The following is a 55,760-nucleotide window of genomic DNA, read 5'->3' as shown; positions in this document are numbered from 1 at the left end:
CACGTACGCTGGAAAGCGTGCCGCCGAACACTGCGCTGCATCTAGATGTGGCCAAGCTGCACCACGTCGATCATGCCTGCATCGAGTTGTTGCGCGACTGGAGCCGCAATGCGGCCTCGCGCGGCTGCGAACTGGTGGTGGACTGGAAGGAACTGGATCGACGTGTCGAAGGTCAGCCCACGGTGGATGGCGTGCTGGTGGAACAGCGCGTCGAGCAGGCGAAAGCTGCGTAAAGTGTCGTAAACGCCCGGCGTTCGCGCCGGGTGACCCCATCGTGATCGGATGATGCATGGCGCCGAACGACGCATCATCCGGTCACGATTTTTTTTGGCGCGAGTGGGGATTCGGGATTCGTAAAAGCTTGCGGCTTTGCGGTTGCTGCGCGTGGATCAGGGCGCGCGGTTGCGTCGTTGCTCCGGCTACATTGCTGCATCAACTCCTGGTTTTTGTTTGCCGCTCAGGGGCCGGCGGCGTCTTGTCGCGGTAGCGGCATAGATCTTGGATCACGCAGCCCGGGCAATCCGGTTTGCGTGCCTTGCAGACGTAGCGTCCGTGCAGGATCAGCCAGTGATGCGCATCGTGCAGGAATTCGGACGGAATCACCTTGACCAACTTGTCTTCGACCGCGCGTACGTCCTTGCCTGGCGCAAGACCGGTGCGGTTGGAGACGCGAAAGATATGCGTATCCACGGCCATGGCGGGCTCGCCGAAGGCGGTGTTGAGCACCACGTTTGCGGTCTTGCGGCCAACGCCGGGCAGCGCTTCCAGCGCGGCGCGATCATGCGGCACGTCGCCGCCATAGCGCTCCAGCAGGATGCGGCAGGTGGCGATGACGTTCTTGGCCTTGGCGTTGAACAACCCGATGGTGGAGATATATCGCTTCAGGCCTTCTTCGCCGAGATCGAGAATGTCGCGCGGGGTATTGGCCACCGGATATAGCTTGCGGGTCGCCTTGTTGACGCCGACATCGGTGGCTTGCGCCGACAGCAGCACCGCGATCAATAACTCGAATGGGGTGGTGTACTCCAATTCGGTGGTGGGGTGCGGATTGAGTTCGCGCAGGCGCTCGAACATTTCCCGTATCTCGGGCTTGCGCATGCTGCCGCCACGACGCGTCGGCGCCGTTGCCTGAGGTATGTTCATGGCTGCGCTCCGCCAGCGGCTTTCGCCTTTGCGCGCGCCAGGATGGCAGCGGCCAGCGGCGGCAGTGCGGGCGTTGCCGGTTGGCTGGGTGCCGGGGCGGGGGCCCTGCGCGCGTCGCGTTCGGCAGCCCGGCGGTGCAGGCGCGCGGAGCGCGCGCGATAGCGTTCGCGCGCGGCCCAGGCGTCTCGTAGACGGCGCTGCGCGCTTAGCAACGTGGCGCAGACCTGCGGGCAGTCGGCGTCCAGCGTATCGTGCTGCGGGTCGGGCAGATACGCCATCAAGCCGAGTGCCAGCGCACGATCCAGGTCGTCGGCCTGCACACAATCGAACAACAGCAGCGGCCATGGACGCGATTCCGGAATGAGGTCGAGCGTCATGGCGATATCAACGATTGCGGAACTGTGCAGGGCGTTTGTCGAGAAACGCGCGAGTGCCTTCGCGCATATCGTCAGTGGCGAATAACAACGCAAATTGCGCGGTTTCCAGCTGCAGGCCTTCTTCGATGGCGCATTCGCCGCCGAACATCACCGCATCGAGAATGCCGCGCAGCGCCAGCGGCGCCGCGTTTGCCAGGCGTTGCGCAAGCGCCAGCGTCTCTTCGTGCAAGGCATCCGCTTCGACCACGCGATTGACCAGGCCCAGTTGCAGTGCGCGGGCTGCGTCGATCGGCAGGCCGAGCAGGCACAGTTCCAGCGCTGCGGCGCGACCGGTCAGACGCAGCAGGCGCTGCGTGCCGCCAAAGCCGGGGATCAGGCCGAGATTGATTTCCGGTTGCCCCAGGCGCGCTGTTGCTGCGGCGATGCGCAGGTGGCACGCCATCGCCAGCTCCAGGCCGCCCCCCAGCGCGAAGCCATTGATCATCGCGATCACCGGCTTGGGCATGCGTTCGATCCGGCGCATCAGCCGCTGGCCCAGCAGCGAGAATGCGCGGCCCTGGATTGCCGACAGATCACTCATTTCCGCGATATCCGCACCCGCCACGAAGGCCTTGGGGCCGGCGCCGGTGAGAATCACGGCGCGTACATCGTCCGCAGCGGCTGCGTCTTGGAACGCCTGATCCAGCGCCTGCATGGTCGCCTGGTTCAAAGCGTTCAGTTTGTCCGGCCGGTTGACGGTAATCGTCCGGACGCTGGCGTGATCGGCGATCAGAATGACGTGATTGGACATGTGAACCCTTGCGAACGTAAAAAAATAGTAAATACGGAACTTCCGAAAGCCTTGCTGGTCCTAGCTTTCGCGATAAGTAGCGGTTCGGTATCGCGGCCGTTATCCTAGCGCGTCATCTCAGGCGGCAGACCCGTCCTGTGCCACCACCCTGGAGAATTGTTTGATGAAGTTGCGTTCTATCGCGGTCGCCGTGGCGGCCCTGGCCCTGACGGGCAATGCACTGGCCCAGGACACGACGTCCGAGAAGGGCAAGTTGAGCTATTACTTCGGCTACGACTACGGCAACAATCTTGCCGAGCTCACCGGCCGCGGCGAGCAGCTCGACATCAACTCGGTGGTAAAGGGTCTGCAGGACGCCTATGCCAAGAAGCAGCCGGCGATCACTGCCGACCAGCTGAAGCCGGCGGTTGAAGCGTTCCAGAAGCGCGAGCAGGGCCGTGCCCAGCAGGCCAAGGCCGAGTACGACAAGGCCGCTGCGGCCAACAAGACCAAGAGCGACGCGTTCCTGGCCAAGAACAAGAGCACCGCCGGCGTGCAGACGCTGCCGAGCGGCGTGCAGTACCGCGTGATCGAAGCCGGCAAGGGCGTCAAGCCGACCCAGGCCAGCACCGTGCAGCTGGAAGTGGCCGGTCCATTCCCGTTCGGCGACCGCGAGAAGGCACGTCCGGCACAGCAGATCCCGGCCATCAAGGTCAGCGAAGTCGAAATGCAGGCCATGCGCGACACGCTGCTGCAAATGCCGGCCGGCTCGAAGTGGGAAGTGACCCTGCCGCCGGAAAAGGCCTACGGCGCCGACCCGCGTACCCCGTTCCCGCCGAACGTGGCTGTGCAGTTCGAGATCAAGCTGGTCAGCGTCAAGTAATTGCACGCGATGTTGCTGCGACAACGCCGGCCACCAGGCCGGCGTTGTCGTTTTGGTCTGGCGATTGTCTGAAGAGAGCGATGCAACGATGCAGCGGCCGCAGGACCAGCGATGAGCGGCAATGACGTCGGATCCGATGATGGTCCCGATTTCGCTGCCGGCCCTCTGCCCAGTCCGTGTATCGGTGTATGTTCGCTGGACGCGCAGTCGCACTGCGTCGGCTGTTTGCGCAGCCTGGATGAAATTGCACGCTGGATGAGCATGAGCGACGCCGAACGCCAGGACTATCTGCACACGGTGCTGCCCGCACGCGCGCTGACGGCACGCCTGCCCGAATACGCGGAGTTGAGGCGGGCGCTGTATCCGCTGGACACCGCGCCGGCCGGGCCGGGTTGGAACCATGCCGAGCTGATCGACCTGACCGACGGCGACGCGTCTGCCGAAGCGGCGGTGCTGTGCGGGCTGGTGCCGCGGGAGCAGGGAACGACGGTGTTGCTGACGCGGCGTACGGACAGCTTGCGCCATCACGCCGGGCAGGTCAGCTTCCCTGGCGGACGGATGGAGCCGTCCGATGCCGACGCCGCCGCTGCAGCGCTGCGCGAGAGTTGCGAAGAAATTGCGCTGGGTGCGCAGCAGGTGCATGCCATCGGATACCTGGATCCGTTTCTGACCGTCAGTGGATTTCGAGTGACGCCCGTGGTGGCGGTCATCGACCCGGGGTTCGTGGCGGTGCCGCAGCCGGATGAAGTGGCGGACGTCTTCGAAGTGCCGCTGGGCTATCTGATGGACCCGAACAATCTACGCAGTGTGGAACTGGAATTCCGCGGGCGCCCGCGGCGCGTGCTCGAATACGACTGGCCTGCCCACCGCATCTGGGGCGCTACCGCCGCCATTCTTCTCAATCTTCGTCGTCGCCTGGAGCAGGTTGCATGAGTGCCGATCCGAACTGGACCACGTTGGTCGATGCCGCCGTGCTGGCGGCCGCGTTGCAGCATCCGCAGCTGCGTCTGCTGGATGCGCGTGCCGCCCCACCGACCGCGCCAGACCCGCACGCAGCGCGCAAGGCGTACGCGCAGGGGCATCTGCCCGGCGCGCACTACGCCGATCTCGACCAAGACCTTGCAGATCTTTCGCGGCCGGCGCAGGGGCGGCACCCGTTGCCGCACAGCGCGGCATTCGCCAAACGTCTGGGCGAATGGGGCATCGATCCGCACACCCAGGTCGTTGTCTACGACGCGGCCGATGGCAGCATGGCGGCTGCGCGCGCGTGGTGGATGTTGCGACTGATGGGGCATCGCCGGGTGGCGGTGCTGGACGGCGGCTTGGCCGCTTGGCGTGCTGCCGGGTTTGCGGAAAGCACCGAGTCACCTGCAGTGGGTGATGGCGCAGCGTATCCCGGCAGTTTCGATACCGCCGAGGTCGTGGATGCCGAGCAGATCGTGCAGCGACTGCAGCAGGCGCCGGGCTGGTTGCTGGACGCGCGGGCAGGCGAGCGTTTCCGTGGCGAAGTCGAGCCGATCGATCCGGTGGCCGGGCATGTGCCGGGTGCGGTGAATCGTCCGTTGGGGCTGAACCTGCGTGATGGTCGCTTCAAACCAGCTGCCGAACTGCGCGCCGAGTTGTCCGCGTTGCTGGGTGCGTACCGGCCCGAGCAGGCGGTGGTGATGTGCGGGTCGGGTGTCACGGCATGCCATCTGTTGCTGGCATTGGAAGTGGCCGGGTTATCAGGAGCGCGCGTCTACGCCGGTTCCTGGAGCGGTTGGCTGCAAGACGCCGCGCGGCCGGTCGCGACCGGCGCCTGATTGCAGGCACAATGGCGGCAGGAACGGTGACCTGTGGGGACGCGGGTTCGCTGCGCGGAGCGCAGTTTCTTGCAGTGCTGGGTGAGCCATGCGGTTGCAGTTACGGGTTGGCGCGCTGTGCGTCGCGGTGTGGACGTTGGCTGCCTGTTCGGCGGAGTCGTCCGCCGATGTCAGCGATAGGCCTGCTGCCGGTCATCGAAATGCGGCGCAGCACGATGTGTACCAGGTCGCGCTGGAACAAGCGCGTGCGGAGCGGCTGAGGCAGCTGCGTGCGCCCGACGGGTGGTTGAGCTATACCGGTTCGGGGCGCGTGCGCGCCGGCCAGTACCGTGTGGGCAGCGACCCGCATAGCGATATCGTCCTGCCTGCCGGCCCTGCGCAGCTGGGGCAACTGACGTTGGATGCTGCAGGGCAGGTGCGCTTTCGCGCAGATGCTACCGCGTCAGTGGCGCTCGATGGGCAGCGCGTCGATGAGGTGCGCCTGGAACCGGAGCGGGCAGGGCAGCGCGGCGACCGGCTGGACGTGGGTGGCCGGCAGTTCTATCTGGTGCAGACCGGCGCCTTGTACGGCTGGCGCTTCCGCGACCCGGCAGCGCCGGCGCTGACGCAGTTCGACGGGCTGGACTATTTCCCGACCGATCCGCAGTGGCGCATCCAGGCGCAGTGGCAACCCTATCCAACGCCGCGCACAACGACCTTGCTGACGTCGATCGGCACGCCGCTCACCGTGCAGGTGCCGGGAGAAGCGGTGTTCTCGCGCGATGGCCGCCAATACCGCTTGCGGCCGCTGCTGCAGGAAGATGGCCAGGGCCTGTTCTTCCTGTTCGCCGACCGCACCAGCGGCAAGGAAAGTTATGGCGGCGCGCGTTATCTGTTTGCCGCGTTGCCCCGCGATGGTCAGGTGGTCCTCGATTTCAATCTGGCCGAAAATCCGCCATGCGCGCTGACGCCCCATGTGGTCTGCCCCATCGCGCCGCCTGAAAACCGGTTGGACGTGGCAGTCAATGCCGGCGAGAAGACCTACCGTGCGACCGAACGTTGAGCGTGCTGCAACGCGTTGACGGTGCGCGAAGGAAGATGTTTTTCGGGTCATCAAAGCATCCGAGAGCTATCACGTGCGTGTTCTGCAGGCGACGCTGCCTTTCGACGGCAAGATTGGCGCGCATGTTGAACCGCTTCTCGTCGATGTCGGCGCCGTCGGGCGCTACCGGGCATGACCGACGTAACGCAGCGAGTCGCCCACCGGCGGCGGCAGACGTGCATGAGCCGGAGTGTTTGCAGGTAGCTGCCGATTCCGCGCCCGTCACGCCGGTGCGGTGGTTGGGCAGCGTCTTTTTGTAGCCGCTCCAGATGGACCGGCAAACACCTGTCGGATGCAGGCGTCGTCCGGTTTCTACAACTGCCTCCTAACCTGGCGTGTGCGACCAGCTCACCGCCGCTTCGATACGTGACCACGGAAACAACGGTCCGGGGTCGAGCTTGCGTTGAATCTTGCGCGACGGGTCGTCGCTGGCCGCTTCCTGGGTGGTATCCAGGGCCTGATGGCCGGCGATGCGCCGCACCGACGGCAACTGCTGCTGGAGCCATTGCAACAAGGTGATCAGCACCGCGATCTGTGCTTCGGGATACGGTTCGGTCATCTCCTGATACCGCGAATCCAGCCAGTGTGGATAACGGCCGCGGTTGACCAGTTCGATGCCCAGCGTATGCGGGTTGTGCCCGCGCACATGATGCGCAACGCGCTCCAGGGCGACGTATTGCTGGATGCTGCCGTTGCGATCGAGGTAGTAATGCCCGCTGTTCCCGGTGCCGCTGTCATAAAGCACGCGTTCGCCGTATTCGCGCGCCATCGCCATGTCCGGCAATTCGGTGCAATGGATGACCACCATGTCGATCTGGGTGAGCGCGCGCCTGGCCAACCGCGATTCGTAGGATAACGGCGCGTAGGTGATTGGCGGCGACGGCAAGACGGCATCGGACATGGAGCGGATGCTAGCATTGCCCGATGGCTTTGAATCCCGACAGCCCCCTGGGCAAATTGATGGCGACGCTGCCGCAGACCGGTCAGGTCACCTGGATCGGCGTGCGTCCGGCGCGCGACGTGGCGATGCTGGAGGTGGACGCGGCGCAGGTCACCACCGGTATTGGCCTTGTGGGAGACCGCTACAAGGGCGGCAGCGGCAAGCGTGGCGTGACCCTGATCCAGGCCGAGCATCTGCCGGTGATCGCGGCGTTGTCAGGACACGCGACCATCGCGCCGGCGACGCTACGGCGCAACCTGGTGGTGTCCGGCATTCCGTTGGTCGCGTTGAAAGGGCGGCGATTCCGGATCGGTGAAATTGAACTGGAAGGCACCGACCCGTGCGACCCGTGTTCGCGCATGGAAGATGCCCTGGGCGCAGGCGGCTACAACGCCATGCGCGGCCACGGTGGGCTGTGCGCACGCGTCCTGCGCGGCGGCGTGCTGCGCATCGGCGATACGGTGCAGGCGCTATGAGTCGCGGCCATTGCATCCTCTCGCACGGCTTCGAAAGCGGCCCGGACGCCTTGAAAGTCACCGCGCTGGCCAACGTGGCCGAGCAGTTGGGCTGGACCCACGAACGCCCGGATTACACCGACCTGGATGCACGCCGCGAGGTGAGTACGCTGGGCGACGTGCGAGGCCGGCTGCAGCGCCTGCTGGAAATCGCGCGGGCGGCGGCCGAGAAGGGGCCGGTGGTGCTGGTCGGCTCCAGCCTGGGCTCGTATATCGCCGGGATGGTGTCGTTGCAGGTGCCCACCCGCGGCCTGTTTCTGATGGTGCCGCCGACCAAGATGGGCCCGATGCCGGCGCTGGACGCCGCACCGGTGCCGATCTCGATCGTGCATGCCTGGCGCGACGAACTGATTCCGGCTGCCGACGTGATCGCCTGGGCGCAGGCCCGGCATGCGCGCCTGCTGCTGGTCGACGACGACCATCGCCTTGCCTCGCACGTCGACGCGTCGGCACGCGCGTTCGCAGAGTTGTTGCAGAGCCTGTGATGCGGACGGTTCCCAGCCACGGCTGCGTGTGGTGCCACCGATGAACGTGTTGATCCGCGAAGCCACCGAAGGCGACGCCGCCGCCATCGAACTGCTGACCATGGTGGCCTTCATGCGCGCCGAACGCAGCCGGCATGACGAGCACCAGGTGATTGCAGGATTGCGTCAGGACGGCGCACTGGCGTTGTCGTTGGTGGCCGACCACGACGGCTATGTGGTCGGGCATCTGGCCGTCTCGCCGGTGGCGCTGTCCGACGATTCGCCCGGCTGGTTCGCGCTTGGCCCGCTGGCCGTGGGGCCCGGCCACCAACGGCAAGGTCTGGGCGCGCGGTTGGTGCAGGCAGCGCTCGCCACGTTGCGCGAGCGCGGCGCCGCAGGCTGCCTGGCGCTGGGCGAGCCGGCGTTTTTCCGGCGCCTGGGTTTCGCGGTCGAACCTGGCTTGGTGTTGCCCGAGGTGCCTGCATCGGAACTGCAAGCCCTGGCATTCGGCGACCGGCTGCTGCCGCTGGCCGATGTGTCTTACCACCCGGCGTTCGGGCTGGGTTGAGCGCGAGCTGCGTTCGCCCGGCCTGTTGCGCCGGTGTCGCGGCCGGTGCGGCGGGTTAGACTGGGCGCACTTGACCTTTTTGGGATTGGTCCGATGCGCCATTGATGCCGCCGTCGAGATGACGGCCTTACCCGCTGCTGGTCCGGTTGGATCGGCGCGTGTGCTGGCATGCAATGGAGACCGGTATGCCCTGTCCGTCGCTGACGCTGGAACGCGTTGCGTATGTGCTGCCCGATGGCAGCCCGCTGTTTTCCGATCTGAACATCCATATCGACCAACGCGCTACCGGCCTGGTCGGGCGCAATGGCGTGGGCAAGAGCGTACTTGCGCGCCTGCTGGCCGGTGAACTGCTCCCCAGTGCCGGGCGGTGCGTGCGCAGTGGCCGCGTGCACTACCTGCCGCAACGGGTGAGCGTGGCGCCGGGGCAGCGCATTGCCGACCTGGCTGGTGTCGCGCCGCTGCTGGATGCGTTGGACCGCATTGCCGCTGGCAGTGTTGCGCCGGCCGATTTCGAACGCGTTGGGGAGCGCTGGACGGCCCATGCGCAATTTGCTGCCGAACTGGAACGGCAAGGCCTGGGTGGACGCGATCCGCATGCACCGGCCGCGCAACTGAGCGGCGGCGAAGCGATGCGCGTGGCGCTTGCCGGTGCGTTTGTGAGCCAGCCGGATGTTCTGATTCTGGACGAGCCCAGCAATCACCTGGATGGTCCGCAACGCCAGCGGCTGATGGATCGATTGCTGGCCTGGAGCGGCGGCTTGCTGGTGATCAGCCACGACCGCGGCGTGCTCGAGGCGATGCAGCGCATCCTGGACTTGTCCGCGCACGGGCTGCGCAGCTACGGCGGAAATTACGGATTCTATGCGCAGCAGCGCGCCAGCGAGCAGCGGGCCGCCAGCGATCTGCTGGCCCGGCGCAAACATGCACGCGCACGCGGCGAGCAGGTGTTGCGCGAGCAGCTGCAGCGTCAACAGCACCGCCAGGCACGCGGCGCGCGTGCTGCGGGGCAGGCCAATCAGGCCGCGATCCTGCTTGGCGGGCAGAAGCAGCGCAGCCAAGTCAGCGCAGGCCGACTGCAACAGCAACGTCAGGCCGAGCTGGCGCGGCTGAGCGAAGCGGTGGTGCAGGCTGCAGCGCAGGTGGAGGTCGATCCGGCGATCGCTGCGTTGGCGCCGACCTTGCCTGCCAACACGCCGCGGCGGCTGGCGACGCTGCGGCAGGTGGAAGTGGCGGACGCGCGGCTGGGCGGGCGACGCGTGGACCTGCTGCTGCAGGGGCGGTCGCGGATTGGTCTGGTTGGTCCGAACGGCAGCGGCAAGTCCGCCTTGCTCCAATTGCTGGCTGGGCGCCTGCAGCCAAGCGCAGGGCATTGCCAGGTGCACGTGCCGGTGGCGTATCTGGATCAGGACCTGGGGCTGCTGGACCCGGCGCGCTCGGCCGCTGCGCAACTGCAGGAGGCAAACCCGGGTGCGCCAGCCCACGTGCAGCGGCTGCGCCTGGCGCTGCTGGGGCTGGACCAGACACGTGCCGACCTGCCCTGCGGCCAGCTCAGCGGCGGCCAGCGGCTCAAGGCTGCGCTGGCCTGCGCGCTGTACCGGGCGCAGCCGGCGCACCTGCTGTTGCTGGACGAGCCCACCAACCACCTGGATCTGGCCTCGGTGGAAGCGATCGAGGCGCTGCTGCACGACCACCAGGGGGCGCTGATCGTCGCCTCGCATGATGCGGCCTTCCTGCAACGGTTGGGCCTGCAGCAGCGCCTGGACACCGCGCAGGCGCAGTGGCGGCTGGCGCCGTGGTGAACCGTGCAGTGTGCGACGCTGGCGCCGGGCTGGTAATGCCGGTCGCGATGGCCGACCATTTGCGGCCCGTCCACGGCGGCCGCGGCATTGCCCACCAGGGAGCTGGCCCGCCGTCCTGCTTTCACGCTCGCCGCCGCGGCCAGCGTCTTTATCGATACCTGCCTACGTGAAATTCTTCGCATCCTGCGCCAAGGGCCTGGAATACCTGCTTGCCGACGAGCTGCTTGCGCTCGGTGCCAGCAAGGCCACTGCCACTATTTCCGGCGTCAACGTCGAAGGCGAACTGCGCGATGCGCAGCGCGCCGTGCTGTGGTCGCGCCTGGCCAGCCGCGTGCTGTGGCCGCTGACCGAGTTCGATTGCCCGGACGAAGACGCGCTGTACGCCGGCGTGGCCGAACTGCCATGGGACGCGCATCTGTCGGTGGGGCATACGCTGTCGGTGGACGCGCATGTGTCCGGGACCGCCATCACCCACGCCCGCTACGCGGCGCAGCGCATCAAGGACGCGGTGGTCGACACCATGCGCCGGCAGGGGCTGGAGCGCCCGTCGGTGGACGTGGAAAACCCGGACCTGCGCCTGAACCTGTCGCTGCGCAAGGGCCGCGCCACCATTTCGGTGGACCTGGGCGGCGGCCCGCTGCATCGTCGCGGCTGGCGCATGGCGCAGAACGAGGCGCCGTTGAAGGAAAATCTGGCCGCAGCGGTACTGATGCGCGGCGGCTGGCCGCGCGCCTATGCCGATGGCGGCGGTCTACTCGACCCGATGTGCGGCAGCGGCACGCTGCTGATCGAAGGCGCGCTGATGGCCGCCGACGTCGCGCCCGGTCTGCAGCGCTACGGCAGCGATGTGCCAAGCCGCTGGCGCGGTTTCGACCGCGACCGCTGGCAGCAGCTGGTCGGTGAGGCGCGCGAACGCGATAGGGTCGGCCGCGCTGCGCTCAAGCAGGTGATCCATGGCAGCGATATGGACCCGCACGCCATCCGCGCTGCGAAAGAGAATGCGCAAGTGGCCGGCGTGGCCGAGGCGATCTGGTTCGGCGTGCGCGAGGTCGGTGAATTGCAGACCCCGCCGCAGGCCACCGGCGTGGTGGTGTGCAACCCGCCCTACGACGAGCGCCTGGCCGCCGATGCGGCGCTGTATCGCCGCCTGGGCGACACCTTGCAGCGCGTCGCGCCGCAGTGGCGTGCCAGCCTGCTGTGCGGCAATGCCGAGCTGGCGTATGCCACCGGCCTGCGCGCGGGCAAGAAATACCAGCTGTTCAACGGTGCGATCGAATGCGCGTTGATCGTCTGCGACCCGATTGCAGTGCCGCGGCGTACCCCGCTGGCGGCACCAACCGCGCTCAGCGAGGGCGCGCAGATGGTGGCCAACCGGCTGCGCAAGAATCTGCAGAAATTCAAGAAGTGGCGCGCACGCGAAGGCATCGAATGTTTCCGCGCCTACGACGCCGACCTACCGGAATATTCCGCCGCCATCGACGTGTACCAGCAGGCCGATGGCGACCGGCGCATCTTCCTGCATGTGCAGGAATACGCAGCGCCGGCGACGATTCCCGAGGCCGATGTGCGCCGTCGCCTCAACGAATTGCTGGCCGCCGCACGCGAGGTCTTCGAGGTACCGGCCGAGCGCGTGGCGCTGAAGTCGCGCGAACGCGGCAAGGGCGGCAGCAAGTACGGCCGCTTCGAGCAACGCAACGAAATCGTCCACGTGCGCGAACACGGCGCGTTGCTGCGCGTGAACCTGTTCGATTATCTGGATACCGGGCTGTTCCTGGACCATCGCCCGCTGCGCGGCACCATGGCGCAGCAGTGCAGGGGGCGCCGTTTCCTCAATCTGTTCTGCTACACCGGTGTGGCCAGCGTGGAAGCGGCGGTGGCCGGTGCGGCCTCCACCACCAGCGTGGATCTGTCTGCAACGTACCTGCAGTGGTGCGCCGATAATCTTGCGTTGAACGGGCTGGCCGGCAGCAAGCACAAACTGGTGCAGGCCGATGCATTGGCCTGGCTGGAAGCCGAGCGTGCGCACTTCGATGTGATCTTCTGCGACCCACCGACCTTCTCCAATTCTGCGCGCGCGGAAGATTTCGATATCCAGCGCGAGCACGTGCGTCTGTTGCGCGCGGCCGTGGCACGGTTGGCGCCGGGGGGGGTGTTGTATTTCTCCAATAACTTCCGTCGCTTCAAGCTGGACGAGGACGGGGTGGCGGAGTTCGCGCAGTGCGAAGAAATCAGCCCCCGCACCATCGACCCGGACTTCGAGCGGCATGCGCGCATCCATCGCGCCTGGCGGTTGACGGCCTGAGCTCGGGCCGGTTGCGTCCGATGGCGGGCCGGCATGGCCCGCAGGCGCCAGCAGACGCAGTTGCCAGGATGCCATGCGTGCAGGCGCGGGAGCGGTGCTTGCGACGACGCAACTGCTGCCGTGCATGAGGGGGAGGGTGGGACATGAGCGCAACGGACCCACAACAAGCCCAGCACGGGGCTGCGGTATGCTGATTCGCATGCTCTGGAGTCAACGATGACCGCACCACCTCGCATCGCTTTTCTTGCCAGCCCCGCCGAGCCGGCGGTGGCCGCGCGTGCGCGCCTTACGCAGCGCTATGGCGACCATGCGCTGGACAGCGCCGACATCGTCTGTGCGCTGGGCGGCGATGGGTTCATGCTGCAAACGCTGCACCGGCATGGCGCCTCCGACAAGCCGGTGTTCGGCATGAAGCTGGGCTCGGTCGGCTTTTTGATGAACCAGTACCGCGACAACGAGGACGACCTGCTCGAGCGCCTGCAGCGCGCCGAGCCGGCGTACCTGCGGCCGCTGGAAATGCAGGTGCAGACCGAATCCGGGGCCAGTGCCGGCTCGCTGGCCTACAACGAGGTCTCGCTGTTGCGGCAGACCCGGCAGGCCGCGCATCTCAGCATTGATCTCAACGGCCAGACCCGCATCGCCGAGCTGATCGGCGATGGCGTGATGGTGGCCACGCCGGCCGGCAGCACGGCGTACAACTATTCCGCGCACGGGCCGATCCTGCCGCTGGGCTCGCATACGTTGGCGCTGACGCCGATCGCACCGTATCGTCCGCGACGCTGGCGCGGCGCCATCCTCAAGGCAGATACCGAAGTGCGCTTTCGCGTGCTCGACCCGTACAAGCGCCCGGTCAGCGTCACCGCCGACTCGCACGAAATTCGCGACGTGGTCGAAGTGACCATCCGCGAATCCGCGCAGCGCCAGGTCACGTTGTTGTTCGATCCCGAACACAATCTGGAGGAGCGCATCTTCAGCGAGCAGTTTGCGGTGTGAAAGGCGGGGATCCGGGATTCGAGATTCGGGATTGGCAACGGCAGCAGCGTGCCACGTCGTCTTTAGAATCGCGCGCACGCGCTACGATGCTGCGCGGATGGGCGATCCAATCCCGACCTCCAGTTCCCGCTTTAAACCAATCCCCGAATCCCGAATCCCGCCCCAATGACCGATAACTCCCCCAGGCTCCTGACCGTCGCGGTGACCTCGCGCGCCCTGTTCGATCTCGAAGAAGGCCATGCGCTGTTCGAGGCCGACGGAGTGGAGGCGTATTCGGCGTTCCAGCGCGAGCATGAGGACGACATCCTGCAACCTGGCGTTGCGTTCCCGGTGGTGCGCAAGCTGCTGGCGCTCAATCACGATGTGCCCGAGGACGCGCCGCGGGTGGAAGTCATCCTGCTGTCACGCAATTCCGCCGATACCGGTCTGCGCATCTTCAACTCGATCCAGCATTACAACCTGGGCATCGTGCGTGCCACCTTCACCTCGGGCGAGCCGACCTGGCCCTACGTCAAGCCATTCGGGACCGATCTGTTCCTGTCGGCCAATCCGGAATCGGTGCGCCGTGCGCTGAGCCATGGCATCGCGGCGGCGACCATCATGCCGCGCGCACTGGGCGAACGCGCCGAGGCCGCCGCGGCAATCGTGGACAACGACGAAAGCCGGCTGTCGACGCAGCTGCGGATCGCCTTCGATGGCGATGCGGTGATCTTCGGCGACGAGAGCGAACGTATCTCGCGCGAGCAGGGCGTGGAGGCCTTCGGGCGTCACGAGCGCGAACGCGCGCGCGAGCCGTTGTCGGTGGGGCCGTTCCGTAATTTCCTGTCGGCGCTGCATACCTTGCAGGCGGCCTTTCCGCCCGGCCAGGCCTCGCCGATCCGCACGGCGCTGGTCACCGCGCGCTCGGCCCCGGCGCATGAGCGGGTGATCCGCACGTTGCGCGAGTGGGGCGTGCGTCTGGACGAGGCGCTGTTCCTTGGCGGGCGTCACAAGGGCCCGTTCCTTCAGGCGTTTGGTGCGGATATCTTCTTCGACGACTCGCAGCACAACATCGACAGTGCCCGCCAGCATCAGCATGTGGCCGCCGGCCATGTGCCGCACGGCGTGGCCAACGAAGGGTAAGGCGAAGGCGGCTACGTCGCTCAACCGGCATCATGACGCCGGCGACATCTCCAACTGGAGGTTCACCACCTTCCAGCGCAACCCCTGTGGTTCCAGCACCACCTTCAGTGGTGGTTCGCCGGGGGCGCGTTCGACGTCGATCACGAAGCGGTCCAGCGCCTCGAAGCGGTGTTTGGCGTTTTTCAGCGGTCGTGCTGGCTCGGTGGGGCCGAAGGGATCGCCGCCCTGCAGTTCATTGCGGCCGCGCTTCCACAGCACATGCCCCTGCAACAGTGCACCGATGCCGATCGGCGTCACCAGCGTATCCACCGCTGCACCACCGAGTTGGTTCCCCAGGCCATACAGCAACGTGCCCCACGGACTGGCGGCGAGGTCTGGACCGGCTTGCCGCACCAGATAATCGTTGAGCTGGGCGCGCAGGCTGCTGCGCACACGCGGGAAGTCGACATAACGTTCCAGTGCAGCGGTGTCGCGTTGCTCGATGGCCTTGGACAGGCCATGCATGGTCATGTAAGGCCCGCCGAACCACCACGCAGTGACGGTCAGCAGGAAAGCGATGAGGACGCCGATGGCTTTTTTCATGCCGCCCAGACTGCCGCAATCGCGGCCGCGACAGGTGAAGATCAGTGACTTGGGGAGCCGAGGCCATCGCCGACTGCGTATTGATGCCGGTGTGGCGGATCAAGCCGCGTTCGCGCAGGCGCTGCATAGCCAGCAGCAGGTCGTCGTTGATGTCGTGCTCGCTGGCGCCATGTGGCTGGCAGATGTCGAGATAGTCCAAGCCAAGATTGCGCAGCGATGTTTGGCAACTGGCCCTGATCGCTGCAACAGAGAAGTCACGCCGTTGCGCACCACTGGCACCGGCCTGGCCGGTCAACGTACCGCCCTTGCTGGACACGACAAGCGAATCCCGCGAACGCTGCGCCAGCAGGGGGCGCAGGATCCGTCGCAGGCGCGGTTGCGCATGGAAGGCGGAGTAGTGGTGGCCGGTATCGAGCAGGTTCGCGCCCTGCGCCAGCGCGTGCTCGACCACCCGTGCGGCGGCGCCTTCGTCGAAGCGCCGATGGCCCCAAGAGCCGGAACATCCCTAACCGATCGGCGAGACCAATAGCCTGGTGCGGCCCAGCGTCCGGCGCTGTTGGCCTAGCGGTAGATCCTGTGTCATCAAAATTCCAGGTCCAAGGCCGCGCACAGGTAATCGACGAACGGCGCCAGGATCACCAGGTCCGCCTCGATGGTCTGGCGCAGTCGCGGCCCGGTCATGATGCTGTCGTCCAGGTGACGCAGATACGCCCAGTTGCGGTGCTTGAGATCGTCGATGAACTCGAAATCGTTGGGGAAGCCGCGCGGTGCCCGCACCAGTTTTTCGCTGTCGTCCAGGCTGAATTTGCGCAGCAATTTCGGGTTATGCGCAGCGGCCTTCCAGCTGCCGGGGTTGTCGAAAATGAACTGGCGCAGCTTGCGTTGCGTGTCCGGCTCCGGATGCCACAGGCCGGCGCCGACAAAACTTTCGCCGGGCTGCAGATGGAGATAGAACGATGGCGCCGGCATCTGGCGGCGGCGCTCATGGAACAGGCGCGCGCCTTGCCAGTTCTTGTACGGCGATTTGTCGTTGGAAAACCGCGCATCGCGATAGATGCGGAACAGCGAGCCGCCCTGGGTCCTGGGATCGGCGCGATAGTGTTCGCTGACCTGTGCCAGTGCAGGCTGCAGATCGGTGATCAGCTGCAGGAACGGCTGGCGCACATGCGCTTCATACTGATGCCGATGGTCGTTGAACCAGGTCTTGTCGTTGTGGCGGGCCAGGGCGCGTAGGAACTTGAAGCTGGCGTCGGAAAAGTAGGTGGTCATAGCGTGCGTTGGAGGTCCGAACCCCAGGCGGCGAGCTGGTCGAGTAGGGCTTGCTTGGTAGCATCGTCGGGGTGAGCACCCCGTAAATCCGCGATCTGCGCGTGGTATTGCTCCAGGGTGACTTCGCCCAGGCCGCGGTCTTGGAGCAGGCGCTGGCGGCGATACACGTTCCAGCGCTCCTGTTCCTCGAACGAGAGTGTCTGCGGCCAGTTGCGCGCGCGGTAGCGAAACAGCAGCTCGATCAGGCGCGGATCGCGAAAGCGCGCTTCCAGCGCGCCCAGTTCGTCCGGCGCGCTGGCGCGGACCTGCGCAAGCAGGCGTTTGTCGCCTTCGGCCACAAAGCCATCGTAGAGCGAGGCGTCGGCATCGTTGACCGCCGCGGCCGCGGCGCGTTCGCTGCCGTAGACCTGGCGCACCTTCTCGGCAAGTTCAGGGCCCAATGCGCGCAACCGTGCCGCCTTGGCCACTACCGCGTCGTGATCCACACCCAGGCGCTCGAAATCCGCAGCGCGCAGATGCTGCCAGGCTACCAGCGCGGGCGACTTGTTCAGATGCACTTCTTTTAGCGGAATACGCTGTTCGCCTTCCGGCAAATCCGCGGCGCGGATATACAGGCGGTCTGCAATATCGTCGGGGCTGAGCCGCAACAGCACCTCCGGGTCGCCCTCCAGATCGAATACGATCACGCGGCTGTCGATGCGCGGGTGGCGCGTCAGCGGCAGTACCGCCGCAGCGCAAAGGCGCGAGGCGGGGTAACGCTGCGAAACATGCAGCACCGGTTGCATCGCAATGACATCCAGCAAGGCGGCTGCAAAGCGCTTGTCGCGCAGGCGCAACGCGTAGTCCCACAACTTCGGCTGGTGCTGCTGGAATTTGCGCGCCATGCCGATGGTGGCGTACACGTCCGACAAGGCTTCGTGCGCATCGCCTTCGCGCACATCGTTGGCATCGGCCAGGTGCTCCAGCTTGAACGAGGTGGCGCCATCTTCGCGCTGTGGCCAGACGATGCCGTCCGGGCGCAGCGCGTGTACCAGTCGCAGCACATCCAGCAAATCCCAGCGGGAATTGCCGCCACGCCACTCGCGCTCGTACGGGTCGTAGAAATTGCGGAACAGGCCGCAGCGGATGAATTCGTCGTCGAAGCGGATCGAGTTGTAGCCCAGCGTGCAGGTCTGCGGTCGGCCCATCTGTTCGGCGATGCGTGCGAACGCCTCGGCCTCGGTGACGCCTTCGCGCAGCGCGTGCTGCGGGGTGATGCCGGTCACCATGGTGGCGTAGGGCGAGGGCAGCAGATCGTCGGCCGGCTGCACGAAAAAGCTGATGGGCTCTTCGATCACGCGCAGTTGCGCGTCGGTGCGCACTGCAGCGAACTGTGCAATGCGGGTGCGGCGTGGATCCTGGCCGAAGGTTTCCAGGTCGTAGAAGAGAAAGCTGTCAGGCATGCGGGTACGACATCCAGATGCGCGGCGCACGGCGTATGCGCTGCCGGGGTCGCCTAGTATCCCCCATCGCGGCAACGCCACGCGAAGAGCAGCTAACAAAACGACTGCGCAGCCGCCAGGCGGGTGCGGCCGGTGCTCGGAATCGGCATGTACCACTCGTATACTGCGGTTCTGAGCGCGCCGTCCGCGCCCACCTGACGGCTGCTCGCTACGTTTTGTCAGCCGCTGTAAGGCGTGGCCGTGCGGGAGGTGAGCCACGTCCACGGGCGAAGCGCTCGCGTAGCGGGCCGGGTGCGGCTTTGTCAGGCGCTAGCCACTACACATGGGGCGCTTGCAGGTGCTGGCAGCTGCAGCACCGCACCGAAGAGACATCCTTTCCGCACGCCAATCGCAAGCCTGCTCGTCACCGTCGCCGCTGCAAGCATCAATGCCGTCCTCCGCGTCCTCCGCAGACGTCAGTGCGCGCCGTCTAGCGGCTCCAGGCGTGCGTGCACAACCGCTTCCAAGGCGGACCAGTCGATGCGCGACAGATCGCTGTGCCCGCGCGTGGCCTGCACCAGGATCTCGCGCTGGATCTCGCTGCGCGCCAGCGCAATCGAGTAGCGCGTGCGCAGGAACGTCACCATGGTGTAGTGCGGCACGAAGCGGGTGGGCCAGCGCGCCTGCAACTGCTGTTCGAGCTCGCGCTGCAGCAGGAAGTCGGGGTCGTCGACGCGGTCGCGCATTTCCAGGTAGTTCTCCAGCGCCATCTGCTGGATGGCGGCCGCATCGTCGCGACGCGCAGCCTCGAAGGCCGCGAACGCGCTTGCCAGGTCGTCGTGCGCGTCCAGTTGATCTGCCAGTGCCACGCAATCTTCGAATGCGCAATTCATGCCCTGGCCATGGAACGGCACCATCGCATGGGCGGCGTCGCCGATCAGCAATGCGCGGCCATCCAGATGCCAGCGATCCAGGGTCAGCGTGCCGAGCAGCCCGGGCGGATGCTCTTCCCAATGTTCCTTGAGTTGCGGAATCAGCGGCAATGCGTCCGGGAAATCGCGTGCGAACAAGGCGAATGCTTCATCGCCGGTACGCGTGGTGGCGAAGCTCGGCTCGCCGGCGTTGGGCAGGAACAGGGTGACGGTGAACGTACCGCCATCGTTGGGCAGCGCGATACACATGTAGCGCCCGCGCGGCCAGATATGCAGCGCGTTGCCTTCGATCCGGAATCCGCCACCCGGCTGCGGCGGAATTTCCAGTTCCTTGTACGAGTGATCGAGGAATTCGGTGCGTTCGCCCAGCGGCGATTTGCGCTGCATCGCTGCGCGCAAGGCCGAGCCGGCGCCATCGCTGCCGATCAAACTCTGAAAGTGGATCTCGTGCGGCTGGTCGTCGCGGTCGTCGATGAAGCGCGCATAGCCGGCGTCGAAATCCACGGTATGCAGGCGGCGATAGAAGTGCACGCGCGCGCCGGCCTGTTCGGCCAGATCGAGCAGGGCGACATTCAGCGCGGCGCGATGGATCGACCAGATCACCTCGCTGTCGTCGCGCCCGTAGCGTTGCAGCTGCGGTTGCCCGACCAAGGGGTGCACCATGCGCCCACGCATCATCACCGCCTTGGCCATCACCGCATCTTCGGCGCCGGCCTGGCGCAGCGCATGCCGGCCGCGTTCGGCCAGCGCCAGATTGATCGAGCGGCCGGACTCGTAGCCCTTGATGCGCGGGTCGCCACGCCGTTCGTACACGGTGACCTGCCAGCCGCGACGCGACAGCAGGATGGCCAGCAGACAACCGGCCAGACCGGCGCCGATCAGGGTCAGGGAACGCTGAGAAACTGGGCTCAATGCAATGTCCGGAAGCAGCCGGACGCAGCGCCGGCGAAAAGGGGAAGACAGCGAATGGCAGCAACGCCGGGCGGGCTGGGAGTGTACGTGGGCGCGCGGCGATTCCGCGTGCCATACAGGTGCGCTGGAGGCACTGCAGTCAGACTGCCGCGCTCAAGCAGCCGCCCAGGCTTCCACCTGCTCCACGAAGGTATGCAGATCGCTGAAGCGGTTGTACAGCGGCACAGGCGCAATACGGATCACGTCCGGTTCGCGCCAGTCGCCAAGCACGCCGGCTGCGTGGAGGTGCTCGAACAGCGCGCGGCCCCGTGCGCGTCCGCCGGCCACCCGCAGCGAGAGCTGGCAACCGCGTCGCGCTGGTTCTACCGGCGTGACGATCTGCAGCACCTGCGGCACCCGCGCGTGGATCAGCTGCTCCAGATGCCCGGTGAGCTGTTCGGACTTGGCGCGCAATGCAGCCATGCCGGCCTGGTCGAACAACGCCAGCGAGGCGCGCAGCGGTGCCAGCGCCAGCACCGGTGGATTGCTCAGCTGCCAGCCTTCGGCACCGGGCGAGGGCACGAACTGCGGGTCCATACGGAAGCGGGTCTGCTGCTCATGTCCCCACCAGCCGGCCATGCGCGGCAGGTCGCTCGTCGCATGCCGCGCGTGCACGAAGCAACCGCCCACCGCGCCGGGACCGGCGTTGAGATATTTGTAGTGGCACCACACCGCGAAATCCACGCTGTCGTCGTGCAGGGTCAGCGGGAGATTGCCCACCGCATGCGCCAGATCGAAACCCACCGCCGCGCCCTGCGCGCGCGCCAGCCGCACGATTTCGGCTAGGTCGAAGGCCTGCCCGGTGCGGTACTGGATGCCCGGCCACAGCACCAACGCCAGGTGCGGACCATGCTGCGCAATGGCCTCGGCGATGGCCGACATCGACACGGTGCCGTTGGGTTCGTCGGCTTCCACTTCGATCAGATGCGTGGCCGGGTCCAGCCCGTGCAGGCGCAGTTGCGATTCCACCGCATGGCGGTCGGACGGAAATGCGCCAGCTTCGATCAGGATCGCGCCGCGCTCGGCAGTGGGACGATAAAAGCTCGCCATCATCAGATGCAGATTGACGCTGAGGGTGTTCATCGCCACCACTTCGCCGGGTTGCGCACCGACCACGCGCGCCAGCGCGTCACGCACCAACTGGTGGTACGTCAGCCATTGGGTCGGGCCGGTGAAGTGGCCTTCCACCGCCAGCGCACCCCACTGGTCGAGCACCTCGTCCACCATCGCGCGGGCCGCGCGCGGCTGCAGGCCGAGCGAATTGCCGACGAAATAGGTCTGATCGTCATCGCCGTGCTGCGGGAACACGAAGGCATCGCGCAGGTTGCGCAGCGGGTCGGCGGCATCCAGTGCAGCAGCATGGGCGCGGGACAGCGGGTCGGTCATCGTCGGGCTCGCAACACGGATCAGGGCGGCAGTTTACCCGCCGGCATCGTGCACGCCGTCATGCACGGCCGGCGCGCCGGCCGAGGCCGGTCGGGCAGGGCGCAGCAGGTGGGTGAGCGTGCCGATGCTGTCGGTGACGCGGTCGATGGTGTCGGCCAGCGCGGCGGTGGCTGGGGAACTGTCGGGCAATGCGGCCAACGCATCGGAAAGCTGGCGCTCGGCGTTGCGCAAGGTAGCCGCGGCAGGGGTGCCGCCAGTGCGCAGGCCGTCGATCACCGCGGACAGCGCCTCATCGGCCTGCTGCGCAAAGCTGGGCAACGCGTCCAGCGTGGGTAGCGGATGGCCATCTCGCAGTACCGCTTCCAGCAACAGGCTGGCGCGGATCAGCCGGTTGCCATTGGCCAGCAGCGATTCGGCCAGCTTGAGCTCCTGCAGATTGCGACGGCTGCGCGGTTCGCCACGCAAACGCTCGATCGAGGCCTGGGCATTGGTGCGTGCAACACGCGCGGCGGCACGCGTATCGCTCAGGCCCTCCATCTGGCCGAGCAGCAAATGGCGCAGATGGTCGCGATATGCGCTGAGCAATTGCGCCAGCGAGGCGCGAATCTGCCGGCGTTCGCGGGTGGGCCACAATGCATAGGCGACCAGCGCCAGCGCGCTGCCGGCCACGGTCGCCTGCAGGCGCGCGCCGACCGCTTCGCCCGGTGCCACGCCTTCGAAGGACAGCAGCAGCACCAGCATGCCGGTCAAAAACGCCACGCCGATGCCGTAGTTCACCTGCGTCAGCAACCGAAACCCAAGGCAAAACAGCGCCAGCAGGGCCATACGGATGCTGGCGCCGTCCATCGCCAGATGCGCGAGCAAGGTGGCCAGTAATAGGCCGACGAAGGTGCCGGCCACGCGCAACGCGCCAAAGCTGAAGGTGCCGCCGAAATCCGGTTTGAGCACGATGGCGGTGGTCATCGGAATCCAGAAGCCGTGCGGGATTTGCTGCCAGCGCTGGAAGGCGATGGCCAGCGCCAGGCACACGCCGCAACGCAACGCGTGCCGGAAGGCGACCGACGACAGGTCCAGATTTGCGCGCAACGTGGCCCAGGTCGCGGCCGGGCGCAGCACCGACGGCAGCCGCGCTTCGGCCAGTTGCGCCTGGATTTCGCCACGGCTGCTGGCCCAGTGCGCGTTGCGGATCAGCGCGCGTAGCTGGCCGCCCAGGCCCTGTGCGCGCGCGACGGCGACGCGCACCAGGCGGCGTTCGCGCGTATCGGCATTGTCGTGCTGAAACCGTGCCAATGCCCCGACCAGGTCGTCGAACCCGGTCATCGAGGCATTGGCTGCCTGCGGGTCTTCGCCCATGGTCATCGCGTGCGCGAGCTGTTCCAGCACGATGGCGCTGCGTTCGAGCACGCGTTCGATCGCCGGGCGCGCCTGCGAGTCGGTCAGGCGCGTCTCGGCATCGGCCAACGACAGCAGCTCCAGCCGCACGCGATCGCACAGCTCGGCGATGATGCGAAAGCTCTGCACCGCGATCGCGCGCGAGCGATGCTCGCCGTGCAGCATCACCATCGCGTCGAGCACTTCCTGCGTCGCCGGCGGCGCCGCACTGGCGTCCGGGCGCTGCCGCGCGCTGCCGGCCAGCTGGCGCATCAGCTCTGCCAATGCAAAGCGTTCCGGGCGATAACTCTGCAGCGGCCACGCCGCCAACGCCAGCACCACCTGCAGCAGGCCGCCAGCGAAGATCAGCGCCGCCACACCGGGTGCCTGCTGCACCGGCAGCCGCATGTCTGCGCTGACGACCAGCAGGATCATGCTGGTCAGGCCCACCCGCGCGGCCACCGGTCCGAGCGCCACCAGCAAGCCGCCGCCCAGGCCGAGCAACAGGCCGGCCACTACCAGCGCCGGCGTATTGTGCCCGACCCAGATGCCGAGCAAGGCAGCCAGGCCGGCCGCCAGGGCTGCCATCAACATGCGTTGCAGACGCGCACGATACGGCCCGGGCTGGTCGGAGAACATGGTATTGAGCGCGCCGCTGCACACTGCCAAACCGGCGGCAACCTGCCCGGTCGCCCCCCCGATCGCCAGCGGCAGGACGACTGCAGCGGTGTTGCGCAGCGCGACGCGCAAGGGCACATCGCGTGGTTTGAGGTCGATCAGTGCGCGCAGCATGGTGCCGGTTTCGGAGCATGCGAGCGCCAAACCTGCTGCGCGCGATCGCGTGCGGTTAGGTTGTCAACCCTCGACCGTGGCATAGCGCTCAGGCGCAGGATGCAGGTGCCCGCACTGCGAACAGGTGCGCAGTGCGGGCGAGCGGTAGAAGCGATCGAACACCGGCGGGAAGTCGGTTTCGATGTTTTTCAGCGGAAACATCGCTTCATACAACTTGTGATTGCACTGCGGGCAATACCATTGCAGGCCGTCCTGCTCGGTGGGCAGGCGCTCGCGTTCGATCACCAGGCCGATCGAGCCGTCCGCGCGTTGCGGCGAATGCGGTACCTTGGGTGGCAGCAGAAAGACTTCGCCGGCACGGATCGGGATGTCGCGCGCCACGCCCTCGTCCTGCACCTTCAACACCATTTCGCCCTCGAGCTGGAAGAACCACTCCGGGCCTTCGTCGTAGTGATAGTCGGTGCGCGCGTTCGGTCCCCCGACAACCATGATGATGAAGCCATCCTGCTGGATGCACTTGTTGCCCACCGGCGGTTTGAGCAGGTGGCGGTGTTCCTCGATCCAGGCGTGCAGGTTGATTGGCGGGGTCAGCATCGACGTTTCTCGGCAAAGAAGATATCCGGTTCAGTCGGCCGCCGATGTGCGATGGACGCTGCGGCCGGCCACGTGTGCGTACGGCTCAGCGCTCGGTTTGATCGGCCTGGATCTGCGCCAGCGCTGCGTCATAGCGTTCCTGCAGCAGCTCGGGGCGGTCGATCGACATGCCCAGGTCGTGCGCGCGGCCATCGCGCAGGCTGTATACCCAGCCATGCACGCTCAATTGCTGGCCACGCTCCCAGGCGTCATGCACGATGGTGGTGCGGCACACGTTGACCACTTGTTCGAGCACGTTGAGCTCGCACAGGCGCGCGTGCTGCACCGACAGTTCGCCCGCGTTGTGCAGGCAGGCTTCGTGCTTGTCGGCCACGTCGGTGACATGGCGGATCCAGTTGTCGACCAGCCCCATGCGCTTCTGGGTCAGGCTGGCGAACACGCCGCCGCAGCCGTAATGGCCGACCACCAGCACATGCTTGACCTTGAGCACATCCACCGCGAACTGGATCACCGACAGGCAATTCAGGTCGGTATGCACCACCACGTTGGCGATATTCCGGTGCACGAACACTTCGCCCGGCGCCATGTCGATGATCTGGTTGGCCGGCACGCGCGAATCGGAGCAGCCGATCCACAGATATTCCGGCGTCTGTTGAGTCGAGAGTTTGGAAAAGAATTCCGGATCCTCGCGGCGGATACGCTCGGACCAGGCGCGGTTGTTTTCAAGCAAGTGGTTAAGCTCGTTCATGCGCGCAGTATTCCAGAAAATGTGGTCGTGGCGGCTTCGATGAGCGCCCAGGATGAATCAGCTTTCAGGCTTCCCAGTCTCGGCGAACGACCGATGTCCGGCCAGCGCACCCCTGGGGAAACTGGCGCCACCGATCAACTCAACAGGTGGCGCCGATGGCCGACTTCAACGCGTTCTTTCCGACCTTGCTCAAACACGAAGGCGGTTTCGTCAACGATCCCGTCGATCCGGGCGGAGCCACCAACAAGGGCATCACCCTGCTGACCTTCAAGGCCTGCGCGCAGGACCTGCTGGGCATCGAGCCAAGTCTGGCGAACCTGCGTGCGTTGACCGACGCCCAGGCTGGGGTCATCTACAAGGCGCAGTACTGGGACCGGCTGCGCGCCGATCAAATCGCGCTGCAGCCGTTAGCCAACATCGTGTTCGACTTCTACGTCAACGCCGGCAACAACGCCATCAAACTGCTGCAGACCGTGCTCAACAGCCAGACCGGCGGCACGTTGGTCGCGGACGGCCGCATGGGGCCGGCCACCTTCGCGGCGCTTGCATCCAGCAACCAGCAGGACCTGTATGCACGCTACAAGGCAGGCCGCAAGGACTATTACCACAGGCTCGTCGCCGCGCGACCGCCGCTTGGCAAGTTCCTGAAGGGCTGGCTGGCGCGCGTGGATTCCTTTCCCGACTCGGTCTGAGCCGATAACGGCCCAGCGACACTTCCGACTGACGAGCCCGACATGGCGCAGATATCCCTCAATGATCTGATCGAAGCACTGGCCGGCGCGGTCATCGACGCCCAGGACCGGATCGAGCAACACCAGATGGCCAACCTGGGTGCGTTCTTCGACGAAGACAACCGTCCCAGAAGCGTCCTGATCCGCTTGCCGTCGCAGCACCCGGAGGCGGGTGAGAACGACGAAGACCTGTATCGGGCACCGCTGTTGCCGCTGGTGTCGTCCAACGTCCTGCGGATCAAGGATGTAGAGATCAGTTTCGATGCACAACTGGGCGAACTCAGCGAGCTGGACGAGGCGGTCGTGCCGGACGCGTTGGCGGTTCCGGCGGTCGTCGAAGACTGGCATCCCAAGCCGCCGGCGCTGCCAGGCCAGATCGGCATCGACCTCGGCTCCAATGCAAAAAATGCGCGAAACAGTGCAGTGCACGTCGTGTTGCGGGTGGAAGGCAGCGAGCCGACCGAGGGCGTGGCACGTCTCATCAATCGCCTTGCGCAGTCGCAAGGTGTGTTCAAAACGGTCAAGGGAGAGTAGCTCCCGCCGTCATCGTTTTCTTCATAAACAACCACTCTTCAGGAGAACACCATGAGCGATATCGTCAACATGTCCGACCAATTCAAGGGCCTGCCGATGGCAGACCTGATCGGCGCCCCGTTGCGTGCAGCCTGCGATGCGCAGGTCATGCTGGCACGGGCCACCGCCGACTTCATCAAGGTCATCGGCTTTCTGCCGCCGACCGACCCTGCCGACCCCAACGGGAACGGCGGCACGCGCACCGCGCAGTTCAAATTCAAGCGCCCGGTCGAGGACCCTAGCGGTACCGGGATGGCTGAGGAGGAAGTCGAGATCGTTGTACCGTTGTTGACCCTTGTCAACGTACCCAACCTGAGCATTCAGACCGTGGACGTGACCTTCGATATGGAAGTCAAATCCTCGTTCTCGGAAAAGGAAGCCGAAGACAAGAGCCTCAAGGTGGATCTGGAGGCCAGCGTCGGCTGGGGCGTCTTCAAGGCCAAGGTCAACGTGCAGGGCTCTGTGTCAAGTCATAAGGAAAATACCCGCTCTTCGGATAACTCGGCCAAGTATCACGTCGCGCTGCACGCCGAAGATCGCGGCACGCCCGAAGGCCTGTCGCGTGTGCTCGACATCTTGCAGACCGCTGCGGCCCCACGCAAAGTCACCGCGCCTGTGCCGGTGCCGTAAGCGTCGCTGTTGCGTCCCGTACTTTTCCCTCACCCGAGTCGTTGCCGATGATTGATTTGTCAGAAGTCAGTTACATCAAGCGCATCGTCGTCGGCAGCGACAATCCGGCGAAAATGCAGACTGCCGAGCAGGTCGAAGCTGCGCAGCAGTTGCTCAATCGATGCCTCGGCGAAGCGCCCAAGGGGGCGATTCTCGGGATCGAGAAGAGCTTCAATATCCTGCAGTTGGGCGAGCACCAGGTCGTGCTGCAATGGTTGTGCTACCACGTCGGGTTCAAGCGCAAGCCGGTCTGGCTGACGGAGGCATAGATGGCACGTGCAAGCTATTGCCTCGACGCCTTCGTGGAGCTGCTCGACCAGGCCGTCCGACGCGCGCAACAGCGGTGCCGCCAGCGGCACGCTGCAGTTGTAAATGCCGCGGCGGCCGCATGCGACATGTGGGTGCATTGCGTGGATGGTGAGCAAACGGCGCAGGCCGAAACGGCACCCCTGTTTTCCATTCCTGTCTGCCAATTGCGTGCGCTGGGGCTGCAGCAAATCAGCGAGTTTTCGTTGACGCTGCAAGTGCAGATAGAGCCGGTCACGCGGACCGATGGTGCTCCCGGGTTGGCATTGCGTCTTGCGCCTCCAGATGGCCGTACGCCTGGGCATACGCTGAAGATCAGCTATCAAGGAACCGAGCGTCCGCGTGGCGTGCTTTGGTTCGATGGTGTCGCGTTGAAGGAGTGGATACTGCATCCGTTCATGGACGTGCCACTATCCGATCCAGGAGAACTGCGATGAGGCTGCTGCTGTCGGACGCCGATGCCCGTGCGGTCGCCGAGCGGCTGGGAACCGATGTGGCCACCTTGCATGCAGATCTCTGTCGGCAGTCCCGGCGCAAGCTGCGATCCATCTCCATCATCTGCTTGGTTGTTGTTCTGGTGATCGCTGCGTTCGCTGTGCTGAGCGGCAGCGGGATCGATCTTTCCACTATTTCCAATTTCTTATCGGAGCGTTTTCATGGCTGGTCAACATCGCTATCGTCATCGCATTTTGCGCATCACCTCCGCACTTGCCTTGTGTTTATCGCTGACTGCAGCGCAGGCGGCTCCCGCTGGCGGGATTCCGGCTGGTGACTGGCGCGGTATCCTGTCCGCCAGCGGCAGTACCGGCCCGGTCTACGTCCGTCTGAGCGCGCGTGCGGCTGGAGTCGAGGGCACCCAGGTGGCCGATCTGCGATTCGGGCCTCCCTACAATTGCGCGCTCGAGTTACGCGCGCAGCCGGATGGGTACGCGTTGCTGTCGCGCAATGGCGGCAAGTTCTGCGAGGCGCTGACCGGTGGGGTTGCCCAACTCCAGATGGCGGATAGTGGGGCGCCTGGGATGCAGCTCACCTTGCCTGGCGGCGCCTCGCCGTTGGTCGTTGCCCTGAATCAGAGCAGTGCTGGATTGGCCGAAGCCGGGCGCTGGCGCGCGGCGGGCTTGATGTCCGCGCAGCTGGAGATCGTGGCGACCACCGTCCGTCCGGGAGACGTGCTCGGTCGCCTGCGTTACGGTGCCCCACGGGACTGCCAAGTGGAATTGCGCTATGCCGGGCGTGCAGCAGGTGCGTTGAATGCCTGGGTCGTGGCCAACGATAGAGGCTATTGCCGTCAGCTCAGCGATGCCCAGGCCAGTCTGCAGGTTCGTGCTGATGGCAGTGCCGAGCTTGCACTGCTGTTGAAAGGTCAGCGAGAGACCGCACTGTTCGAGCGGATGCCGTGAGGTGTCGTCGCTGCGTGTCTGCCAGTCAGGACGTCATCTATGTGGAAGCGAGCCAGTAGGCGCGCCGGCCTACGGCGACGCGCAGTGGCCCAGCCCGTCCCGCCGGCGGAATTGGGCGGGCCGGCATTTTCCAGCGTGCTCGAACAACTGGAGCTCGAATGCCGGGCGATGGTCTCCTACGCACTGAAGCAAGGGCTGGCAATGTCTCCCGATTTGCCTGGCCGGCTGGCAGAGCTGCGCGTGATGCCTGGCGCCTCCTTGCACGGCGAATCCGGTGCGCGCGAATTGGCCGGTCTGCACCGGCAGCTGGTGCGTGCGATCCAGCCGGCAACGCCGCAGGCGGTGGTGCTGATCGAGCGCGAGCGCCTGCGCGGTGGTTGGTTGCGCTGGCTCGGGCCGATTCCGTTGATCCGCACCTTGACCTTGACCTCGGTCGGTTGCCTGGCCTCAGTGGTCGGGCTGGCGATGTCCAGCCTGGTGAACGAGCGCAACATCACGCTGGGCTTCCTGGATTCCTCAGGAAGCACGCTGGGCTGGAATGTGATGTTCATCCTGGCCTGCGCCGGACTCGGTGCAGCGTTTTCCGCGTTGTTCCAAGCCCATCGTTACGTTGCCGACGCAACATACGATCCGCGCTTCGATTCCTCCTATGCCGCGCGTATGATCCTCGGTCTCATCGCTGGCCTGATCCTGGTGGAGTTGCTGCCGGAGAATCTCTTCGCTGAAAGCAGTCTGGGTGCATTCGGAAAGCCCGCATTGGCGATGATGGGCGGATTCTCGGCAAGCGCGGTGTATCGCCTGCTGCAACGCATGGTCGAGGTCATGGAAACGGTCGTGCGCGGCGATTCCGGCCAACAGGCCGCTGCCGCGATCCAGTCGCAGCGTGCGTCGGCCGAATCCGAAAGCATCCGTGCGCGTGGCGAACTTGCCGCAGGTCTGCTGGACCTGCAGCGCGAGATGCAAGCGGACCCGCGTCTGGATCAGGTGCGCCAGCAACTGACCGGCCTTGCCAGGCAGATGATGTCAGACGATTCCTGATCTTTCGCCCATGAGCTGCGCTCAGACGCGCGCGCCTTTTTTTTTCTGCCCGTCCGTAGGGTGCGGTTTGGCACAGCCTGCGGGCATCAGGTGGCAGCGCGCTTCGCGTCGTGCGGCATAGCTCGCTTCGGCATCGGCGTAAATTGCCTAACACGCTTCAGGCAGGCGCACCCGTCACGGTGCCTCAGCGACATCGGCAGCGTTGTCGATACCGGCATCTGATGCTCGCCAAATCAGTTCAAGACCGATGGCCCGGAGGTGAGCGTGTGACAAGCTCGCTCAAGTGCTCCTGCCGAGCATCTGCCGATTCGCTGCAGCGCGCCGCGTGCAAGCCGCTGCGCACTCGCGGTCCCCATTCGTGCACCAGAGGGTATGATGAAGACACGTATCGTCGTCGCTGCCGATCGCACCATCCTCGTGGAAGGGATGGTCGCTTTGCTACAAAAGGTTCCGGGTATCGAAGTGGTAGGGCATGCGGAAGATGGGCTGGCATGTCTTCAGATCGCCGCCAGAGAACGGCCCGATATCGTCCTGGTGGATGTTCTGCTGCCCGGCCTCAATGGTATCGATCTGACGCGGCGCTTGATGCAGCGCAGCCCCAACAGCCGGGCAATCTGTATAGCTCCGTCCGATGCCTGTACGCAGGCCAGCGCAGTCTTCGAAGCCGGCGCCAAAGCATATCTGGCGCGAACCAGCCGCTTCGCCGAATTGCTGCGGGCAATTCAATGCGTCATCCAGGATCAGACCTACATCAGTCCGCAGATGTCGCGTTCGCTGATCGCCGGGCTGCGTCGTGCTGCCAAGGCCGATTCTGCGTACACCCGACTCACCTCACGCGAGCGCGAAATCGTGCAGCTCTATTCGGAGGGCCTGTCCACCAGGCAGATCGCCAACCGCTTGCACCTGAGCGTGAAAACGGTGGGGACGCATAGCGAAAACTGTATGTTGAAGCTCAATATCCAAAGCATCGCTCAGCTGACCCGTTATGCGATCGCGCAGGGCCTTTCTCCGCTTGAAGCAGCAATCGGCGGTAGCGGTGAGCCATCCGATGGATGCGTAGCGCGGCACATGCGCCGTGCCGGCTGAGGCGTCCTGGCTACGCGCAGCGGCACACCGGCCGCATGGACGCTGGTGCATGTACTCAGGTGCGAGGCGATGGCTTGCGCATATCAGCATCGCCGGTGGCCGGTACACCGCCGCCACAGCGTGTACAACGCTAGCGCATGCAGAGCCTGCTCCGTTTCTAACCGGTCCCGATCTGCGGTCTTGACCGATACCCGGTGATGGGTGCGATTCGCACACTGGTGTTGCGTCCATTGGCGCAGGCGGCGCAACCAGCGACGCACCATCATTGACAGGAGATTTTCATGAGAACCACGTTGAAACTTGAAGCGGAGAGCTATGCCAAGGCGCTGAAAGATATACGGGACGCCAATGCGAATGCGCAGTCTATCGAGGTGTCCTACGTGCCTGGCGAAGCACACGAAGAAGTCTCACGCTACTTTCTCAAATATCCCAACTTCGAGTTGAACGCCTATGCTCTCAAAGATCGGAAGTACGATCTGAGCAAGTATCAACACACGGGTAAATTTCCGAGTGTCACAAGCGTCGACTTGGCTGCCGCGTTGTCCAAAGGCGGCGAAGGCAAGACCGCCATGAACGAACGGTTGAGCGTCGTGGTGTGTCTGATCTGCGAGGCCGCGCGTTCCGAGCCGATCGAACAGGCGATGCAGGCAGCCATCGCGCACGAGTACGTCGACTTGGAGCGCTATCGTGTGTTGATGAACATGTACGACCACACGCTCACGTTCAAGCGCGAAAATCGCACTGCAGACGCGTTGCTGCCGCTGCAGTTGCAGGACTACATCGACTACGTCAAATCCACGAAGTACACCGGCGATAAAGGCATCGAAAAGACCATTAGCGACCTGGGGTAGTGCGTTATCACGTCCATCAAACCGCAACGGCGGCAGACGCCGTTGCGCATCAAGAGCCGCTAACAAAACGTCGCGAGCAGCCGCTAGGCGGCGTGGATGGCGCTCAGAGCCGGAGTACACGGGGTACATGCCGATTCCGAGTGCCGATCGCGCCCGCATGGCGGTGCGCAGTCGCTCTGTTGGCTGCTCCAAGGAGAAAGCTATGGGTATGTCCGAAGATGCCGCTGCCGGCGGGCAAGGCGGCAATCTGGAGTTGATTCAATCGCTGGAGCAAATGCTCGAACGTGACCAGACCGGCAAGCTACTGCAGCCACTTTCCGGCATGGCGGTCGTGCGGCCGATCTATCAGGTGCCGGCGATTGCGCTGGCGGAACCGCTGAAAACACTGGTCGCCACCATCTTCCGCTCAGCGGGTGTCTACGATGCAGTGCCTGAATCCAGGCACGGCGAAAATGTGCACGGTTCCATGCGCGATGTGCACCAAAATAACGACAATGGCCGCCGCTATCTTCCGGTGCTCGATTATCCCGTCGCACCGACAGGCCGTGCCGGGCGTTATCACGACTATATCGTGCAGCGGAGCAAGGCGGATGTGCAAAACCGGCAACGCCAACGCTCGGGCATCAGCGGCGTGCTGACTGGTTATGTGGAATACACCGTGGTACTGGAGGGATGTAGCAACGTACGATTGATCTTCGACTATCTCAACACGCGTTTCTTTATCTCTCCCAATCACTATAAGCCCTGGGCCAGGCCAGAGGCATTGGTTGCACGCCGCAATTTGGGCGCCGACCCGGCGCGCTATCGGCTTGCACCGCACGAAGCAGGCATGGACGAGCAGAGCTGGCGCGACGACGAGTTATACGGCCCCCATCTGCTGATCATGCTCTGAGCACGGCGAAGGGCGATCCCCGGTGAAGTAGGGTGCTGCAATGACCTGTGCGCAGGTCGTTGCAGGTGTCGGCCGTCGGCCTGGCCGATGTGTCCGTCTATCTGTGACACGCGTCCGACAATGCGCCTGCGGCTTCTCAGCGCCTGGTTTCGGCATTCAATGCCGCCTGCATCAATGCTGCGATCGCGTGCGCGTCTTGGTCGGCTTGCTGCGTCAGGAACTGGGCGACACTGCGTTGATTGCCCGCCGGGTGGTTCTGGCTCAGTTTGAAGGTGAGCTCGATGCGGCTTGGAACGAAGCGGAAGCCGACCAGGCCGCGCAATTGTCGGCGATGACTGTCGCGCTCCATTTCGAACTGCCAATCGCTGTCCACGCGCCGCTCGAAGTGCGCGCTCATGCGCGCGATCAAACTGCCCAGCGCCTCCTCATCGCTCACCTGGCTGCAGCGTCCATGCAGGTGCGCGACAGCGTAGTTCCAGGTGGGCACGCGCGCAGCCGCGTCCTTGTCCAGGTACCAGGTGGGCGAGACATAGGCATGCGGGCCCTGCAACACCATTACCGCATCGCCAGGAGCGCGCGCCTGCGGATTGGGGCGTGCCCAATGGCCCTCGATCACGACATCCTGGCCATCGCGCTGATACAGCACCGGCAGGTGCGAGATCGCCAACTGCCCGTCCTCGCGCTGGCTGATCAGGGTGACGAACGCATCGCGCGCGAACAGCCAGTCCAGCAAGGCCAGATCGGTCTGCGCAAATGCGCGTGGGGCGTACATGTCAGGCGCGGCCACCCATGTTCACGACCATGCGCGCGCGCAGCTCGGCATCGTCGTTACCTTGGGGTGGCGAGACTTCATGCAGCGAAAAGCCGCGGATGAGCGCGTCTTCTTCGTCCAGCCCGTCCAGCGCCACGAATTCGGCATCGAACAAGGCCGCGCGTGCGCTGTCTTCGCTGTCGTAGGGCAGCGTCTTGCCGTCGCTGTCCAGCACCTCGGCGGTGCCGGCTTCATTGATGCGCAAGCGCGCCCAGATCAGCGTGCGGCCGATCGTGGCCAGCCACCAGGAGTCGTGGGTGCCCTGCAGTGTGTCTTCGTAACTGGTCATTGCATTACCTTGGAAAGCAGGCCGAGCAGGGCCGCCATGCCCAGGCCGAAAAAGATGGTGAGCAGCGAAAGCCAGGCGGGTGTGGCCAGACCGGACAGCGCGCTGTCGCGGTAGCTTCGGTAACCCCGCGCCAGCAGCCAGCGCAACGCCACGGGACTGATGAAGGCCGGGTCGCCGAAGCTGGCCAACGCATCCGGATGGCGGTCGCGCATGTGCACCAGGGTCAGCGGCCAGAAGATCAGCAGTGCGGTCAACCCGGCGACGGCGACACCGACAAAACACAGTGCGAAGAACAGCGTCATGTGGCCGCCAGCAGTAGTGCGCGTTTGGGGAGTGCCGCGCCGATGACCAACGCTGCGAAGGACCAATGCATTGGAACCGTGGCATGCCGGGTTGCGGCACGCGCGGTGTCGGTCTGCCACCGGCGTTGCGGCTCTAGTTGGCGCGATGCCAGCCGCGTCAGCAACACGCTACGTACCGCCGTCAGCCCGGTCATGATCGCCGCAAGCCAGAAGGCCAGCGATTGCAGCAGGGGGGCGGCGGCCAGCAAGCTCACCTCAGAACTCCGCGCTGCCAGGCGCACGCGGGTAGGGGATCGCGTCGCGGATGTTGCTCAGCCCGCACACGTACACCACCAGCCGCTCGAAGCCCAGGCCGAAGCCGGCATGCGGCACCGAACCGTAGCGACGGAAATCGCGGTACCAGCTGTAGTGCTCCTTATCCAGGCCGAACTGCGCCATGCGCGCGTCGAGCACATCCAGGCGCTCTTCGCGCTGGCTGCCGCCGATGATTTCGCCAATGCCCGGCGCCAGCACGTCCATCGCCGCGACGGTCTTGCCGTCATCGTTCAAGCGCATGTAGAACGCCTTGATGTGCTCGGGATAGTTGGTCACCACCACCGGGCGGCCGATGTGTTCTTCGGTCAGCCAGCGTTCGTGCTCGGTCTGCAGGTCCAGGCCCCATTCCACCGGGAAATCGAATTTCTTGCCGGAGTTCTGCAGCAGCTTCACTGCGTCGGTGTAGTCGATCTGCTCGAACGGTGCATTGATGAACGCTTCGAGCTTGGCGATCGCGTTCTTGTCCACGCGCTCGGCCAGGAACGCCAGGTCGTCGCCACGCTCATCGAGCACCGCGCGGAACAGGTATTTGAGGAACTGCTCGGCCAGGCGTGCGTCTTCGGCCAGATCGGCGAAGGCGATTTCCGGCTCGATCATCCAGAACTCGGCGAGATGGCGCGTGGTATGGCTGTTTTCAGCGCGGAAGGTCGGGCCGAAGGTGTAGACCTTGCTCAGCGCCAGGCAATACGCCTCCACATTGAGCTGGCCGGACACGGTCAGAAAGGTTTCCTTGCCGAAGAAATCGCGGCTGAAATCCACTGCGCCGCTGGCATCGCGTGGAAGGTTGACCATGTCCAGCGTGGAGACGCGAAACATCTGCCCGGCGCCTTCGGCATCGGAGGTGGTGATGATCGGTGTGCTGATCCAGTTGAAGCCGTTCTGGTGGAAGAAGCGGTGCACGGCCTGCGCCAGGCAGTTGCGGATGCGGGTCACCGCACCGAACAGGTTGGTGCGCGGACGCAGGTGCGCCACTTCGCGCAGGAATTCCGGCGTCATCGGCTTGGGCTGGATCGGGTAGGTCAGCGGGTCTTCGACCCAGCCGACGATGTCCACGCCACTGGCCTGGATCTCGAACGATTGACCCTTGCCCTGCGATTTCACCAGCACGCCCTTGGCGATCAGCGAGCAGCCGCTGGTCAGGCGCTTGATCTCGTCGAAATTGGGCAGCGCGTCGTTGGCCACCACCTGGATCGGAGCAAAGCACGAGCCGTCGGTCACGTTGATGAAGGCCAGTCCGGCAGATCCGCGCAAGGTGCGCACCCACCCCCGTACCGTGACTTCGCCGCCTTCCGGGAGCTTTCCCGCAAGCGCATGTTCAACGCTGACCACCGTCATGACTGTTCCTCGCCGTAGCGACCTTGAATGGCCTGCGAGTTTACTGGCTGCGGCCGCGCCGGCGCGAGCATCTGAACAGCTTGCCGAGCGCTGTGCTTGTCGCAGGCGCGTACTGCCCCCATCTATCGCGGATGCCGCAGCTCCGCGTTCTGCCTGGTTGTTGCGGCCTCGCTATACTTGCCACCACTGTTTCGGAGTGCCTCCATGGCCGTCAGCCTCACCCCCGCCGCGCTGGAGCGCGTGCAGCGTTTCGTGCAGCAGACCCCGGGTGCGTTGGGTCTGCGCTTTGGCGTCACCAAGACCGGTTGTTCCGGCTGGGGCCATGTCACCGACCTGGCACGCGAGGCGCGTGACGACGACGCGGTCTTCGAGCAAGACGGGGTGCGCATCTTTGTCGACCCCGCCAGCCTGCCGCTGGTGGATGGCACCTGCATCGACTTCGGCAAGCACGGCCTGAGCGAGACCTTCACCTTCAGCAATCCCAACGCGACCGCCGAATGCGGCTGCGGCGAGAGTTTTACCACCGCTGACGAGCACCGGTGATTCCTTCTCCCCTCGGGAGAAGGTGCCCGAAGGGCGGATGAGGGTGCGCCTCGGAGATCTGCCAACGCATGTACTGACAAGCGCGTCGCTACGCGCCGCCCAGGGTGAATCGCCGACTGCTCCATCGATTTGCTCCGCACCCTCACCCCAACCCCTCTCTCTCGGCGGGAAAGGGACTCTAAGCGGTAACTGCCAGCTGTTTGCTGCCTCATTGCCCAGCGAGTTGCAGCTAAGCCCCTGAACTGCCATACTTTCCTGCTTCCTGCCCGATTCCGGGTGGGGAACCCTTGCTCCACCGGCCGCTTGCGCGGACCACCGGGGAGCTGTCCGGCCCACGTGGCCACATCCGAAAGGTAAAACAACATGAGTCGTCATTACGAAGTCGTGTTCCTGGTCCATCCGGACCAGAGCGAGCAGGTCCCGGCCATGATCGAGCGCTACAAGTCGCTGATCGAGGGCGGTAACGGCACCATCCACCGTCTGGAAGACTGGGGCCGTCGTCAGTTGGCCTACCCGATCCAGAACCTGGTGAAGGCGCACTACGTGCTGCTCAATATCGAAGTCGACCAGGCCGTGCTGAGCGAGCTGGTGGAAAGCTTTCGCTTCAACGATGCGGTGCTGCGTCACCTGGTCGTCAAGCGCGATGGCGCCGACACCGAGCAGTCGCTGATCATGAAGAGCAAGGACGAGAAGGGCGACAAGCCCGAGCGTAGCGAGCGTCGTCGTCGTGACGACGAAGAGGGCGAAGCGCCCGCCGCCAACGATAACGACGGCGACAACGCCGAAGCCGCTTAAGGAGCGCTGACATGTCCAAGTTCTTCCGTCGCCGCAAGTTCTGTAAGTTCACCGCCGAGGGCGTCAAAGAGATCGACTACAAGGATCTCAACACCCTGCGTCAGTACCTCACCGAGAACGGCAAGATCGTGCCGAGCCGCGTGACCGGTACCAAGTCCAAGTACCAGCGCCAGCTGGCCACGGCCGTCAAGCGCGCTCGTTTCCTGGCGCTGATCCCGTACACGGACAACCACGACGTTTAATCCGAGTCCCTCGGAAGAGCCCGCACATCCATGTGCGGGTAATTAAAAATATAAAGGCCGGTCATTCGAGATGCGGTGTTAATCGTGCTTTTACGATTCCCGAATCCCGATTCCCGAATCCCGTCTTTTCGGACAGCACCCGTTGCGCCCGCCACATGCCGGCGCTAACGAATAACGGAGTACCACCATGGATCTGATTCTTCTGCAGAAAGTGACCAACCTGGGCAACCTGGGCGACAAGGTCAGCGTCAAGCCGGGTTACGGCCGCAACTTCCTCGTGCCGCAGGGCAAGGCCGTGCCGGCCACCGCTGCCAACGTTGAAGCGTTCGAAACCAAGCGCGCCGAGTACGAAGCCAAGGCCAACAGCATCCTGGCCGAGGCACAGAGCCGCGCCACCAAGTTCGAAGGCGCCAGCGTCACCATCGGCGCGCATGCGTCGACCGAAGGCAAGCTGTACGGCTCGGTTGGCCCGCGCGATATCGCCGAGGCGTTCACCGCCGCCGGCCTGCCGCTGGAAAAGAGCGAAGTAATCCTGGGCGAAGGCGCATTCCGCAATGTCGGCGAATACGACGTTGTGCTGCACCTGCACGCGGATGTGGAAACCACGGTCAAGGTCATCGTCGAATCCGACGCCTGATCCAGGCCATATGTGTCACCCGAAGGGCGCCTTGTTAGGCGCCCTTCGTTTTTTGGGGCGCCGCCGCCAGCGCTGGCATGCCCGTTATACTCATGCCCCATTGCCGGTTCCACGGCCCGCGGATCTTATGGATCAAGGGCTTGGGCGCTGGCTTCACAGGAAAAGCGCCTGCCGGCCTCGTCCGTGCGGTGCCCGGAATCTCCAGCCCCATGCGCCTGTCCACGATCAAGCTGTCCGGTTTCAAGTCGTTCGTCGACCCGACCACGTTGCACCTGCCCACCAACATGACCGGCATCGTCGGCCCCAATGGCTGCGGCAAGTCCAACATCATCGATGCGGTGCGCTGGGTGATGGGCGAGAGCTCGGCCAGCCGCCTACGTGGCGATTCGTTGACCGACGTGATCTTTTCCGGCTCTTCGGCACGCAAGCCGGTGTCGCAGGCGACGGTGGAGCTGATCTTCGACAACTCCGACCACACCATCAGTGGCGAGTTCGCCTCGTTCAACGAGATCTCGGTCAAGCGCCTGGTCAGTCGCGACGGCAATAGCGCCTACTACCTCAATGGCACCAAGTGCCGGCGCCGCGACATCACCGATCTGTTCCTGGGCACCGGCCTTGGGCCGCGCAGCTACTCGATCATCGAGCAGGGCATGATCAGCCAAATCATCGAAGCACGCCCGGAAGACCTGCGCGTGTATCTGGAAGAAGCCGCCGGCATTTCCAAGTACAAGGAACGCCGCAAGGAAACCGAAACGCGGATTCGGCATACGCGCGAAAACCTCGACCGTCTGAGCGACCTGCGCGAAGAAATCACCAAGCAATTGGCGCATCTGCAGCGCCAGGCGCGGCAGGCCGAGCAATACCAGGCGTTGCAGGAAGAGCGCCGGATCAAGGATGCCGAGTGGAAGGCGCTGGAATACCGCGGCCTGGATGGTCGGTTGCAGGGCCTGCGCGAGAAGTTGAATCAGGAAGAGACACGCCTGCAGCAATTGATTGCCGAGCAGCGCGATGCCGAAGCACGCATCGAAACCGGCCGCGTGCGCCGCGAAGAAGCCGCCGAAGCGGTGGCCAAGGCACAGGCCGATGTCTACCAGGTCGGTGGCGCGTTGGCGCGTATCGAGCAGCAGATCCAGCATCAGCGCGAACTCTCGCATCGCTTGCACAAGGCGCGCGATGAGGCGCAGAGCCAGCTGCAGGAATTGACCCAGCACATAAGCGGCGACTCGGCCAAATTGAGCGTGCTGCGCGAAGCGGTGGCCACTGCCGAACCGCAACTGGAGCAGCTGCGCGAAGACCACGAATTCCGCCAGGAGTCGCTACGCGAAGCCGAAGCGCGGCTGGCCGACTGGCAGCAGCGCTGGGAAACGCATAACCGCGACACCGGCGAGGCCTCGCGTGCCGGTGAAGTGGAACGCACGCGCGTCGATTATCTGGATCGCCAGGCGCTGGAAGCCGACCGCCGCCGCGAAGCGTTGGTCAATGAGCGCGCTGGGCTCGACCTCGAGGCATTGGCCGAGGCGTTCGAGCAGATCGAACTGCGCCATGAAACCCAGAAAACCTCGCTGGACGGGCTGACCGAGCAGGTCGAGGCGCGCAAGCACGCGCTCGCTGGGCTGCAGGAACAGCAACGCGCCAGCCAGGGCGAGCTGGCCGAAGTGCGCAAGCAGGCGCAGGCCGCGCGCGGTCGGTTGTCGTCGCTGGAAACCTTGCAACAGGCCGCGCTTGGCCAGGAGCAGGGCGCCGCAGTGGCGTGGCTGAAGTGGCGCGGACTGGATTCGTCCGCGCGCGTGGGCGAGCGCATCAGCGTCGAGAGCGGCTGGGAAAATGCAGTCGAAGGCGCCCTGGGGCAGTTGATCGAAGGCGTGCTGGTGGAGGCGCCGGAACAATTGGTCGATGCGCTGGGCGAGTTGGGCGATGGCCGCATCGCGTTGGTGTCCAGTGCGACTGACAATGCGAGCTTCGCGCCGACCTCGCTGGCCGCCAAGGTGCAGGGGCCGATCGCGATCCGTCGGCTGCTTGCGCGTCTGCACACCGCCGAGGACCTGGACGCTGCGCGCACGCTGCAACGCAGCCTGCCCGAAGGCGATTCGGTGATCACCCGCAATGGCGAGCGGCTAGGCGAGGGTTGGGTGCGGGTCTCGCGCTCGGGCGCGGCCAAGCAGGGCGCGCTGCTGCGTGAGCGCGAGATCCAGGAGCTGCGCACCCAGATCGAAACCCTGCAAGAGCGCGAAGCCGAGCTTGAGCACCAGCTGTCCAGCTTCCGCGAACAACTGCTGGCGGCAGAGCAGCAGCGCGAAGACGCGCAGCGCCAGCTGTATATGGCGCACCGCAGCGTCTCCGAACTGGCTGGGCAATTGCAGAGTCAGCAAGGCAAGGTGGACGCGGCGCGCACGCGCATCGAGCGCATCGAAACCGAATTGGCGCAACTGCTGGAAACGCTCGATACCAGCCGCGAGCAGGCACGCGAAGCGCGCGCCAAACTCGAAGACGCGGTCACCTTGATGGGCGATCTGCAGGGCACGCGCGAAGCGCTGGAAAGCGAGCGCCGTCAACTCACCGATGCACGCGATCAGGCGCGAGATGCCGCGCGCGGCGTGCGCGATGCAATGCATGCATTGGCGCTGACGCTGGAGTCGCAACGCACCCAGATCGCATCGCTGAGCCAGACCCTGGAACGCATGGACAGCCAGCGCGGGCAGCTCGATACGCGCCTGGAAGATCTGGTCGCCCAGCTGAGCGAAGGCGATTCGCCGGTGGAAACACTGGAACACGAACATCAGGCCGCGTTGAGCGAGCGCGTACGCACCGAGCGCGCGCTGGGCGAAGCGCGCACCCTGCTCGACAGCATCGACAGCGAGCTGCGCAGCTTCGAACAGACCCGCCAGCAACGCGACGAACAAGCGTTGGCGCAGCGCGAACGCATTTCGCAACGCAAGCTCGATCAACAGGCGCTGGTGCTCAATGCCGAGCAACTGGAAGCGGCGGTGGTCAAGGCAGGCTTCGTGCTGGAAGAGGTGGTCAACGGGTTGCCCGAGTCGGCCAACGTGGCCGAATGGGAAGCGGCCGTTGGCCAGATCGACGGGCGCATGCGTCGCCTGGAGCCGGTGAACCTGGCCGCCATCCAGGAATACGGCGAAGCCGCGCAACGCTCCGAGTATCTGGACGCGCAAAACCTGGACCTCAATACCGCGCTGGAAACGTTGGAAGAGGCCATTCGCAAGATCGATCGCGAGACCCGTGGCCGCTTCAAGGACACCTTCGACCGGGTCAATTCCGGCGTGCAGGCGCTGTACCCGCGCTTGTTCGGCGGCGGCCATGCGTATCTGGAACTCACCGGCGAAGACCTGCTCGACACCGGCGTCACCATCATGGCGCGCCCTCCGGGCAAGCGCGTGTCGAGCATTTCGCTGCTGTCCGGCGGCGAGAAGGCGATGACCGCGGTGGCGCTGGTGTTTGCGATTTTCCAGCTCAACCCGGCGCCGTTCTGCCTGCTCGACGAAGTGGACGCGCCGCTTGACGAAGCCAACGTCGGTCGCCTTGCCAACATGGTGCGCGAGATGAGCGAGAAGGTGCAGTTCCTGTTCGTCAGCCATAACAAGGCCACGATGGAGGCCGCGCGCCAGCTCTCCGGCGTGACCATGCGCGAGCCCGGCGTCAGCCGCCTGGTCAGCGTGGACCTGGAAGAGGCCGCACGTTTGGCGGGTGCGGCATGACGTGCCATGCTTGCTGGAATATCGACACCTGTCACTCTTATGCGGAGGCACGCTGAATGTCCGACATGGCCATGATCCGGATCGGGATCCTGATCGCTGGACTGCTGCTGGTCGCGGCCATCTTCCTGTTTGGTCGCCCGAAGAAATCGCCGCAAGGGCGCCGGGTCGACAAGGACGAGGGCCAGCCGCGTGAACGGCGCGAACCGGTGATTTCCAGCGAGTTCGGTGCGGAGGGCGACGCTGCAGAACGCACAGAAGGCGTCGAGCAGAGCGAGCTCAATCTGGAAGGGCAGGATGCTTCCGGCGGCAACGAGGTCGGCAAGCGCCCGAACCAGGATTTCGACAAGATCGTGTCGTTGTTCGTGGCCGCCAAGGCGGGCCAGGTGCTGCGCGGCGAAGATGTGGTGGTGGCAGCCGAGAAGACCGGGCTGGTGTTCGGCCACATGAACGTGTTCCACCGCCTGGTGGAAGGCCATCCGGAACGCGGGCCGATCTTCAGCATGGCCAGCATCCTCAAGCCCGGCAGTTTCGACATGGCCAACATCCGCGAGATGCAGACACCGGCGATTGCGTTTTTCCTCACCTTGCCGGCACCGATGACGGCGCTGGACGCCTGGGAAAAAATGCTGCCCACCGTGCAGCGCATGGCCGAACTGCTGGATGGCGTTGTATTGGACGACAGCCGCAATGCGTTGGGCCGCCAGCGTGTTGCGCACATCCGCGACGAACTACGCGCCTACGATCGCCAGCACCAGGCACCGCCGCTGACCAAGTCGCCGCGCTGGTGAGTTGACATGTTGAGCCTGCAGGGCGTGTTGGCGGTGGTGTTGCTGCTGGTGCTGTGGGCGATCTTGGCGATGCCGTTGTTGTGGATCTTTACCAGGATCGCCGCACGTCTGCGCAAAAGGCCGCGACATTCGCCCTGGGTGATCGTGGGCTTTGCTGCCGCGATCACGTTGCTGGTCGCGCCTGTGCCAACGCCTTTCGTCAGCGTGTTCGTGCCGCACGCCATCGCGCTGCTGGACCGCCGTTATTACCTGCATCTCCTGCAAGGGCCGCCGATGCTGCACGAGCTGCTACTGTGGAACGCCGGCTCGATGGCGCTGACCTTCGCCATCAGCTATTTCTGGATCCGGCGCACGCTGCGCGCTCCGGAGCCTGAGGCATTCGATCAGTAGACGTCCAGAGCCCCTCTCCCCACGGAAGAGGGGTTGGGGTGAGGTACGGGCGAAGCACTCGTGCAGTTGAACAACCTCAGGCTTCGCCCGCACCCTCATCCGCCCCTACGGGGCACTTTCTCCCCCCATAAGGGAGGCAACGTCCCAAGGGGAAAAGGCTTAGCGCTTGGCCTTCCCGAACGCCTCACGGAACCGCAGCATTTCCGCCTCGGTCCCCACGCTGACGCGCACGCGCTTGGGCCAGATCGGCCAGCTGCGGCCGACGATGACGCCCTGCTTTTGCATCGAATCGGCGAACACGCTCGCATCGCGCTTGACGTCCAGCAGGAAGCAGTTGGCTTGCGAGGGCAGGCAGGTGTAGCCCTTGCCCTTGAGCCAGGCGATGGTTTCGTCGCGCACGCGGGCGTTCTCGGCGCGGCGGGTCTGCACCAGCAGCGGGTCGCGCAGGCTGGCGATGCCGGCGGCCATCGCCGGAACCGACAACGGGTTGCTGCCGAATGCGGCAAGCTTGGTCTGCAGGCCGGGCGGGGCCAGGGCGGCACCCAGGCGCAGGCCGGCCATGCCGTAGAGCTTGGAGAAGCTGCGCAGCACGATCAGATCCTGGCGCTGACGCACCAGATCGGCCACCGAGGGCTCGTTGCTGTAGTGGATGTACGCCTCGTCGACCACCAGCACGGCGCTGGCCGGCTTGTTGGCCAGCAACCATTCGATGTCGGCGCGTGGGGTGATGGCGCCAGTGGCGTTGCCGGGGTTGCACAGATACAGCATGCCGGCAGTCGGGTCGGCCTTGGCCATCGCCTTGACGTCGTGCGCGCCATCGGCACGCAGCGGCACCTTGCGTACGGCCACGCCGCGGGCGGTGGCGCTTTCGATCAGCGGGTCGAAGCTCGGGTCGGCGACCACCAGCCCCGCGCGCGCGGACGTCAACAGGCTGCCGGCCCGGTTCAGCGCGTCACGCGAGCCGGGGAACAGCGATAGATGATCGTTGGGCAGCTGCAGCTCGCCGGTCATCAGGTTGCGCAGATCCTGCTCCATCTCGAGCAGGTAGCGGCCCGAGCGTGCCAGCGAACGTGTGGCAGCTTCAATCGCTGCCGGGGCGGGACCGAGCGGATGCTCGTTGAGGTTGAGGTAGACCGTGCCGGCCGCCGCGGCCACGCCCGGCGTTGCCGGGGCCGCGGCGCGCTTGCGGGCCGCCTGGGCTGCGGGTGCCAGCCCCAGTGCGGAAACCGCCACGCCGGTGGTAGCGAGGCTGAGAAACGAACGGCGCGAGACGGGCAACGACACGGGCGAACTCCATAGGCGGCGGGCAAAGAGGGCGCCACGCTAGCCGGTTTGTGTCTGTCTGCCTATCGGGGAATTGCCATAAAACTGGCTGGACGCGTGCGTGCAGGCGTTGGACGGCAAAGACAGGTGGCACGACGGTGGCTGGGGCGCGATGGCCGGCTCCTGCCGGGCTCGCTGTCGGCCCGAATGCCGATGGGCGCTGGCGCACCTGGTGCGCATCGACGCAAACGACTTCATCCATCGCTCAGTCATCGCGAACGGCACCCGCGCCGCTGACCTTGGCATCGGTATGGCCCGTTAGAATGGGCGGCCCAGAGCCAGCCCTGCGATCGTATGACTGTCAGCCCGGATCCCGCTCAGCGCATCGATGCCCTGCGCCGTCGAATCGAAGACGCCAACTACCGGTATCACGTACTCGACGAGCCGCAGATGGCCGATGCCGATTACGACAAGCTGATGCGCGAGCTTGAGGCCTTGGAGCGCGCGCACCCGGAATTGGCCAGCGCCGATTCGCCAACCCAGCGCGTCGGCCATCTGGCCGCCTCGCGGTTTGCCGAAGTGCGGCATGCCATGCCGATGCTGTCGTTGGGCAATGCCTTCAGCGATGAGGAAGTGACCGAGTTCGTGCGGCGCATCAGCGAGCGGCTGGAGGTCAGACAACCGCTGTTTTCGGCCGAACCCAAACTCGATGGCCTGGCGATCAGCCTGCGCTACGAAAATGGCGAGTTCGTGCAGGGCGCCACGCGCGGAGATGGCGCCACCGGCGAGGATGTCAGCGCCAACCTGCGCACCGTCAAAGCGATTCCGTTGCGTCTGCGCGGCGAGGGTTGGCCGCGGGTGCTGGAAGTGCGCGGCGAGGTCTACATGCCGCGCGCCGCGTTCGAAGCCTACAACGCGCAGATGCGTGCCCAGGGCGGCAAGGTACTGGCCAACCCGCGCAATGGCGCGGCCGGCTCGCTGCGCCAGCTGGATGCGCGCATTACCGCGCAGCGCCCGCTGAGTTTCTTCGCCTACGGCGTTGGCGAAGTGAGCGAAGGCGCATTGCCGCAGACCCATTCGGCGATCCTGGCGCAGCTGCGCGCGTGGGGTTTTCCGGTCAGCGCGCTGGTCGAGGTGGTGCAGGGCAGCGATGGTCTGCTGGCGTATTACCAGCGCATCGGTGAGGCGCGCGATGGCCTGGCCTTCGATATCGATGGCGTGGTGTACAAGCTCGACGATCTGGCCGGGCAACGCGAAATGGGCTTCGTCTCGCGCGCGCCGCGTTGGGCGATCGCGCACAAGTTCCCCGCACAGGAGCAGTCCACCACGGTGGAGGCGATCGAGATCCAGATCGGCCGCACCGGTGCGGCCACGCCGGTGGCGCGCCTGAAGCCGGTGCATGTGGCCGGGGTGATCGTCACCAATGCCACGCTGCACAACGCCGACCAGATCGCGCGGCTGGATGTGCGCGTGGGCGACACGGTGATCGTGCGCCGCGCCGGTGATGTCATCCCTGAAGTGGCCGCGGTGGTGGCCGACCAGCGCCCGCCCGGCACCCAGGCCTGGCAGATGCCTACGCAGTGCCCGGTCTGCGGTTCGGAGATCGTGCGCGAAGAAGGCCAGGCGGTCTGGCGCTGTTCCGGCGAGTTGACCTGCCCGGCGCAGCGCAAGGAGGCGTTTCGGCATTTCGTCTCGCGGCGCGCGATGGATGTGGACGGCCTGGGCGAAAAATTCATCGAAGTGCTGGTCGACAGTGGCCTGGTGAAAGGCGTGGCCGACCTGTATCTGCTGAGCGTGGACCAGCTGCTGCAATTGCGCCTGATCAGCACGGCCGACAGCCCGCACGCGTTCTTGCGCGAGGCGCGCGAGCATCTTGCCAGCGGTGCATATGCGCAGCTGGAAGCCACCGTGGTCGGGATCGGCGTGGACCTGGCCGGGGAGCGCGACGTGCCGCAGACCTGGCAGGCCGATCTGCTCCGCGCAGGCTTGCCGAGCTTCGACTGGAACCGCAAGAAGATCGCCACCAAGTGGGCGGAGAATCTGATCGAGGCGATCGAAACATCGCGCGATACCACGCTGGAGCGTTTCCTGTTTGCGCTGGGCATCGAGCATGTGGGCGAAAGCACGGCCAAGGCGTTGTCGGCCTGGTTCGGCGATCTGGAATTGATCCGGCATCTGCCGTGGCCGCTGTTCAAGCGCGTGCCGGATATCGGCGGCGAAGTGGCGCGCTCGCTGGGGCACTTCTTCGACCAAGCCGGGAATCAGCAGGCCATCGATGACCTGCTGCAGCGTGGCGTGCGCATTGGCGACACGCATCCGCCCTCGCCCAAGCTGCGCGAGGCGCTGAGCTTTGCCGCCGTGCTGGAAGACATGGACATTCCCAAGGTGACGCCGGTGCGCGCGCAGCAGCTTGCCGCTGCGGTGGAGTCGTTCGCTGCGTTGCGCACGGCCGGTGCCGATGCCTTGCAACAGGCCGGCGTTCCGGCGCCCGTGGTGGCCGCGTTGCTGCAATGGCTGGATCGCCCCGAAAACGCCGCGCTCGCGAATGCGGCGCAGCAGTCGATGGAAACCGTGCTGGCGCGTCTGCCGGAAGCCGGTGCACTGCAGACCGGCCCGCTCGATGGCCAGACCGTGGTCATCACCGGGACCCTGGCTGCGCTGACGCGCGATGCGGCCAAGCAGCGGCTGGAAGCGCTGGGTGCCAAGGTCGCCGGTAGCGTCTCCAAGAAGACCGCGTTTCTGGTGGCCGGCGAAGAAGCTGGTTCCAAGCTCGACAAGGCGCAATCGCTGGGCGTGGAGATCTGGGACGAAGCGCGTTTGCTGGCCTTCCTGGGCGACCACGGCCAACAGCCATGAACACGGCGCAGGTCGATCTGGCCGCGCTGCAGTTGCGGGCGCGGCTCAACGCCGCGATCCGCGACTTTTTCGCCGAACGCGGCGTGCTAGAGGTGGAAACGCCGGTGCTTTCGGAGGCCGGCAATACAGAACCGAATATCGAAAGTTTCGGTACCCGCTTCACCGGCCATGTCGATGCCGGCGCGCCGCTGCGCTGGTTGCGCACCTCGCCGGAATATCCGCTCAAACGCCTGCTTGCCGCCGGCGTGGGCGATTGCTACGAACTGGGGCGGGTATTTCGCAATGGCGAAGCCGGTGGCCGTCACAATCCCGAGTTCAGCATGCTCGAATGGTATCGGGTGGGTTGGAACGATCGCAGTCTGGCGCAGGAGACCATCGAACTGGTGCGTCGCGCGTTGGCGCTGGTCGGGCGCCAGGCGAGGGTGCAGGTGCTGACGTATCGCGCGCTCTTCGTGCAGACGTTGGGCATCGACCCATTGTGCGATCCGATCGAAACGCTACACGCCGCCTTGCATGACGTGGCGATCGATCCTGTGGGTCTGACCCGCGACGATTGGCTGGACCTGCTGATGACCCATCGCATCCAGCCGGGCTTTGCCAGCGATACCCTGACGGTGGTGCACGATTGGCCGGCCAGTCAATGTGCGTTGGCGCGGATCCGCCACGACGACCCACCGGTGGCCGAGCGCTTCGAGCTGTATCTGGGCAGTTTCGAGGTGGCCAATGGCTATCACGAATTGAACGATGCGCAGGAGCAGCGTGCGCGCTTCGTGCGCGACAATGCCGTGCGTGCAGCACGTGGATTGCCGCAACTGCCACTGGACGAACGCCTGCTGGCGGTGTTGTCGCAGTTGCCCGACTGCGCCGGTGTGGCGGTGGGCGTGGATCGCCTGTTGATGGCCTTGCGCGGCACTACGCAGATTGCCGACGTGCTGGCGTTCGACTTCGCCCGCGCCTGAGTCATCTGGCTGTCATCGGCGCCGTATTGCTATCTTCACATCGATGATGCTCTCATCTTCGCGTCCACGGGGGCGCGACGAAGATCGTTCGGGGTGAGGATTGTCGGCATGAAGTGGCTGGTCAGCTTATGCGGTTTGTGGTGCTTGCCGCTGCTGCTCGCCGATGCGCGCGCGTCCGACCGCGCAGCCGGCGTGGTGCGCTGCGAGTCCAAGGACCTGGCGCGCGTGCATTGCGCGATGGAGACCGCCCAGGGCGTGCAACTGGTGCGCCAGCTCTCCGAAACCAGCTGCATCCGCGGTAGCGAATGGGATGTCGAACGCGATGGCGTGTGGGTCGAACAAGGCTGCCGCGCCGAATTCGCAGCGACCCGTGCGCAGACCGCAACCGTGATGCGCCGCGTGGTCCGCTGCGATTCCAATGGCGGCACGGTGGCGTGCCCGGTGGTGCTGCGTGGCGCGCCGGTGCGTCTGCTGCGGCAACGCTCGATGTGGCCGTGCAAGGAAGGGCGCACCTGGGGCGTTCGCCGCAACGAAATCTGGGTCTCGCGTGGATGCGATGGCGAATTCGAGGTGGGTGCAGAAGATGGCTCCGGCTTCGTCGCGGTGCCGCGCATGGTCACCTGCGAATCGAAGAAAAGTGCGCGGCGCACCTGTGGCGTGTCGGTGGAACGCGCGGTGCGCCTTGGCCGGCAGATGTCCAAAACGCCATGCGTGGAGGGCCAGACCTGGGGCTGGAGCCGCGACGGGGTGTGGGTGAACGACGGCTGCCGCGCCGAGTTCATCGTCGACTAAGAGCAGGTGACACAACGTCGCGCGCAGTCGTCGGGTGGAAAGACGACGCGCAATAGCCGCAGTGTACGAGTGGTGCCTGCCTTCCGAGCAGCGGCCGCGCCCGCCTTCCGGCTGCACAGTGGTTTGGTCGGCCGCGCGGTCGTGCAGCGGCGCAGGCGCTGCGCGCGCCTTACAATGGACGCATGAACGACAGCGCCCATATCGATTACGCCCGCTACGACCACATCCGGCCACTGCTGTGGACCGGCGATGCCCTTGAATTGCTCGACCAACGCAAACTGCCCTTCGAGGTGGCGCATGTGCGGTGCGACAGCAGCGACGCGGTGGCCGAGGCGATTCATTCGCTGGCCGTGCGCGGTGCGCCGGCGATCGGCATTGCGGCCGGGTGGGGCGTGGTACTGGCCGCGCGCGACATCGCTGCCGACGACGGCAGCGCTGCGCTGCAGAAGCTCGAGCCGGCGCTGCTGCGGCTCAACGCGGCGCGTCCGACCGCCGTCAACCTGGCCTGGGCGCTGATGCGCATGCGCCGGGTGCTGGGCGCGGCGGGCGCCGATTGGCGCGAGGTGATCGCGCGCGAGGCGCAGGCCATCGCCGATGAAGACCTGGCCGCCAACCGCCACATGGGCGCGCTTGGCGCCGCACTGATCGCGCCGGGCAGCGGCGTGCTGACCCATTGCAACACCGGCTCGCTGGCCACCGCTGGCTTTGGCACCGCACTGGGCGTGATCCGCGCCGGCATGGCGCAACAGCGCATTGCCAAGGTGTTCGCCGGAGAAACCCGGCCGTGGCTGCAGGGCGCGCGCCTGACCGTGTGGGAGCTGCAGCAGGACGGTATCGACGCCACCCTGATCGCCGACTCGGCGGCCTCGCATCTGATGAAATCCGGGCTGGTGCAGTGGGTGATCGTCGGCGCCGATCGCATCTGCGCCAATGGCGATACCGCCAACAAGATCGGCACCTACCAGCTGGCCATCGCCGCCCGCCACCATGGCGTGAAGTTCATGGTGGTGGCGCCGTCGTCCACGGTGGATATGGCAACGGCCAGCGGGGACCAGATCGAGATCGAGCAGCGCGATCCCGGCGAGTTGTTCGGCGTGGGCGGGGTCAGGACGGTGGCCGATGGCATCCATGCCTGGAACCCGGTCTTCGACGTGACCCCAGGCGATCTGATCGACGCGATCGTCACCGAACGCGGCGTGATCGCGCAGCCGGACCTGGCGCGGATGCAGGCCGCCTTCGGCAGCTGAGCCCGGGGCCGGCCGCCCGGCTTCCAACGCCGCCCAAACTCCCTGCAAGTGCTTGTTTCTGGCTGGTAAAGCGGAGGCGTCGGGATGCCCTGCCGTGGTACAATCCGGCGCTTGAATCGATCGGCGGGAGCGTGGGGTCGGCAGCCTGATGCAAGGGCGCTCCCGACGCGGCTTTCCGGCTCGCCCGCCACCTCACTTACGGAACCCGAATGGCAGAAACCGCCAAGGAAATCATCCAGGTCAACCTGGAAGACGAGATGCGCAAGAGCTATCTCGATTACGCCATGAGCGTGATCGTGGGCCGCGCACTCCCCGACGCCCGTGATGGCCTCAAGCCTGTGCACCGGCGCGTGCTGTACGCGATGCACGAGCTGGGCGCACACAGCAACAAGGCCTACTTCAAGTCGGCGCGTATCGTCGGCGACGTCATCGGTAAATACCATCCTCACGGCGACCAGTCGGTGTACGACACGCTGGTGCGCATGGCGCAGCCGTTCTCGCTGCGTTACATGATGGTCGACGGTCAGGGTAACTTCGGTTCGGTCGACGGCGACTCCGCCGCGGCGATGCGTTACACCGAGTCGCGCATGTCGCGGCTGGCGCACGAGTTGATGGCCGACATCGACAAGGAAACCGTCGACTTCCAGCCCAACTACGACGAGAAGGAACAGGAGCCGACGGTCATGCCGACCCGGTTCCCGAGCCTGCTGGTCAATGGCTCGGCCGGTATCGCGGTGGGCATGGCCACCAATATCCCGCCGCATAACCTGACCGAAGCGATCAATGCCTGCATCGCGCTGATCGACACGCCCGAGCTGGATGTCGAAGGCCTGATGGAATACATCCCCGGCCCGGATTTCCCCACCGCCGGCATCATCAACGGTACCGCCGGCATTGCGGCCGGCTACCGCACCGGCCGTGGCCGTGTACGCATCCGCGCCAAGGCCGATGTGGAAGTGGCCGACAACGGTCGCGAAGCGATCGTCGTGACCGAGATCCCGTACCAGGTCAACAAGGCGCGGCTGATCGAGAAGATCGCCGAGCTGGTCAAGGAAAAGAAGCTCGAAGGCATCAGCGAGCTGCGCGATGAGTCCGACAAGGACGGCATGCGCATCTACATCGAAGTCAAGCGCGGCGAATCTGCCGAGGTTGTGCTCAACAACCTGTATCAGCAGACCCAGATGGAGGCGGTGTTCGGCATCAACATGGTGGCGCTGATCGACGGCCGCCCGCAGTTGATGAACCTCAAGCAGATGCTGGAGGCGTTCATCCGCCACCGCCGCGAGGTGGTCACCCGCCGCACCATTTTCGAACTGCGCAAGGCGCGCGCGCGTGCGCACGTGCTGGAAGGCCTGACCGTTGCGTTGGCCAACATCGATGAAATGATCGAGTTGATCAAGACCTCGGCCAACCCGCAGGAAGCGCGCGAGCGCATGCTGGCCAAGACCTGGCAACCGGGCCTGGTGGGTGCGCTGCTGGGCGCGGCCGGCGCAGAAGCCTCCAAGCCGGAAGATCTGCCGCCGGGCGTGGGCCTGATCCAGGGCTTCTACCAGCTCAGCGAAGTGCAGGCTGCGCAGATCCTGGAAATGCGTCTGCATCGTCTGACCGGCCTGGAACAGGAAAAGCTGACCGACGAGTACAAGCAATTGCTCGGCGTCATCGAAGGCCTGATCCGCATCCTGGAAAACCCGGATGTGCTGCTGCAGGTGATCCGCGACGAGTTGATCAATATCCGCGAAGAATACGGCGATGAACGCCGCACCGAGATCCGTCACAGCGAAGAAGATCTGGACATTCTGGATCTGATCGCGCCGGAAGACGTGGTGGTGACGCTGTCGCATGCCGGGTATGCCAAGCGCCAGCCGGTGAGCGCGTATCGCGCGCAGCGCCGTGGTGGCCGTGGCCGCTCTGCCGCAGCGACCAAGGAAGAAGATTTCATCGACCAGCTGTGGCTGGTCAACACGCACGACACGCTGCTGACCTTCACCAGCAGCGGCAAGGTGTTCTGGCTGCCGGTGCATCAGTTGCCGGAAGCCGGCTCCAATGCGCGCGGCAGGCCGATCATCAACTGGATTCCGCTGGAATCGGGCGAGCGCGTGCAGGCCGTGCTGCCGGTGCGCGAATACGCCGACAACCGCTACGTGTTCTTCGCCACGCGCAACGGCACGGTCAAGAAGACGCCGTTGAGCGAATTCGCCTTCCGATTGGCGCGCGGCAAGATCGCCATCAACCTGGACGAAGGCGATGCGCTGGTCGGTGTGGCCTTGACCGATGGCGACCGCGACGTGCTGCTGTTCGCTTCCAACGGCAAGACCGTGCGCTTTGGCGAATCCACCGTGCGTTCGATGGGCCGTACCGCCACCGGTGTGCGCGGTATCCGTCTGACCAAGGGCGAGGAAGTGGTCAGCCTGATCGTGGCCGAGCGTGCTGGCGGTGTCGAAGAAGAGATCGAAGGCGACGAGGTCGATGATGTGGTGGAAGCCACCGATGGCGGCGAGTCTGCCGTGATCGAGGTCGCCGACGACGGCAACGTGGCCTACATTTTGACGGCCACCGAGAACGGCTACGGCAAGCGCACCCCGCTGACCGAATACCCGCGCAAGGGGCGTGGCACCCAGGGCGTGATCGGTATCCAGACCACCGAGCGCAACGGCAAACTGGTGCGTGCGGTGCTGCTGGGCGCCACCGACGAAGTGCTGTTGATTTCCGATGGCGGCACGCTGGTGCGCACGCGTGGTTCGGAGATCTCGCGCGTCGGTCGTAACACGCAGGGCGTCACGTTGATCCGTTTGTCCAAGGGCGAAAAGTTGCAGGCGGTTGAACGCCTGGATGCATCGCTGGATGAAGTGGATGAGGGAGTGGACGAAGCAAGCGCAAGCGTGAGCGAAACGCCGCCGACCGACGCGTGATTGCAGCGCTAACGCGACGCAGTTGAGCAAAAACGCCGTTGAAAACCGGCGTTTTTTATTGCGCGAAGTTTTTTGGATCGCCCCGCTTTATGGCGGGCGCTGACATCTGCAACGCAGTGTCTTCATGCGTTCGCCGCAAAGATCGCGACTCTTTCACTGACACGGGTCGAAGGTTGTGGGCGGTGCGGCGGCGTTGCGTCGCCGCCGAGTCGAAGAGGAACAACGGATGACGATTCTGGATCGTCCTTCCGGTCGCGGCCATTGGGCGCTGGCGACCTTGGGAGGCGTGATTGCACTACTGGGCGCGGTGCTGCTCGCCGGTGGCGTGTGGCTGGCTGCGTTGGGCGGCTCCTGGTATTACGCACCGGCCGGTGCGGCGATGCTCGTTGCCGGCGTGCTGCTGTTTCGTGGCCGCAATGCGGGCGCCTGGTGGTTTGCCGGCGTGGTGGCGGTTTCGTTGCTGTGGACGTGGTGGGAATCAGGCAGCGATTACTGGCGCTGGGTGCCGCGTCTGGGCCTGATTGTCGGCCTGGCATTGGTGCTCGCCTTGCTATTGCCGAAATTGCAGCGCCCCGTGTCGCGCACGGTATCGCGCAGCCTGGCCGGTGCGCTGGCGATGGTATTTGTGGTGGCGTTCGCATTGGCGTTCATGCCGCATGGCGTGACTGAAGCCGATGGCGCGCTGGCGCATGCGGCAGGCGTGCTCGGTGGCCTGGTCACCCGCGACACATCCGCCCCGGTTGCGGCGTCCGGCGCGCAGCCAGCGAATGCACCTGCCGACGGCGATTGGGCCGCGTACGGACGCAGCCAGGCCGGCCAACGCTATTCGCCGCTGCAGCAGATCAATCGCGACAATGTGGCGCAGCTGCAGCAAGCCTGGCTTTTCCACACCGGCGATTTGCCGAACAAGCGCTGGGGTGCGGAAACCACGCCGCTGAAGGTGGGCGACAGCCTGTATCTGTGCACTGCGCGCAACCAGGTGATAGCGCTGGATGCCGCCAGCGGCAAGCAGCGCTGGCGCTACGATCCCAAGGTCAAGGACGAGGCGATCCCGTACACGGCGGCATGCCGTGGCGTCTCGTATTACGAAGTACCGGCGGCTGCCGACGTTGCGGATGCTGGAGCAACGACAGCGCTATGCCGCACGCGCGTGATCGAAGGCACGCTCGACGGGCGCTTGATTGCGCTGGACGCACGCAGCGGCACGCCGTGCCCGGATTTCGGCAGCAACGGTCAGGTGGATATCACCGTCGGTATGGGCGAGACGCCGCCTGGCTATGTGTCGATCAATTCGCCGCCGGCCATCGTGCGCGGCGTGGTGGTCACCGGGCATCAGGTGCTCGACGGGCAGAAGCGTTACGAGCCCTCCGGTGTGATCGAAGGTTTCGATGCGGTGACCGGCAAGTTGCGCTGGGCCTGGGACATGACGCATCCGGAATGGAACGGCGCACCGCCGCCGGGCCAGAGCTGGACGCGCGGCACGCCCAATATGTGGACCACCGCCGCAGCCGATGAGCAGTTGGGCTACATGTATCTGCCGATGGGCAATTCCACCGCCGATTACTGGAGCAGCTCGCGCACGCCGCAGGAGAACCGTTATGCGACCTCGCTGGTGGCGCTGGATGTCACCACCGGCAAGCCGGTGTGGAATTTCCAGACCACGCACATCGATGCCTGGGATTACGACCTGGGCTCGCAGCCGAGCCTGATCGACTTCCCCAAGGACGGCGTCAACGTGCCGGCGGTGCTGTTGCCGAGCAAGCAGGGCGAGCTGTACGTGCTGGATCGGCGTACCGGCAAGCCGCTGGTGGGCGTGGAAGAGCGTACGGTGCCAGGCGGTGGCGTGGAGCCTCAGATGCGTGCCAAGACGCAGCCGTTCTCGCTGTATCACACGCTGCGCAAGCCGGACCTGAGCGAGCGCGACATGTGGGGCATGACTCCGATCGACCAGCTGGTTTGCCGGATCCAGTTTCGCAAGGCCAGTTACAAGGGCATTTACACGCCGCCGGAAGCGGACCGGCATTCGATCGAGTACCCCGGTTACAACGGCGGTTCGGATTGGGGCAGCGTGGCGGTGGATCCGCACCGCGGTGTGATCGTGGCCAACTACAACGACATGCCCAACTACAACCTGCTAGTGCCGCGCGCCAAGGCCGACAAGCTGGGCTGGGCACCGCGCGATGAAGTGCGTGGCGATGCCGGCGGCGCGGAAGGCGCAGGCGACCCGCAGACCGGCACACCGTATGCAATCAACGTCAATGCCGGCTGGCGTCTGCCGTTCACCAAGTTGCTGTGCAAGGAACCGCCGTACGGCGGCATCCGCGCCATCGATCTGGCCAGTGGCAAGACCCTGTGGGACCGCCCCTTCGGCAGTGCGCGTGGCAATGGCCCGTTCGGCATCCGTTCCGGCCTCCCGATCGAAATCGGTACACCGAACAATGGTGGCGCGGTGGTGACGGCAAGCGGTTTGATCTTCATTGCCGCCGCCACCGACGACCTGATCCGCGCGATCGATCTGGCCACCGGCAAGGAGCTGTGGCATGCCAAGTTGCCGGCCGGCGGCCAGGCCAACCCGATGGTGTACGAATACGGTGGCCGCGAGTATCTGGTCATCATGGCCGGCGGGCACCACTTCATGGAGACACCGGCAGGCGATGCGGTGATCGCCTACGCGTTACCGCAGAAAGCGCAGTGATTTCGGAGACGAGCGAGATCGGCTGCTAAAGCGGCACGCAAACGCCTGCGTAGGCGCCATGCCACGTGGCCCGTGTCTGGAATCGGAGTGTGCCAATGCAGACAGACATTTTGATTTCGGGCGCGAGTCGTCCGCCGACAGCTAACGATGGATCGCATCATTCGTCAGGGGCTCAGGAACGTTGAAGCATGAAAAAGCGCACCGCAAGCGGTGCGCTTTTTCGCTGAAGAAAATCGCGGGGTAAGCGCTCGGCTACCTCGGCAAGACAACGCTGATGCGCCCAGCGCTTGCCCACATGACGCCTCGGGCCGCACGCTTTCCCGATTCCCGATTCCCGATTCCCGATTCCCGATTCCCGATTCCCGATTCCCGAATCCCGAATCCCGATTCCCGATTCCCGAATCCCGAATCCCGAATCCCGAATCCCGAATCCCGAATCCCGAATCCCGAATCATCCGACGTTCGCCGCCACCTCATCGTCCTGCACCGCATCGCGCACATCCTGTGCCAGCGTCGCCTTGACGATGAT

At 65.2% G+C, this 55,760-nt stretch carries 54 protein-coding genes, 2 other RNA genes and 3 pseudogenes (1 of these 59 running past the window's edge); 38 read left to right on the top strand and 21 right to left on the bottom strand.

All coding sequences use genetic code 11. The features are described 5' to 3' along the window. Window positions 1-233: the end of a SulP family inorganic anion transporter gene (locus tag EO156_RS18780; protein WP_008572157.1), read on the top strand. 1,336 nt of this gene lie to the left of the window's left edge; 233 of the gene's 1,569 nt are visible here — the last part of the coding sequence; its start codon lies off the left edge, out of view; it ends in the stop codon at window positions 231-233. Window positions 234-432: 199 nt separating this feature from the next. Here the strand turns inward: EO156_RS18780 and nth are convergent, their stop codons facing one another. Genes nth through EO156_RS18765 form a run of 3 tightly spaced genes read right to left on the bottom strand, consistent with a single transcriptional unit; the run spans window position 433 to window position 2,310 of the window. Further along, a complete protein-coding gene (gene nth, locus EO156_RS18775) occupies window positions 433-1,143 on the bottom strand; it encodes an endonuclease III (protein ID WP_026007048.1) in 711 nt (236 codons plus the stop codon). Then, the gene (locus tag EO156_RS18770) at window positions 1,140-1,520 is read right to left on the bottom strand and encodes a hypothetical protein (protein WP_004429217.1); all 381 of its coding nucleotides are present in this window, start codon (window positions 1,518-1,520) and stop codon (window positions 1,140-1,142) included. The genes nth and EO156_RS18770 overlap by 4 nt, the downstream gene beginning before the upstream one ends. Window positions 1,521-1,527: 7 nt before the next feature. Then, the gene (locus EO156_RS18765; RefSeq protein WP_005919785.1) at window positions 1,528-2,310 is read right to left on the bottom strand and encodes an enoyl-CoA hydratase-related protein; all 783 of its coding nucleotides are present in this window, start codon (window positions 2,308-2,310) and stop codon (window positions 1,528-1,530) included. Window positions 2,311-2,473: 163 nt separating this feature from the next. Between EO156_RS18765 and EO156_RS18760 the strand changes: the two genes are divergently transcribed. The 4 genes from EO156_RS18760 to EO156_RS18745 all read left to right on the top strand — a co-directional run bounded on the left by EO156_RS18760 (window position 2,474) and on the right by EO156_RS18745 (window position 6,016). Then, a complete protein-coding gene (locus tag EO156_RS18760; RefSeq protein ID WP_016850575.1) occupies window positions 2,474-3,172 on the top strand; it encodes an FKBP-type peptidyl-prolyl cis-trans isomerase N-terminal domain-containing protein in 699 nt (232 codons plus the stop codon). A 111-nt stretch (window positions 3,173-3,283) separates the two neighbouring features. Beyond that, complete coding sequence (locus EO156_RS18755) at window positions 3,284-4,105, top strand: CoA pyrophosphatase (RefSeq protein ID WP_016850576.1); 822 nt, start codon at window positions 3,284-3,286, stop codon at window positions 4,103-4,105. Then, a complete protein-coding gene (locus EO156_RS18750) occupies window positions 4,102-4,974 on the top strand; it encodes a sulfurtransferase (RefSeq protein ID WP_016850577.1) in 873 nt (290 codons plus the stop codon). The genes EO156_RS18755 and EO156_RS18750 overlap by 4 nt, the downstream gene beginning before the upstream one ends. Before the next feature lie 88 nt (window positions 4,975-5,062). Then, on the top strand, window positions 5,063-6,016 hold the full coding sequence (locus EO156_RS18745) for a DUF1684 domain-containing protein (RefSeq protein ID WP_005913820.1): 954 nt from the start codon (window positions 5,063-5,065) through the stop codon (window positions 6,014-6,016). Between the two features lie 364 nt (window positions 6,017-6,380). Here the strand turns inward: EO156_RS18745 and EO156_RS18740 are convergent, their stop codons facing one another. Continuing rightward, window positions 6,381-6,956, bottom strand: a complete 576-nt coding sequence (locus EO156_RS18740) for an N-acetylmuramoyl-L-alanine amidase (RefSeq protein WP_016850578.1) — start codon at window positions 6,954-6,956, stop codon at window positions 6,381-6,383. Between the two features lie 23 nt (window positions 6,957-6,979). On the opposite strand from EO156_RS18740, the gene EO156_RS18735 reads away from it, so the two are divergent. The 8 genes from EO156_RS18735 (at window position 6,980) to EO156_RS18700 (ending at window position 14,758) form a co-directional block, all read left to right on the top strand. Continuing rightward, window positions 6,980-7,471: an MOSC domain-containing protein gene (locus tag EO156_RS18735; RefSeq protein WP_005913821.1), complete on the top strand. Its 492-nt coding sequence runs from the start codon at window positions 6,980-6,982 to the stop codon at window positions 7,469-7,471. Beyond that, window positions 7,468-7,995, top strand: a complete 528-nt coding sequence (locus EO156_RS18730; RefSeq protein ID WP_005926220.1) for a YqiA/YcfP family alpha/beta fold hydrolase — start codon at window positions 7,468-7,470, stop codon at window positions 7,993-7,995. The genes EO156_RS18735 and EO156_RS18730 overlap by 4 nt, the downstream gene beginning before the upstream one ends. A gap of 40 nt (window positions 7,996-8,035) precedes the next feature. Beyond that, window positions 8,036-8,542 carry an N-acetyltransferase gene (locus tag EO156_RS18725; RefSeq protein WP_005913825.1) on the top strand — a complete coding sequence of 169 codons (507 nt, stop codon included), beginning with the start codon at window positions 8,036-8,038 and terminating at the stop codon, window positions 8,540-8,542. A gap of 185 nt (window positions 8,543-8,727) precedes the next feature. Continuing rightward, on the top strand, window positions 8,728-10,341 hold the full coding sequence (locus tag EO156_RS18720) for an ABC-F family ATP-binding cassette domain-containing protein (RefSeq protein ID WP_029828673.1): 1,614 nt from the start codon (window positions 8,728-8,730) through the stop codon (window positions 10,339-10,341). Continuing rightward, window positions 10,320-10,511, top strand: a complete 192-nt coding sequence (locus tag EO156_RS18715; RefSeq protein ID WP_078514592.1) for a hypothetical protein — start codon at window positions 10,320-10,322, stop codon at window positions 10,509-10,511. Before EO156_RS18720 ends, EO156_RS18715 begins: the two co-directional genes overlap by 22 nt. Then, window positions 10,508-12,643, top strand: a complete 2,136-nt coding sequence (gene rlmKL, locus EO156_RS18710; protein ID WP_029828676.1) for a bifunctional 23S rRNA (guanine(2069)-N(7))-methyltransferase RlmK/23S rRNA (guanine(2445)-N(2))-methyltransferase RlmL — start codon at window positions 10,508-10,510, stop codon at window positions 12,641-12,643. Before EO156_RS18715 ends, rlmKL begins: the two co-directional genes overlap by 4 nt. Window positions 12,644-12,859: 216 nt before the next feature. Continuing rightward, window positions 12,860-13,636, top strand: coding sequence for an NAD kinase (locus tag EO156_RS18705; RefSeq protein ID WP_003485927.1), 777 nt, complete (start codon window positions 12,860-12,862; stop codon window positions 13,634-13,636). A 165-nt stretch (window positions 13,637-13,801) separates the two neighbouring features. After that, a complete protein-coding gene (locus EO156_RS18700) occupies window positions 13,802-14,758 on the top strand; it encodes a 5'-nucleotidase (RefSeq protein WP_005919764.1) in 957 nt (318 codons plus the stop codon). 30 nt (window positions 14,759-14,788) lie between these two features. Here the strand turns inward: EO156_RS18700 and EO156_RS18695 are convergent, their stop codons facing one another. The 4 genes and pseudogenes from EO156_RS18695 to sbcB all read right to left on the bottom strand — a co-directional run bounded on the left by EO156_RS18695 (window position 14,789) and on the right by sbcB (window position 18,051). Then, on the bottom strand, window positions 14,789-15,340 hold the full coding sequence (locus tag EO156_RS18695; protein ID WP_016849634.1) for a DUF2939 domain-containing protein: 552 nt from the start codon (window positions 15,338-15,340) through the stop codon (window positions 14,789-14,791). Window positions 15,341-15,407: 67 nt separating this feature from the next. Continuing rightward, window positions 15,408-15,923, bottom strand: a pseudogene (locus EO156_RS18690) (aldo/keto reductase); the annotation flags it as partial. Next, on the bottom strand, window positions 15,923-16,609 hold the full coding sequence (locus tag EO156_RS18685) for a DUF2461 domain-containing protein (protein WP_011051021.1): 687 nt from the start codon (window positions 16,607-16,609) through the stop codon (window positions 15,923-15,925). The pseudogene EO156_RS18690 and the gene EO156_RS18685, both read right to left, overlap by 1 nt. Beyond that, window positions 16,606-18,051 (bottom strand): exodeoxyribonuclease I, encoded by a 1,446-nt coding sequence (gene sbcB / locus EO156_RS18680; RefSeq protein ID WP_016849636.1) that lies wholly within the window; start codon window positions 18,049-18,051, stop codon window positions 16,606-16,608. The genes EO156_RS18685 and sbcB overlap by 4 nt, the downstream gene beginning before the upstream one ends. 147 nt (window positions 18,052-18,198) lie before the next feature. On the opposite strand from sbcB, the gene EO156_RS18675 reads away from it, so the two are divergent. Beyond that, window positions 18,199-18,275: non-coding RNA, sX9 sRNA (locus EO156_RS18675), on the top strand. A 231-nt stretch (window positions 18,276-18,506) separates the two neighbouring features. Here EO156_RS18675 and EO156_RS18670 read toward each other — a convergent pair. The 5 genes from EO156_RS18670 to can form a co-directional block, all read right to left on the bottom strand. Beyond that, complete coding sequence (locus tag EO156_RS18670; RefSeq protein WP_003485915.1) at window positions 18,507-19,874, bottom strand: NAD(P)/FAD-dependent oxidoreductase; 1,368 nt, start codon at window positions 19,872-19,874, stop codon at window positions 18,507-18,509. A 153-nt stretch (window positions 19,875-20,027) separates the two neighbouring features. After that, the gene (gene kynU, locus EO156_RS18665) at window positions 20,028-21,299 is read right to left on the bottom strand and encodes a kynureninase (RefSeq protein WP_016849637.1); all 1,272 of its coding nucleotides are present in this window, start codon (window positions 21,297-21,299) and stop codon (window positions 20,028-20,030) included. A 33-nt stretch (window positions 21,300-21,332) separates the two neighbouring features. Next, entirely contained in the window at window positions 21,333-23,462 is a 2,130-nt protein-coding gene (locus EO156_RS18660) for an FUSC family protein (protein WP_033482733.1), read from the bottom strand. Window positions 23,463-23,525: 63 nt separating this feature from the next. Continuing rightward, on the bottom strand, window positions 23,526-24,056 hold the full coding sequence (locus EO156_RS18655; protein ID WP_003485910.1) for a 3-hydroxyanthranilate 3,4-dioxygenase: 531 nt from the start codon (window positions 24,054-24,056) through the stop codon (window positions 23,526-23,528). A gap of 85 nt (window positions 24,057-24,141) precedes the next feature. Next, window positions 24,142-24,804: a carbonate dehydratase gene (can, locus tag EO156_RS18650; protein ID WP_011051025.1), complete on the bottom strand. Its 663-nt coding sequence runs from the start codon at window positions 24,802-24,804 to the stop codon at window positions 24,142-24,144. 155 nt (window positions 24,805-24,959) lie between these two features. Here can and EO156_RS18645 point away from each other — a divergent pair, with 155 nt between their 5' ends. From EO156_RS18645 to EO156_RS18625, 5 genes are read left to right on the top strand one after another with little or no spacing between them, the layout of a single operon-like run. Continuing rightward, window positions 24,960-25,496: an N-acetylmuramidase gene (locus EO156_RS18645; protein WP_003485906.1), complete on the top strand. Its 537-nt coding sequence runs from the start codon at window positions 24,960-24,962 to the stop codon at window positions 25,494-25,496. 42 nt (window positions 25,497-25,538) lie between these two features. Continuing rightward, window positions 25,539-26,069, top strand: a complete 531-nt coding sequence (locus tag EO156_RS18640) for a DUF2589 domain-containing protein (RefSeq protein ID WP_007966280.1) — start codon at window positions 25,539-25,541, stop codon at window positions 26,067-26,069. A 51-nt stretch (window positions 26,070-26,120) separates the two neighbouring features. Further along, a complete protein-coding gene (locus tag EO156_RS18635) occupies window positions 26,121-26,738 on the top strand; it encodes a DUF2589 domain-containing protein (protein ID WP_003485902.1) in 618 nt (205 codons plus the stop codon). Window positions 26,739-26,785: 47 nt separating this feature from the next. Continuing rightward, on the top strand, window positions 26,786-27,046 hold the full coding sequence (locus tag EO156_RS18630) for a hypothetical protein (RefSeq protein WP_005913847.1): 261 nt from the start codon (window positions 26,786-26,788) through the stop codon (window positions 27,044-27,046). After that, window positions 27,047-27,520: a hypothetical protein gene (locus EO156_RS18625; RefSeq protein WP_005919749.1), complete on the top strand. Its 474-nt coding sequence runs from the start codon at window positions 27,047-27,049 to the stop codon at window positions 27,518-27,520. It abuts the gene before it with no gap. Window positions 27,521-27,531: 11 nt separating this feature from the next. On the opposite strand, the pseudogene EO156_RS18620 reads toward EO156_RS18625, so the two are convergent. Then, a pseudogene (locus EO156_RS18620) lies at window positions 27,532-27,720 on the bottom strand (hypothetical protein); the annotation flags it as partial. A gap of 52 nt (window positions 27,721-27,772) precedes the next feature. Here EO156_RS18620 and EO156_RS18615 point away from each other — a divergent pair. The 4 genes from EO156_RS18615 (at window position 27,773) to EO156_RS18600 (ending at window position 31,458) form a co-directional block, all read left to right on the top strand. Then, window positions 27,773-28,483, top strand: a complete 711-nt coding sequence (locus EO156_RS18615; protein ID WP_026007272.1) for a hypothetical protein — start codon at window positions 27,773-27,775, stop codon at window positions 28,481-28,483. Between the two features lie 168 nt (window positions 28,484-28,651). Continuing rightward, window positions 28,652-29,521 carry a hypothetical protein gene (locus tag EO156_RS18610; RefSeq protein WP_026007273.1) on the top strand — a complete coding sequence of 290 codons (870 nt, stop codon included), beginning with the start codon at window positions 28,652-28,654 and terminating at the stop codon, window positions 29,519-29,521. Window positions 29,522-29,893: 372 nt separating this feature from the next. After that, window positions 29,894-30,607 carry a response regulator transcription factor gene (locus EO156_RS18605; protein WP_050595545.1) on the top strand — a complete coding sequence of 238 codons (714 nt, stop codon included), beginning with the start codon at window positions 29,894-29,896 and terminating at the stop codon, window positions 30,605-30,607. A gap of 281 nt (window positions 30,608-30,888) precedes the next feature. Beyond that, a complete protein-coding gene (locus EO156_RS18600; protein WP_026007274.1) occupies window positions 30,889-31,458 on the top strand; it encodes a ribosome-inactivating family protein in 570 nt (189 codons plus the stop codon). A gap of 57 nt (window positions 31,459-31,515) precedes the next feature. On the opposite strand, the gene EO156_RS18595 is transcribed toward EO156_RS18600, so the two are convergent. Next, window positions 31,516-31,587: non-coding RNA, sX9 sRNA (locus EO156_RS18595), on the bottom strand. Window positions 31,588-31,660: 73 nt separating this feature from the next. Here EO156_RS18595 and EO156_RS18590 point away from each other — a divergent pair. Next, window positions 31,661-32,350 carry a hypothetical protein gene (locus tag EO156_RS18590; RefSeq protein WP_026007275.1) on the top strand — a complete coding sequence of 230 codons (690 nt, stop codon included), beginning with the start codon at window positions 31,661-31,663 and terminating at the stop codon, window positions 32,348-32,350. A 136-nt stretch (window positions 32,351-32,486) separates the two neighbouring features. Here the strand turns inward: EO156_RS18590 and EO156_RS18585 are convergent, their stop codons facing one another. From EO156_RS18585 to asnS, 5 genes are read right to left on the bottom strand one after another with little or no spacing between them, the layout of a single operon-like run. Then, window positions 32,487-33,122: an FMN-binding negative transcriptional regulator gene (locus tag EO156_RS18585; protein WP_026007276.1), complete on the bottom strand. Its 636-nt coding sequence runs from the start codon at window positions 33,120-33,122 to the stop codon at window positions 32,487-32,489. 1 nt (window position 33,123) lies between these two features. Beyond that, window positions 33,124-33,450: a hypothetical protein gene (locus EO156_RS18580; protein ID WP_003485881.1), complete on the bottom strand. Its 327-nt coding sequence runs from the start codon at window positions 33,448-33,450 to the stop codon at window positions 33,124-33,126. After that, window positions 33,447-33,752, bottom strand: a complete 306-nt coding sequence (locus EO156_RS18575) for a hypothetical protein (RefSeq protein ID WP_003485878.1) — start codon at window positions 33,750-33,752, stop codon at window positions 33,447-33,449. Before EO156_RS18575 ends, EO156_RS18580 begins: the two co-directional genes overlap by 4 nt. Next, window positions 33,749-34,006, bottom strand: coding sequence for a hypothetical protein (locus tag EO156_RS18570; RefSeq protein ID WP_016851329.1), 258 nt, complete (start codon window positions 34,004-34,006; stop codon window positions 33,749-33,751). The genes EO156_RS18575 and EO156_RS18570 overlap by 4 nt, the downstream gene beginning before the upstream one ends. 1 nt (window position 34,007) lies before the next feature. Continuing rightward, window positions 34,008-35,402, bottom strand: a complete 1,395-nt coding sequence (gene asnS / locus EO156_RS18565; RefSeq protein ID WP_016851330.1) for an asparagine--tRNA ligase — start codon at window positions 35,400-35,402, stop codon at window positions 34,008-34,010. A gap of 204 nt (window positions 35,403-35,606) precedes the next feature. Here asnS and EO156_RS18555 point away from each other — a divergent pair, with 204 nt between their 5' ends. From EO156_RS18555 to EO156_RS18525, 7 genes are all read left to right on the top strand, one after another. Beyond that, complete coding sequence (locus EO156_RS18555) at window positions 35,607-35,945, top strand: iron-sulfur cluster assembly accessory protein (protein WP_003485871.1); 339 nt, start codon at window positions 35,607-35,609, stop codon at window positions 35,943-35,945. A gap of 363 nt (window positions 35,946-36,308) precedes the next feature. Beyond that, entirely contained in the window at window positions 36,309-36,740 is a 432-nt protein-coding gene (gene rpsF, locus EO156_RS18550) for a 30S ribosomal protein S6 (RefSeq protein WP_003485869.1), read from the top strand. 11 nt (window positions 36,741-36,751) lie between these two features. After that, window positions 36,752-36,982, top strand: coding sequence for a 30S ribosomal protein S18 (gene rpsR / locus EO156_RS18545; RefSeq protein WP_002804494.1), 231 nt, complete (start codon window positions 36,752-36,754; stop codon window positions 36,980-36,982). Between the two features lie 187 nt (window positions 36,983-37,169). Further along, window positions 37,170-37,619, top strand: a complete 450-nt coding sequence (gene rplI / locus EO156_RS18540; RefSeq protein ID WP_003485864.1) for a 50S ribosomal protein L9 — start codon at window positions 37,170-37,172, stop codon at window positions 37,617-37,619. A 209-nt stretch (window positions 37,620-37,828) separates the two neighbouring features. Then, a complete protein-coding gene (gene smc, locus EO156_RS18535; protein ID WP_016851331.1) occupies window positions 37,829-41,332 on the top strand; it encodes a chromosome segregation protein SMC in 3,504 nt (1,167 codons plus the stop codon). Window positions 41,333-41,388: 56 nt separating this feature from the next. Beyond that, on the top strand, window positions 41,389-42,120 hold the full coding sequence (gene zipA, locus EO156_RS18530; RefSeq protein ID WP_016851332.1) for a cell division protein ZipA: 732 nt from the start codon (window positions 41,389-41,391) through the stop codon (window positions 42,118-42,120). 6 nt (window positions 42,121-42,126) lie between these two features. Then, window positions 42,127-42,510 (top strand): hypothetical protein, encoded by a 384-nt coding sequence (locus tag EO156_RS18525; RefSeq protein ID WP_003485857.1) that lies wholly within the window; start codon window positions 42,127-42,129, stop codon window positions 42,508-42,510. Between the two features lie 159 nt (window positions 42,511-42,669). On the opposite strand, the gene EO156_RS18520 is transcribed toward EO156_RS18525, so the two are convergent. Further along, window positions 42,670-43,794 (bottom strand): pyridoxal phosphate-dependent aminotransferase, encoded by a 1,125-nt coding sequence (locus tag EO156_RS18520; RefSeq protein ID WP_029828688.1) that lies wholly within the window; start codon window positions 43,792-43,794, stop codon window positions 42,670-42,672. Window positions 43,795-44,127: 333 nt separating this feature from the next. Here EO156_RS18520 and ligA point away from each other — a divergent pair, with 333 nt between their 5' ends. From ligA to EO156_RS24185, 7 genes and pseudogenes are all read left to right on the top strand, one after another. Next, the gene (gene ligA, locus EO156_RS18515; RefSeq protein WP_016850302.1) at window positions 44,128-46,629 is read left to right on the top strand and encodes an NAD-dependent DNA ligase LigA; all 2,502 of its coding nucleotides are present in this window, start codon (window positions 44,128-44,130) and stop codon (window positions 46,627-46,629) included. After that, complete coding sequence (gene epmA / locus EO156_RS18510) at window positions 46,626-47,588, top strand: EF-P lysine aminoacylase EpmA (protein ID WP_016850301.1); 963 nt, start codon at window positions 46,626-46,628, stop codon at window positions 47,586-47,588. Before ligA ends, epmA begins: the two co-directional genes overlap by 4 nt. A 108-nt stretch (window positions 47,589-47,696) precedes the next feature. Continuing rightward, on the top strand, window positions 47,697-48,380 hold the full coding sequence (locus tag EO156_RS18505) for a DUF3011 domain-containing protein (RefSeq protein WP_003485848.1): 684 nt from the start codon (window positions 47,697-47,699) through the stop codon (window positions 48,378-48,380). A 182-nt stretch (window positions 48,381-48,562) separates the two neighbouring features. Further along, window positions 48,563-49,627: an S-methyl-5-thioribose-1-phosphate isomerase gene (gene mtnA / locus EO156_RS18495; protein ID WP_029828691.1), complete on the top strand. Its 1,065-nt coding sequence runs from the start codon at window positions 48,563-48,565 to the stop codon at window positions 49,625-49,627. A gap of 209 nt (window positions 49,628-49,836) precedes the next feature. Next, on the top strand, window positions 49,837-52,536 hold the full coding sequence (gene gyrA / locus EO156_RS18490) for a DNA gyrase subunit A (RefSeq protein ID WP_016849548.1): 2,700 nt from the start codon (window positions 49,837-49,839) through the stop codon (window positions 52,534-52,536). Between the two features lie 226 nt (window positions 52,537-52,762). Next, on the top strand, window positions 52,763-55,231 hold the full coding sequence (locus EO156_RS18485) for a membrane-bound PQQ-dependent dehydrogenase, glucose/quinate/shikimate family (protein ID WP_016849547.1): 2,469 nt from the start codon (window positions 52,763-52,765) through the stop codon (window positions 55,229-55,231). Window positions 55,232-55,505: 274 nt separating this feature from the next. Beyond that, window positions 55,506-55,760: pseudogene (locus EO156_RS24185) on the top strand (hypothetical protein); the annotation flags it as partial.

The organism is Xanthomonas sp. DAR33341 (genome assembly GCF_003992815.1).
In the GTDB taxonomy this organism is placed as follows: domain Bacteria; phylum Pseudomonadota; class Gammaproteobacteria; order Xanthomonadales; family Xanthomonadaceae; genus Xanthomonas; species Xanthomonas cissicola.
Note: the sequence above shows the minus strand (reverse complement) of the source record. Positions and strands in the feature narration are given on the sequence as shown.

Coding starts and splice junctions, on each gene's coding strand:
- EO156_RS18660 (WP_033482733.1), bottom strand. CDS start 23,462: ATGCTGCGCGCACTGATCGACCTCAAACCACGCGATGTGCCCTTGCGC.
- EO156_RS18590 (WP_026007275.1), top strand. CDS start 31,661: ATGGGTATGTCCGAAGATGCCGCTGCCGGCGGGCAAGGCGGCAATCTG.
- EO156_RS18655 (WP_003485910.1), bottom strand. CDS start 24,056: ATGCTGACCCCGCCAATCAACCTGCACGCCTGGATCGAGGAACACCGC.
- can (WP_011051025.1), bottom strand. CDS start 24,804: ATGAACGAGCTTAACCACTTGCTTGAAAACAACCGCGCCTGGTCCGAG.
- sbcB (WP_016849636.1), bottom strand. CDS start 18,051: ATGCCTGACAGCTTTCTCTTCTACGACCTGGAAACCTTCGGCCAGGAT.
- kynU (WP_016849637.1), bottom strand. CDS start 21,299: ATGACCGACCCGCTGTCCCGCGCCCATGCTGCTGCACTGGATGCCGCC.
- zipA (WP_016851332.1), top strand. CDS start 41,389: ATGTCCGACATGGCCATGATCCGGATCGGGATCCTGATCGCTGGACTG.
- EO156_RS18605 (WP_050595545.1), top strand. CDS start 29,894: ATGATGAAGACACGTATCGTCGTCGCTGCCGATCGCACCATCCTCGTG.
- ligA (WP_016850302.1), top strand. CDS start 44,128: ATGACTGTCAGCCCGGATCCCGCTCAGCGCATCGATGCCCTGCGCCGT.
- epmA (WP_016850301.1), top strand. CDS start 46,626: ATGAACACGGCGCAGGTCGATCTGGCCGCGCTGCAGTTGCGGGCGCGG.
- EO156_RS18750 (WP_016850577.1), top strand. CDS start 4,102: ATGAGTGCCGATCCGAACTGGACCACGTTGGTCGATGCCGCCGTGCTG.
- EO156_RS18740 (WP_016850578.1), bottom strand. CDS start 6,956: ATGTCCGATGCCGTCTTGCCGTCGCCGCCAATCACCTACGCGCCGTTA.
- EO156_RS18585 (WP_026007276.1), bottom strand. CDS start 33,122: ATGTACGCCCCACGCGCATTTGCGCAGACCGATCTGGCCTTGCTGGAC.
- rpsR (WP_002804494.1), top strand. CDS start 36,752: ATGTCCAAGTTCTTCCGTCGCCGCAAGTTCTGTAAGTTCACCGCCGAG.
- gyrA (WP_016849548.1), top strand. CDS start 49,837: ATGGCAGAAACCGCCAAGGAAATCATCCAGGTCAACCTGGAAGACGAG.
- EO156_RS18610 (WP_026007273.1), top strand. CDS start 28,652: ATGGTCTCCTACGCACTGAAGCAAGGGCTGGCAATGTCTCCCGATTTG.
- EO156_RS18580 (WP_003485881.1), bottom strand. CDS start 33,450: ATGACCAGTTACGAAGACACACTGCAGGGCACCCACGACTCCTGGTGG.
- EO156_RS18635 (WP_003485902.1), top strand. CDS start 26,121: ATGAGCGATATCGTCAACATGTCCGACCAATTCAAGGGCCTGCCGATG.
- EO156_RS18645 (WP_003485906.1), top strand. CDS start 24,960: ATGGCCGACTTCAACGCGTTCTTTCCGACCTTGCTCAAACACGAAGGC.
- EO156_RS18525 (WP_003485857.1), top strand. CDS start 42,127: ATGTTGAGCCTGCAGGGCGTGTTGGCGGTGGTGTTGCTGCTGGTGCTG.
- rplI (WP_003485864.1), top strand. CDS start 37,170: ATGGATCTGATTCTTCTGCAGAAAGTGACCAACCTGGGCAACCTGGGC.
- EO156_RS18630 (WP_005913847.1), top strand. CDS start 26,786: ATGATTGATTTGTCAGAAGTCAGTTACATCAAGCGCATCGTCGTCGGC.
- rpsF (WP_003485869.1), top strand. CDS start 36,309: ATGAGTCGTCATTACGAAGTCGTGTTCCTGGTCCATCCGGACCAGAGC.
- EO156_RS18685 (WP_011051021.1), bottom strand. CDS start 16,609: ATGACCACCTACTTTTCCGACGCCAGCTTCAAGTTCCTACGCGCCCTG.
- EO156_RS18765 (WP_005919785.1), bottom strand. CDS start 2,310: ATGTCCAATCACGTCATTCTGATCGCCGATCACGCCAGCGTCCGGACG.
- nth (WP_026007048.1), bottom strand. CDS start 1,143: ATGAACATACCTCAGGCAACGGCGCCGACGCGTCGTGGCGGCAGCATG.
- EO156_RS18485 (WP_016849547.1), top strand. CDS start 52,763: ATGACGATTCTGGATCGTCCTTCCGGTCGCGGCCATTGGGCGCTGGCG.
- EO156_RS18575 (WP_003485878.1), bottom strand. CDS start 33,752: ATGACGCTGTTCTTCGCACTGTGTTTTGTCGGTGTCGCCGTCGCCGGG.
- EO156_RS18505 (WP_003485848.1), top strand. CDS start 47,697: ATGAAGTGGCTGGTCAGCTTATGCGGTTTGTGGTGCTTGCCGCTGCTG.
- EO156_RS18725 (WP_005913825.1), top strand. CDS start 8,036: ATGAACGTGTTGATCCGCGAAGCCACCGAAGGCGACGCCGCCGCCATC.
- smc (WP_016851331.1), top strand. CDS start 37,829: ATGCGCCTGTCCACGATCAAGCTGTCCGGTTTCAAGTCGTTCGTCGAC.
- asnS (WP_016851330.1), bottom strand. CDS start 35,402: ATGACGGTGGTCAGCGTTGAACATGCGCTTGCGGGAAAGCTCCCGGAA.
- EO156_RS18735 (WP_005913821.1), top strand. CDS start 6,980: ATGGCTTTGAATCCCGACAGCCCCCTGGGCAAATTGATGGCGACGCTG.
- EO156_RS18695 (WP_016849634.1), bottom strand. CDS start 15,340: ATGAAAAAAGCCATCGGCGTCCTCATCGCTTTCCTGCTGACCGTCACT.
- EO156_RS18755 (WP_016850576.1), top strand. CDS start 3,284: ATGAGCGGCAATGACGTCGGATCCGATGATGGTCCCGATTTCGCTGCC.
- EO156_RS18625 (WP_005919749.1), top strand. CDS start 27,047: ATGGCACGTGCAAGCTATTGCCTCGACGCCTTCGTGGAGCTGCTCGAC.
- EO156_RS18640 (WP_007966280.1), top strand. CDS start 25,539: ATGGCGCAGATATCCCTCAATGATCTGATCGAAGCACTGGCCGGCGCG.
- mtnA (WP_029828691.1), top strand. CDS start 48,563: ATGAACGACAGCGCCCATATCGATTACGCCCGCTACGACCACATCCGG.
- EO156_RS18720 (WP_029828673.1), top strand. CDS start 8,728: ATGCCCTGTCCGTCGCTGACGCTGGAACGCGTTGCGTATGTGCTGCCC.
- EO156_RS18745 (WP_005913820.1), top strand. CDS start 5,063: ATGCGGTTGCAGTTACGGGTTGGCGCGCTGTGCGTCGCGGTGTGGACG.
- EO156_RS18770 (WP_004429217.1), bottom strand. CDS start 1,520: ATGACGCTCGACCTCATTCCGGAATCGCGTCCATGGCCGCTGCTGTTG.
- EO156_RS18760 (WP_016850575.1), top strand. CDS start 2,474: ATGAAGTTGCGTTCTATCGCGGTCGCCGTGGCGGCCCTGGCCCTGACG.
- EO156_RS18700 (WP_005919764.1), top strand. CDS start 13,802: ATGACCGATAACTCCCCCAGGCTCCTGACCGTCGCGGTGACCTCGCGC.
- EO156_RS18555 (WP_003485871.1), top strand. CDS start 35,607: ATGGCCGTCAGCCTCACCCCCGCCGCGCTGGAGCGCGTGCAGCGTTTC.
- EO156_RS18705 (WP_003485927.1), top strand. CDS start 12,860: ATGACCGCACCACCTCGCATCGCTTTTCTTGCCAGCCCCGCCGAGCCG.
- EO156_RS18600 (WP_026007274.1), top strand. CDS start 30,889: ATGAGAACCACGTTGAAACTTGAAGCGGAGAGCTATGCCAAGGCGCTG.
- EO156_RS18730 (WP_005926220.1), top strand. CDS start 7,468: ATGAGTCGCGGCCATTGCATCCTCTCGCACGGCTTCGAAAGCGGCCCG.